The sequence below is a fragment of the Collinsella aerofaciens genome, assembly GCF_040926265.1.
Classification (GTDB): Bacteria; Actinomycetota; Coriobacteriia; order Coriobacteriales; family Coriobacteriaceae; genus Collinsella; species Collinsella aerofaciens_BB.
In genome coordinates this window covers 1-56723 of record NZ_JBCOIL010000002.1, presented here as the reverse complement: position 1 = coordinate 56723, position 56723 = coordinate 1, and the positions used below count along the sequence as shown (strand labels likewise).

Annotated in this window: 56 protein-coding genes, 1 tRNA gene and 1 pseudogene (1 of these 58 running past the window's edge); 27 read left to right on the top strand and 31 right to left on the bottom strand. The window is 58.5% G+C overall.

Annotated features, from left to right (window positions below; all coding sequences use genetic code 11):
* The 11 genes from ispH to AB5767_RS00800 form a co-directional block, all read left to right on the top strand.
* Positions 1-863, top strand: partial view of a 4-hydroxy-3-methylbut-2-enyl diphosphate reductase gene (gene ispH / locus AB5767_RS00850; protein WP_368131810.1) — the 3' portion only. It extends 37 nt beyond the left edge of the window; 863 of the gene's 900 nt are visible here — the last part of the coding sequence; the start codon falls outside the window, past its left edge; its stop codon occupies positions 861-863.
* A 2-nt stretch (positions 864-865) separates the two neighbouring features.
* A complete protein-coding gene (locus tag AB5767_RS00845; RefSeq protein ID WP_368131811.1) occupies positions 866-2308 on the top strand; it encodes a DUF512 domain-containing protein in 1443 nt (480 codons plus the stop codon).
* 10 nt (positions 2309-2318) lie between these two features.
* Positions 2319-3653: a ribosome biogenesis GTPase Der gene (gene der, locus AB5767_RS00840; RefSeq protein WP_368131812.1), complete on the top strand. Its 1335-nt coding sequence runs from the start codon at positions 2319-2321 to the stop codon at positions 3651-3653.
* Positions 3646-4329: a glycerol-3-phosphate 1-O-acyltransferase PlsY gene (gene plsY, locus AB5767_RS00835; RefSeq protein ID WP_368131813.1), complete on the top strand. Its 684-nt coding sequence runs from the start codon at positions 3646-3648 to the stop codon at positions 4327-4329. The genes der and plsY overlap by 8 nt, the downstream gene beginning before the upstream one ends.
* 9 nt (positions 4330-4338) lie before the next feature.
* Positions 4339-5346 carry an NAD(P)H-dependent glycerol-3-phosphate dehydrogenase gene (locus AB5767_RS00830; RefSeq protein ID WP_368131814.1) on the top strand — a complete coding sequence of 336 codons (1008 nt, stop codon included), beginning with the start codon at positions 4339-4341 and terminating at the stop codon, positions 5344-5346.
* Between the two features lie 18 nt (positions 5347-5364).
* Positions 5365-6036 carry a ribulose-phosphate 3-epimerase gene (gene rpe / locus AB5767_RS00825; protein WP_368131815.1) on the top strand — a complete coding sequence of 224 codons (672 nt, stop codon included), beginning with the start codon at positions 5365-5367 and terminating at the stop codon, positions 6034-6036.
* Positions 6037-6042: 6 nt separating this feature from the next.
* Positions 6043-7221 (top strand): cysteine desulfurase family protein, encoded by a 1179-nt coding sequence (locus AB5767_RS00820; RefSeq protein WP_368131816.1) that lies wholly within the window; start codon positions 6043-6045, stop codon positions 7219-7221.
* On the top strand, positions 7218-8027 hold the full coding sequence (locus tag AB5767_RS00815) for a Nif3-like dinuclear metal center hexameric protein (protein WP_368131817.1): 810 nt from the start codon (positions 7218-7220) through the stop codon (positions 8025-8027). The genes AB5767_RS00820 and AB5767_RS00815 overlap by 4 nt, the downstream gene beginning before the upstream one ends.
* A complete protein-coding gene (locus AB5767_RS00810) occupies positions 8024-8743 on the top strand; it encodes a zinc ribbon domain-containing protein (protein WP_368131818.1) in 720 nt (239 codons plus the stop codon). The genes AB5767_RS00815 and AB5767_RS00810 overlap by 4 nt, the downstream gene beginning before the upstream one ends.
* Before the next feature lie 3 nt (positions 8744-8746).
* Positions 8747-9961: a bifunctional phosphopantothenoylcysteine decarboxylase/phosphopantothenate--cysteine ligase CoaBC gene (gene coaBC, locus AB5767_RS00805; protein WP_368131825.1), complete on the top strand. Its 1215-nt coding sequence runs from the start codon at positions 8747-8749 to the stop codon at positions 9959-9961.
* Positions 9962-10040: 79 nt separating this feature from the next.
* Positions 10041-10117: transfer RNA gene (locus tag AB5767_RS00800), tRNA-Pro, on the top strand.
* 511 nt (positions 10118-10628) lie between these two features.
* Here the strand turns inward: AB5767_RS00800 and AB5767_RS00795 are convergent.
* The 4 genes from AB5767_RS00795 to AB5767_RS00780 all read right to left on the bottom strand — a co-directional run bounded on the left by AB5767_RS00795 (position 10629) and on the right by AB5767_RS00780 (position 14362).
* Positions 10629-11579 carry a DUF6273 domain-containing protein gene (locus AB5767_RS00795; protein ID WP_368131819.1) on the bottom strand — a complete coding sequence of 317 codons (951 nt, stop codon included), beginning with the start codon at positions 11577-11579 and terminating at the stop codon, positions 10629-10631.
* Positions 11580-11866: 287 nt separating this feature from the next.
* Entirely contained in the window at positions 11867-12139 is a 273-nt protein-coding gene (gene relB, locus AB5767_RS00790) for a type II toxin-antitoxin system RelB family antitoxin (RefSeq protein ID WP_271741369.1), read from the bottom strand.
* A gap of 584 nt (positions 12140-12723) precedes the next feature.
* Positions 12724-12975 carry a hypothetical protein gene (locus AB5767_RS00785; RefSeq protein ID WP_368131820.1) on the bottom strand — a complete coding sequence of 84 codons (252 nt, stop codon included), beginning with the start codon at positions 12973-12975 and terminating at the stop codon, positions 12724-12726.
* 532 nt (positions 12976-13507) lie between these two features.
* Entirely contained in the window at positions 13508-14362 is an 855-nt protein-coding gene (locus tag AB5767_RS00780) for a BspA family leucine-rich repeat surface protein (protein WP_368131821.1), read from the bottom strand.
* Between the two features lie 298 nt (positions 14363-14660).
* Here AB5767_RS00780 and AB5767_RS00775 point away from each other — a divergent pair, with 298 nt between their 5' ends.
* Positions 14661-15287 carry a DUF1648 domain-containing protein gene (locus AB5767_RS00775; protein ID WP_368131822.1) on the top strand — a complete coding sequence of 209 codons (627 nt, stop codon included), beginning with the start codon at positions 14661-14663 and terminating at the stop codon, positions 15285-15287.
* 1028 nt (positions 15288-16315) lie between these two features.
* Here the strand turns inward: AB5767_RS00775 and AB5767_RS00770 are convergent.
* A complete protein-coding gene (locus AB5767_RS00770) occupies positions 16316-16717 on the bottom strand; it encodes a hypothetical protein (RefSeq protein ID WP_195364264.1) in 402 nt (133 codons plus the stop codon).
* A 386-nt stretch (positions 16718-17103) separates the two neighbouring features.
* Here AB5767_RS00770 and AB5767_RS00765 point away from each other — a divergent pair, with 386 nt between their 5' ends.
* Entirely contained in the window at positions 17104-17760 is a 657-nt protein-coding gene (locus AB5767_RS00765; protein WP_347478717.1) for an ATP-binding protein, read from the top strand.
* Positions 17727-17846 (top strand): ATP-binding protein, encoded by a 120-nt coding sequence (locus AB5767_RS00760; RefSeq protein ID WP_271737480.1) that lies wholly within the window; start codon positions 17727-17729, stop codon positions 17844-17846. The genes AB5767_RS00765 and AB5767_RS00760 overlap by 34 nt, the downstream gene beginning before the upstream one ends.
* 4 nt (positions 17847-17850) lie before the next feature.
* Here the strand turns inward: AB5767_RS00760 and AB5767_RS00755 are convergent, their stop codons facing one another.
* Positions 17851-18174: a helix-turn-helix domain-containing protein gene (locus AB5767_RS00755; RefSeq protein WP_368153297.1), complete on the bottom strand. Its 324-nt coding sequence runs from the start codon at positions 18172-18174 to the stop codon at positions 17851-17853.
* Between the two features lie 341 nt (positions 18175-18515).
* Entirely contained in the window at positions 18516-18641 is a 126-nt protein-coding gene (locus tag AB5767_RS00750; protein ID WP_255413117.1) for a hypothetical protein, read from the bottom strand.
* Between the two features lie 242 nt (positions 18642-18883).
* On the opposite strand from AB5767_RS00750, the gene AB5767_RS00745 reads away from it, so the two are divergent.
* Positions 18884-19321 carry a hypothetical protein gene (locus AB5767_RS00745; RefSeq protein ID WP_368153294.1) on the top strand — a complete coding sequence of 146 codons (438 nt, stop codon included), beginning with the start codon at positions 18884-18886 and terminating at the stop codon, positions 19319-19321.
* 484 nt (positions 19322-19805) lie between these two features.
* On the opposite strand, the gene AB5767_RS00740 is transcribed toward AB5767_RS00745, so the two are convergent.
* The gene (locus tag AB5767_RS00740; RefSeq protein ID WP_138374237.1) at positions 19806-20189 is read right to left on the bottom strand and encodes a hypothetical protein; all 384 of its coding nucleotides are present in this window, start codon (positions 20187-20189) and stop codon (positions 19806-19808) included.
* A gap of 626 nt (positions 20190-20815) precedes the next feature.
* On the opposite strand from AB5767_RS00740, the gene AB5767_RS00735 reads away from it, so the two are divergent.
* The gene (locus AB5767_RS00735) at positions 20816-21055 is read left to right on the top strand and encodes a hypothetical protein (protein ID WP_195445469.1); all 240 of its coding nucleotides are present in this window, start codon (positions 20816-20818) and stop codon (positions 21053-21055) included.
* 12 nt (positions 21056-21067) lie between these two features.
* On the opposite strand, the gene AB5767_RS00730 is transcribed toward AB5767_RS00735, so the two are convergent.
* Positions 21068-21286 carry a hypothetical protein gene (locus tag AB5767_RS00730; protein WP_347478462.1) on the bottom strand — a complete coding sequence of 73 codons (219 nt, stop codon included), beginning with the start codon at positions 21284-21286 and terminating at the stop codon, positions 21068-21070.
* A 219-nt stretch (positions 21287-21505) separates the two neighbouring features.
* A complete protein-coding gene (locus AB5767_RS00725; RefSeq protein WP_138374235.1) occupies positions 21506-21934 on the bottom strand; it encodes a hypothetical protein in 429 nt (142 codons plus the stop codon).
* Between the two features lie 979 nt (positions 21935-22913).
* On the opposite strand from AB5767_RS00725, the gene AB5767_RS00720 reads away from it, so the two are divergent.
* Both AB5767_RS00720 and AB5767_RS00715 read left to right on the top strand, forming a co-directional pair.
* Complete coding sequence (locus tag AB5767_RS00720; protein WP_138374234.1) at positions 22914-23279, top strand: hypothetical protein; 366 nt, start codon at positions 22914-22916, stop codon at positions 23277-23279.
* Between the two features lie 916 nt (positions 23280-24195).
* Complete coding sequence (locus AB5767_RS00715) at positions 24196-24651, top strand: PH domain-containing protein (protein ID WP_347478463.1); 456 nt, start codon at positions 24196-24198, stop codon at positions 24649-24651.
* Positions 24652-24927: 276 nt separating this feature from the next.
* Here the strand turns inward: AB5767_RS00715 and AB5767_RS00710 are convergent, their stop codons facing one another.
* Entirely contained in the window at positions 24928-26418 is a 1491-nt protein-coding gene (locus tag AB5767_RS00710) for a tyrosine-type recombinase/integrase (protein WP_368132940.1), read from the bottom strand.
* Positions 26419-27006: 588 nt separating this feature from the next.
* Between AB5767_RS00710 and AB5767_RS00705 the strand changes: the two genes are divergently transcribed.
* From AB5767_RS00705 to AB5767_RS00680, 6 genes are all read left to right on the top strand, one after another.
* Positions 27007-27711, top strand: coding sequence for a CDP-alcohol phosphatidyltransferase family protein (locus AB5767_RS00705; RefSeq protein ID WP_347478465.1), 705 nt, complete (start codon positions 27007-27009; stop codon positions 27709-27711).
* A 66-nt stretch (positions 27712-27777) separates the two neighbouring features.
* Positions 27778-28212, top strand: a complete 435-nt coding sequence (locus AB5767_RS00700) for an FHA domain-containing protein (protein ID WP_006236002.1) — start codon at positions 27778-27780, stop codon at positions 28210-28212.
* Between the two features lie 3 nt (positions 28213-28215).
* Complete coding sequence (gene ftsR, locus AB5767_RS00695; protein WP_195233683.1) at positions 28216-29094, top strand: transcriptional regulator FtsR; 879 nt, start codon at positions 28216-28218, stop codon at positions 29092-29094.
* Between the two features lie 40 nt (positions 29095-29134).
* Positions 29135-29665: an adenine phosphoribosyltransferase gene (locus AB5767_RS00690; RefSeq protein ID WP_347478467.1), complete on the top strand. Its 531-nt coding sequence runs from the start codon at positions 29135-29137 to the stop codon at positions 29663-29665.
* A gap of 32 nt (positions 29666-29697) precedes the next feature.
* Positions 29698-30825: a coiled-coil domain-containing protein gene (locus AB5767_RS00685; RefSeq protein WP_347478468.1), complete on the top strand. Its 1128-nt coding sequence runs from the start codon at positions 29698-29700 to the stop codon at positions 30823-30825.
* A 164-nt stretch (positions 30826-30989) separates the two neighbouring features.
* The gene (locus tag AB5767_RS00680; protein WP_368132939.1) at positions 30990-31856 is read left to right on the top strand and encodes a DegV family protein; all 867 of its coding nucleotides are present in this window, start codon (positions 30990-30992) and stop codon (positions 31854-31856) included.
* Between the two features lie 73 nt (positions 31857-31929).
* Here AB5767_RS00680 and AB5767_RS00675 read toward each other — a convergent pair whose 3' ends face one another.
* Positions 31930-32541 carry a DUF1836 domain-containing protein gene (locus tag AB5767_RS00675; protein ID WP_199408639.1) on the bottom strand — a complete coding sequence of 204 codons (612 nt, stop codon included), beginning with the start codon at positions 32539-32541 and terminating at the stop codon, positions 31930-31932.
* Between the two features lie 153 nt (positions 32542-32694).
* Positions 32695-33633 (bottom strand): NAD(P)/FAD-dependent oxidoreductase, encoded by a 939-nt coding sequence (locus tag AB5767_RS00670; protein WP_195622240.1) that lies wholly within the window; start codon positions 33631-33633, stop codon positions 32695-32697.
* A 69-nt stretch (positions 33634-33702) separates the two neighbouring features.
* Here AB5767_RS00670 and AB5767_RS00665 point away from each other — a divergent pair, with 69 nt between their 5' ends.
* Positions 33703-35052: an MGDG synthase family glycosyltransferase gene (locus tag AB5767_RS00665; RefSeq protein ID WP_368132938.1), complete on the top strand. Its 1350-nt coding sequence runs from the start codon at positions 33703-33705 to the stop codon at positions 35050-35052.
* Positions 35053-35445: 393 nt separating this feature from the next.
* Here AB5767_RS00665 and dut read toward each other — a convergent pair whose 3' ends face one another.
* From dut to AB5767_RS00650, 3 genes are read right to left on the bottom strand one after another with little or no spacing between them, the layout of a single operon-like run.
* Entirely contained in the window at positions 35446-35889 is a 444-nt protein-coding gene (gene dut / locus AB5767_RS00660) for a dUTP diphosphatase (protein ID WP_368132212.1), read from the bottom strand.
* Between the two features lie 4 nt (positions 35890-35893).
* On the bottom strand, positions 35894-36337 hold the full coding sequence (gene nrdR, locus AB5767_RS00655) for a transcriptional regulator NrdR (RefSeq protein ID WP_368132211.1): 444 nt from the start codon (positions 36335-36337) through the stop codon (positions 35894-35896).
* 51 nt (positions 36338-36388) lie between these two features.
* Entirely contained in the window at positions 36389-36838 is a 450-nt protein-coding gene (locus tag AB5767_RS00650) for a LysM peptidoglycan-binding domain-containing protein (protein WP_368132210.1), read from the bottom strand.
* A 163-nt stretch (positions 36839-37001) separates the two neighbouring features.
* Between AB5767_RS00650 and lexA the strand changes: the two genes are divergently transcribed.
* Together lexA and AB5767_RS00640 are read left to right on the top strand one after the other, a co-directional pair.
* The gene (gene lexA, locus AB5767_RS00645; RefSeq protein ID WP_040359862.1) at positions 37002-37646 is read left to right on the top strand and encodes a transcriptional repressor LexA; all 645 of its coding nucleotides are present in this window, start codon (positions 37002-37004) and stop codon (positions 37644-37646) included.
* Positions 37646-38349 (top strand): annotated as a pseudogene (locus AB5767_RS00640) (heparan-alpha-glucosaminide N-acetyltransferase). The gene lexA and the pseudogene AB5767_RS00640 overlap by 1 nt, the downstream one beginning before the upstream one ends.
* On the opposite strand, the gene hflX reads toward AB5767_RS00640, so the two are convergent.
* From hflX to AB5767_RS00565, 15 genes are all read right to left on the bottom strand, one after another.
* The gene (hflX, locus tag AB5767_RS00635) at positions 38334-39623 is read right to left on the bottom strand and encodes a GTPase HflX (protein WP_368132209.1); all 1290 of its coding nucleotides are present in this window, start codon (positions 39621-39623) and stop codon (positions 38334-38336) included. The pseudogene AB5767_RS00640 and the gene hflX overlap by 16 nt on opposite strands.
* Positions 39623-40561 (bottom strand): tRNA (adenosine(37)-N6)-dimethylallyltransferase MiaA, encoded by a 939-nt coding sequence (gene miaA, locus AB5767_RS00630; protein ID WP_368132208.1) that lies wholly within the window; start codon positions 40559-40561, stop codon positions 39623-39625. Before miaA ends, hflX begins: the two co-directional genes overlap by 1 nt.
* The gene (gene miaB / locus AB5767_RS00625; RefSeq protein ID WP_368132207.1) at positions 40561-41931 is read right to left on the bottom strand and encodes a tRNA (N6-isopentenyl adenosine(37)-C2)-methylthiotransferase MiaB; all 1371 of its coding nucleotides are present in this window, start codon (positions 41929-41931) and stop codon (positions 40561-40563) included. Before miaB ends, miaA begins: the two co-directional genes overlap by 1 nt.
* 45 nt (positions 41932-41976) lie before the next feature.
* The gene (locus tag AB5767_RS00620; protein ID WP_006235982.1) at positions 41977-42294 is read right to left on the bottom strand and encodes a stage V sporulation protein S; all 318 of its coding nucleotides are present in this window, start codon (positions 42292-42294) and stop codon (positions 41977-41979) included.
* A 74-nt stretch (positions 42295-42368) separates the two neighbouring features.
* On the bottom strand, positions 42369-43454 hold the full coding sequence (locus tag AB5767_RS00615; protein WP_368132206.1) for an ATP-binding protein: 1086 nt from the start codon (positions 43452-43454) through the stop codon (positions 42369-42371).
* Position 43455: 1 nt separating this feature from the next.
* Positions 43456-45006 carry a ribonuclease Y gene (gene rny / locus AB5767_RS00610; RefSeq protein ID WP_115596193.1) on the bottom strand — a complete coding sequence of 517 codons (1551 nt, stop codon included), beginning with the start codon at positions 45004-45006 and terminating at the stop codon, positions 43456-43458.
* Positions 45007-45263: 257 nt separating this feature from the next.
* The gene (locus AB5767_RS00605) at positions 45264-45956 is read right to left on the bottom strand and encodes a regulatory protein RecX (RefSeq protein WP_368132205.1); all 693 of its coding nucleotides are present in this window, start codon (positions 45954-45956) and stop codon (positions 45264-45266) included.
* An 11-nt stretch (positions 45957-45967) separates the two neighbouring features.
* Positions 45968-47116 (bottom strand): recombinase RecA, encoded by a 1149-nt coding sequence (recA, locus tag AB5767_RS00600; RefSeq protein WP_321573274.1) that lies wholly within the window; start codon positions 47114-47116, stop codon positions 45968-45970.
* A gap of 257 nt (positions 47117-47373) precedes the next feature.
* Positions 47374-47904: a CinA family protein gene (locus tag AB5767_RS00595; protein ID WP_368132204.1), complete on the bottom strand. Its 531-nt coding sequence runs from the start codon at positions 47902-47904 to the stop codon at positions 47374-47376.
* A 12-nt stretch (positions 47905-47916) separates the two neighbouring features.
* On the bottom strand, positions 47917-48465 hold the full coding sequence (pgsA, locus tag AB5767_RS00590; protein WP_229025873.1) for a CDP-diacylglycerol--glycerol-3-phosphate 3-phosphatidyltransferase: 549 nt from the start codon (positions 48463-48465) through the stop codon (positions 47917-47919).
* Between the two features lie 99 nt (positions 48466-48564).
* The gene (gene rimO, locus AB5767_RS00585) at positions 48565-49914 is read right to left on the bottom strand and encodes a 30S ribosomal protein S12 methylthiotransferase RimO (RefSeq protein ID WP_055285161.1); all 1350 of its coding nucleotides are present in this window, start codon (positions 49912-49914) and stop codon (positions 48565-48567) included.
* A gap of 27 nt (positions 49915-49941) precedes the next feature.
* Positions 49942-50439, bottom strand: coding sequence for a YajQ family cyclic di-GMP-binding protein (locus AB5767_RS00580; RefSeq protein WP_195568840.1), 498 nt, complete (start codon positions 50437-50439; stop codon positions 49942-49944).
* Between the two features lie 26 nt (positions 50440-50465).
* Positions 50466-51977: a RodZ domain-containing protein gene (locus tag AB5767_RS00575; RefSeq protein WP_368132922.1), complete on the bottom strand. Its 1512-nt coding sequence runs from the start codon at positions 51975-51977 to the stop codon at positions 50466-50468.
* The gene (locus AB5767_RS00570) at positions 51977-54757 is read right to left on the bottom strand and encodes an FtsK/SpoIIIE family DNA translocase (RefSeq protein ID WP_368132576.1); all 2781 of its coding nucleotides are present in this window, start codon (positions 54755-54757) and stop codon (positions 51977-51979) included. The genes AB5767_RS00575 and AB5767_RS00570 overlap by 1 nt, the downstream gene beginning before the upstream one ends.
* A 1-nt stretch (position 54758) precedes the next feature.
* The gene (locus tag AB5767_RS00565; protein ID WP_006235967.1) at positions 54759-56429 is read right to left on the bottom strand and encodes a ribonuclease J; all 1671 of its coding nucleotides are present in this window, start codon (positions 56427-56429) and stop codon (positions 54759-54761) included.
* Between the last annotated feature and the right edge of the window lie 294 nt (positions 56430-56723).

Below are 56723 nucleotides of genomic sequence, written 5' to 3'. Positions count from 1 at the left end.
CCGATCAGGACGGCGCACCCACCATCGAGATCGCAGCCCACGCCGGCACCTGCTACGGCGTGCAGCGCGCGCTCGACATGGCGCTGGCTGCCGCGCCACAGACGGGGGATGGCTCTCGGGTCCACACCCTGGGGCCGCTCATCCATAACCCCATCGTGGTGCGCGAGCTCGCCGAGGCCGGCATTGGCTTGGCCGAGACCCTGGACGACGCATTGTCCGGTACCGTAATCATCCGCGCCCACGGCGTGGTGCCGCAGGTGATCGATGCGGCTCACGATCGCGGTCTTACCGTGGTCGACGCCACCTGCCCCTACGTGAAAAAGGTCCACGTGGCTGCCGAGCGCCTGGTACACGAGGGCTACCACGTGGTAGTCGTGGGCGAGCCGGGCCACCCCGAGGTCGAGGGCATCCTGGGCCACGCCGGCGATGATGCGCAGGTCGTAAGCTGTGCCGCCGACGCCGATGAGCTGTCGCTCAAGGGCAAGGTGGGCCTCGTCGTGCAGACCACCCAAACCGCACAGAACCTCGCCGAGGTTGTGGCTGCCATCACGCCGCGTGTGCAGGAACTGCGCGTGATCAACACCATCTGCGCCGCTACGAGCGAGCGCCAGCAGGCCGCCGCCGCACTTGCCGCCCGCTGCGACTGCATGGTCGTAGTGGGCGGCAAAAACTCCGGCAACACCCGCCGCCTGGCGCAGATCTGCGCAGACGCCTGCGAGTACACGCATCATATCGAGGAGGCAAGCGAGCTCGAGGCCGCATGGTTTGCCAGGGCGCGCCACATCGGTATCACCGCCGGCGCCTCCACCCCGCAAGAACACATCGAACGCGCCGTCACGCGCATCAAGGAGCTTTGCCGCTAATCATGGACCAGACCGTACCCGCATACGCCGCCGAGGTGGCCGATTACGGGCGCAGCCGCGACCCCGAGCCGGGTGAGGGCGCGCTCGTAAAGAGCGTGCGTCCCGAATCGCCCGCGTGGGATGTGGGTATCGAGCCGGGTATGCGCGTGCTCACGGTCAACGGTGAGGCGCTCACCGACATGATCGTGTGGCTCTGGGAGGCCGACGACGACACCGTCGAACTGGAGGTTTTCGACCCGCGCGACAACAGCGTTACCCCCGTCGAGCTCGACCGCTTCCCGGGAGAGGACTGGGGCCTTGAGTTCGATGGCCCCATCTTCGATGGCATGCGAACCTGCGTGAACGCCTGCGTGTTCTGCTTTATGACCATGCTGCCCAAGGGCGGCCGCTCAACGCTCTATATTCGCGATGACGACTACCGCCTGAGCTTTTTGCAGGGCAACTTTGTCACGCTCACGAATCTCACCGACGAAGATGTTCAAAACGTCATCCAACGCAACATGAGCCCCATGAACGTGTCGGTCCATGCCGTAAGCCCCGACGTCCGCCGCCGTATGATGGGCCGCAACGCCCAGCGCGGCATGGATGTACTCGAGGCCATCATGGCCGCCGGCATCGAGATTCACGCGCAGATTGTGCTGTGTCCCGGCATGAACGACGGCGAGGAACTGCAAAAGACCCTGCGCTTTTGCGAGGAGCACGAGCAGATTACGAGCCTGGGCATCGTCCCGCTGGGCTTTACCAAGCACCAGAATCGCTTTACCTGGTCATACAGCGACAAACCTGAGCTTGCGCGCGAGACCATTGCCATGATTCGTCCTTTCCAGGATCGAGCCTACGAGCGCTTTGGCCGCCACACCTTCCAGATGAGCGACGAGTTCTATCTGGACGCCGGCATCGATCCTCCCGAGGCAGACTTCTACGACGGCTACCCGCAGTATTACGACGGCATCGGCATGATCCGCTCGTATCTGGACGAGACCGACGACGTGCTTGCCGCCGACGCCGAGCGTCTGGCCTGCGTCCGCGAGGCAATCGCCGGGCGCAGCCAGCGCCTCTTATGCCTTTCCGGTGCCAGCGCGCGCGACACCGTAGCGCGCTTTGTGGAGTCTCCACAGGGCCTTGCCGGTACCGTCACGGCCATCAAAAACCGTTACTTTGGCGGCAACGTGGACGTGACCGGCCTCATCGTCGCCTGCGACATCTTGGAGCAGCTGCCGCAAGACCTGTCGGGGGTTATGCTCTTTGTGCCTAAGCTCATGTTCAACGCCGATGGTATGACCCTTGACGAGTATCATCGTGACGAATTACTCGCAAGCCTTACCGGTCGCGGCGCCGAAGTTCATGTGGTATCGACCATGCCGCATGAGCTGCTCGATACCCTGGAGCACATCCTTGGCACAACGCCCGCCAATTCAACTATTCCCGCTGACCCTACCCATTAAAGGAGAGCAGATGAAACCTATCGTCGCCGTCGTCGGACGCCCCAACGTGGGCAAGTCCACGCTCGTTAACCGCCTGGCCCAGACCTCGGACGCCATCGTCCACGAGTCCCGCGGCGTCACGCGCGACCGCTCGTATCACACGGCCGATTGGAACGGCCGCGAGTTCACCATCGTCGACACGGGCGGTATCGAGCCGCTCAAGAGCGATGACGTCTTTGCCACGTCCATCCGCGACCAGGCCCTTGCCGCCGCCGAGGAGGCCGCCGTCATCCTGTTTGTGGTCGACGGCCGCACCGGCGTCACCGAGGAGGACGAGTCGGTCGCCCGCATGCTCAAGCGCTGCAACAAGCCGGTCTTTCTGCTGGTGAACAAGCTCGACAACCCCGATCGCGAGAATGACAACATCTGGGAGTTCTATTCCCTCGGCATCGGCGAGCCCACGCCGCTCTCGGCCCTGCACGGCCACGGCACGGGCGACCTGCTCGACGACATCGTAGCCCTGTTGCCCGAGGAAGAGGACGAGGTCGCCGACGCGTTCCCCGATGCGCTGAATGTGGCCATCATCGGCCGCCCCAACGCCGGTAAGTCCTCGCTGTTCAACCGCATCCTGGGCGCCGACCGCTCCATCGTGTCCAACATCGCCGGCACCACGCGCGATGCCATCGACACCGTCGTCGAGCGCGACGGCAAGCACTACCGCATGGTCGACACCGCGGGCATTCGCAAGAAGAGCACCGTGTACGAGAACATCGAGTACTACTCCATGGTCCGCGGTCTGCGCGCCATCGACCGCGCCGACGTGGCGCTGCTCGTCGTCGACGCCTCCGTGGGCGTCACCGAGCAGGACCAGAAGGTCATGGGCTTGGCCATCGAGCGCGGCTGCGCCATCGTGGTGTTGCTCAACAAATGGGACCTGCTCGACGACGACCGCAAGCGCGAGGCCTGCATGGAGACCGTAGACCGCCGTCTGGGCGTCATGGCTCCCTGGGCCCAGTACCTGCGCATCTCTGCCCTGACCGGCCGCAGCGTCGAGAAGATCTGGGCAATGGTAGACGCCGCCGAAAAGACGCGCTCGCAGAAGATCAGCACCTCGCGCCTCAACACGTTCCTTACCGACCTGCGCGAGTTCGGTCATACCGTGGTGGACGGCAAGCGCCGCCTGCGAATGCACTACGTGACCCAGACGGGCGTCAACCCGCCGACGTTCACGTTCTTCGTCAACCACAGCGACCTGGTCAACGACACCTACCAGCGCTACGTCGAGAACCGCATGCGCTCGACCTTCGATTTTTCCGGCACGCCCATTCGACTCTTCTTTAGGAAGAAGGAGCAAAAGGATGCATAATCCGATTCTTCTGACCGCCATCTGCGCCGTGGTCTCGTTCTTTATCGGGGCGATTCCGTTTGGCCTGATCCTGGGCCGCGTGTTCAACCACACCGACATTCGCAAGGCGGGCTCCGGCAACATCGGCACCACCAACGCCCTGCGTGTGGCCGGCCCCAAGGTGGCCGCACTCACGCTGCTGCTCGACTGCCTTAAAGGCGCCATCTGCGTCCTTATCGCGCGTCCGCTCATTGCGAGCGTGGGCTATGGCTTCCCCGTGAGCATTATGGCTCCCGGTGCCGCCGGCGACTGGATGCTCGGCGTCATTTGCCTGGCTGCCGTGTGGGGACACATCTTCTCGCCCTACCTCAACTTCCATGGAGGCAAGGGTATCGCCGTGGGTCTGGGCGTTATCCTCGCATGGTACTGGCCCATTGGTCTGTCGCTGCTGGGCATGTTTATCGTGGCCGTCGCCATCACCAAGTTCGTGTCGGTGGGCTCGCTTGCCGCGGCCATCGGTCTTCCCATTGCCGCTTGTGCGGTCTTTCCGTACAGCAGCCTAGGACTTAAGTTTTGCATGGCGATGATCGGCATCACCGTGGTGTGGGCCCATCGTGCGAACATCAAAAAGCTCATGACCGGTAAGGAGTCCAAGCTCTCGTTTACCAAGCGCGTCACCGAGCCCGACGATAAGTAGGAGAGAGTCATGAATGTTGCGCTGATTGGCTCTGGCTCTTGGGGAACCGCCGTCGCCGGCCTTGCCGCCGCTCGAGCCGAGCGCGTGACCATGTGGGCCCATAGTGAGCAGACGGCCGCCGGCATTAACGGCGAGCACCGTAATCCCCGCTATCTGGTGGACTACGAGCTGCCCGGCAACGTTGTCGCCACCATGGACCTGTCGCAGGCACTCGACGGCGCCGAGGCCATCATCTTTGCCGTGCCCTCCACGCACCTGCGCAGCGTATGTCATCAGGCAGCACCTTTCATCGCCACCGACACCCCGGTGCTCTGCCTCACCAAGGGCATTGAGCCCGAGTCCGGCCTACTCATGAGCGAGGTCATCGCCAGCGAGATCGGCAGCGAGGCGCGCGTGGCGGCGCTCTCGGGCCCCAACCATGCCGAGGAGATCTGCCGCGGCGGGCTTTCTGCCGCCGTCATCGCCAGTAAAGACCAGCAGGTGGGGGAGACCTTTAAGGAGCTGCTGCTTTCCACGGCCTTCCGCATCTATCTGTCGCAGGACATGACGGGCGTCGAGGTCTGCGGCGCCATGAAAAACGTCATCGCTATCGTATGCGGCATCTCCGCCGGTACCGGCGCGGGCGACAACACGCTTGCCCTTATCATGACGCGCGGCCTGGCCGAGATCAGCCGACTGGTGCACGCCCGCGGCGGGCAGGCCATAACGTGCATGGGACTCGCCGGCATGGGTGACCTCATCGCCACCTGCACCTCGGAGCATTCGCGCAACCGCACCTTTGGCTACGAGTTTGCCCACGGCGTGTCGCTCGACGAGTACCAGGCGCGCACGCATATGGTGGTCGAGGGCGCCGTCGCGGCCCGGAGCGTCAGCGAGCTCGCCCGTTCACTGGGCGTAGACATTCCGCTCACCTTTGCCGTGGAGCAAACGCTCTACAACGGTGTTACTTTGGATAGGGCGCTCGAGATTCTTACCGACCGCGTCCCTTCTCAAGAGTTCTACGGACTCACCGACTAGCGCAGAAAGGCTTCTACCATGGGTTCCATCAAAATCGCTCCGTCTGTCCTTTCGGCCGACATGGCCAACCTCAAGGGCGAACTCGACAAGATCGCCGGTGCCGACTACGTGCACTTCGACGTCATGGACGGTCACTTTACCGGCAACCTCACCTTTGGCGTCGACATCCTCAAGGCCGTCAAGCGCTCCACCGCTGTACCGGTCGACGCGCACCTGATGGTGTCGAACCCCGACGAGACCGTCGATTGGTATGCCGATGCTGGCGCCGATATGATCACCGTGCACTATGAGGCCTCCACGCACCTGCACCGCACGCTCACCCATCTGCAGCAGCGCGGCGTCAAGGCCGGTGTGGTGCTCAACCCCGCCACCCCCGTCTGCGTGCTCGAGAGCATCTTCGACGTTGTCGATATGGTGCTGCTCATGAGCGTGAACCCCGGCTTTGGCGGCCAGAGCTTTATCCCCGGTACTATCGCCAAACTTCACGAGCTCAAGGCCATGTGTGAGCGTCACGGCGTGTCGCCACTGATCGAAGTCGACGGCGGCATTTCTTCCAAAAACATCGCCGAGGTCGTCAAGGCCGGCGCCAACGTGCTCGTAGCCGGCTCCGCCGTATTTAAGTCCGAAGATCCCGCCGCCGAGGTTGCACTGCTGCAGAAGCTGGGCAACGAGGCTGCACAGGAGGCATAAACCCTTATGACCGCAGGTCAAAACCGCATACCCGTGAATCTTGACTATGCCGCCTCGACGCCCATGCGCGCCGAGGCGCTCCTTGCGCAGCGCGAATATGACGACAGCGAGCTTGCCGGCGTCAACCCCAACTCGCTGCATTCGCTCGGCCGTAAGGCCGCCGCGCGCCTGGAGGTGGCACGTCGCGAGATTGCCCGTAGCTTTGGCGCGCGCGTTCGCCCGTCCGAGATCATCCTTACCAACGGCGGCACCGAGGCCAACCAGCTGGCGCTCCTCGGTCTTGCCGAGGGCGCTCGTCAGCGCGACCGCAAGCGTAACCGCGTGATCGTATCTGCCATCGAGCACGATTCGATCCTGTACAACCTGCCGCTGCTGCGCGCTGCCGGCTTTACCGTCGACCTAGTGCAGCCCTGCCGTGCGGGCTACATCGAGCTTGCCGCGCTGAGCGACTTGCTCGGCGACGACGTCGCGCTCGTGAGTATCATGGTCGCCAACAACGAGACCGGCGTGGTGCAGCCTATCCGCGAGCTTGCCGCGGCTGCGCACACCGCAGGCGCCCTGTTCCACACCGATGCCATCCAGGGCTATCTGCATATTCCGCTCGATGCCGCCGAGCTGGGTGTCGACGCCATGTCCGTCGCCGCCCACAAGATTGGCGGTCCCGTTGCCTCCGGCGCGCTCTACGTTAAGACTCGCACGCCGCTGCGCCCCCGCATCTTTGGCGGCGGACAGGAAGCCGGACGTCGCGCCGGTACGCAGGACCTGCGCACGCAGCTGGCCTTTGCTGCTGCCGCCCGTACGCTGGTGCCCCATGTGGCCCAGGAGCGCGAGAAGCTGCAAGCCGCATCCGACAAGCTCTACGCCACGCTTACGGCCCATCCGCACATTCACGCCACCATGGGCGACTACGCGCAGGCAGATCGTCTGCCGGGTATGGTTTCGATCTACGTCGACGGCATGGACTCCGAGGAGCTCATCATCAAGCTCGACGCCGCCGGTTTTGAGGTGTCGGCCGGATCGGCTTGCTCGAGCGGCAGCATGGACCCGAGTCACGTGCTCAGCGCCATGGGCATTGGTCGCGAGCAGGCGCTGGGCGCACTGCGTATTTCCTTCGATGACCGCGTGAATCCGAGCGATCTGGACGACTTTGCCCAGACGCTGCTCTCGATCGTAGGTGCCGCATGATCGTCGCCGAACTTGAACGCGCGCTGCTGGCGCGCTACCCCAAGGCGGATGCCGAGGGCTGGGATCATGTTGGGCTATCTGTGGGAGATCCCGCTGTAGAGATCACCGGTGTTGCCTGCGCACTCGACGCGACCGAGGCCAACGTGCGCCGCGCTCTCAAGGCCGGCGCCAACGTGCTGCTGACGCATCATCCCATCTATATCAAGGCGCCCGAGGCCTTTTGTCCGGCCGCATCCGCGCGTCCCCAGTGCAGCGCTGCGCTGTACGAGGCAGCTCGTTGCGGCGTGAGCATCATCTCGCTTCACACCAACCTGGACCGCTCGTATGAGGCTCGCGTTTGCCTAAGTACGCTGTTGGACGCCGCACCCGCAAGCTCACTGGAGCACGTGGACGACCCCGAAGCGACCGGCCTGGGCGCGCTTGCAACGCTGAACGACCCCTGCAGCCTGCGTAACCTTGCCGCGCGCGCCGCAGCGGCGTTTGGCAGCGACCCCCGCGTATGGGGCGAGGCCGATTACCCGTGCCGGACCGTTGCCATTCTGGGCGGCTCCCTGGGTGACTTTGGAGAGCTTGCCATCGCCGCGGGCGCGGACGTTGTCGTGACGGGCGAGGCGGGCTACCACGTAGCGCAAGACCTTGCCTTGCGCGGGCTGCCAGTGGTTTTGCTCGGCCATGACCGCTCCGAGGAGCCGTTCGTGGATATCTTGATGAACTCTGCGGTTGACGCCGGGGTCGACCCCCGTCATACGATTAAAATACTGAACCCTTGCCAATGGTGGACTGTGACAAAAGGAGAGAACTTATGAGCGCCGGCGCTACGCTACTCAAGCTGCAACAGATCGATTTGGAGCTCGCCCGCAACAAGAGCGAACTTGCCAATATGCCGGAGCTCAAGGAGCTCGCTTCCAAGCGCAAGACCTATGTGAAGCTCAAGTCCGAGATGACCAAGCTCTACGCCCAGCGCAAGGACCTGGACATTGAGCTCGACGATCTCAACACCACCGAGATTCAGACCAACAACGCCATCGAGGCTGCCAAAAAGCGTCACGTCGACGGCTCCGACTACCGCGAGGTTCAGGATCTAGAAAACGAGCTCGCCACCCTGGCCAAACGCCTAGACAAGATTGAGCACACCCGCAAGGACGTTGTTGTCGCTCATAAGGAGGCGCTCGACCGCGAGGCTCGCGCGCAGGCCATCATCGCCAAGTTCGAGGAGGGCGTAAAGGCCGATACCAAGGCTGCTCGCGCCAAGGCTACCGATCTGCAGGCTCAGATCGATGCCGCCACTAAGGAGCGCACCGCGCTTGCCGCCACGCTGCCGACCGGCGTGCTCACCGACTACGAGCGTCTGCTCAAGCAGTTCCGCGGCCTGGCCGTCGAGACCATCAAGGGCAACATCCCCACGGTCTGCCACACCGCGCTGCAGGCGTCGTCCATGAGCGACCTCAACCACGACGGCAGCGAGATTACGCACTGCCCGTACTGCCACCGCCTGCTGGTGCTTCCCAGCAAGGAAGCTTAAATGATGACGGCGGCACCCAACAATTCAATGCAACTTGAGGGAAAAACGATCCTGCTGGGTATTACCGGCGGGATCGCCGCCTATAAGTCGTGCAATATCGTGCGCCTGCTGCAAAAGCGCGGCGCCCACGTCAAGGTCGTTATGAGCGAGCATGCCACGGAGTTCGTGGGCCCGCTTACCTTCCGTGCGCTCACCAACGAGCCCGTTGCCGTGGGCCTATTCGACGATCCCTCCGACCCCATCCACCACATTTCGCTGGCACAGGAGCCCGATCTGGTGGTCGTGGCACCCGCGACGGCCAATATCATCGCCAAGATGGCCAACGGCATCGCCGATGACCTTATTTCCACCACGCTACTAGCCACACCGCGACCCATCGTGATCGCACCCGCTATGAATAACGGCATGTGGAAGGCGCCGGCGACGCAGGCCAACATGGCCACGTTGCGCGAGCGCGGTGTCCATGTGGTGGGTCCGGGCAGCGGCTACCTTGCCTGCGGCGACGTGGACACGGGACGCATGAGTGAGCCCGAGGATATCCTCGAGGCTGTCTGCGAGGTGCTCAACCCCGCGCCTCAGGACCTGGAAGGTAAGCGCATCGTGATTACCGCCGGCCCCACGCACGAGTCGATCGATCCGGTGCGATTCATTGGTAACCGCTCTTCGGGTAAGATGGGCATCGCCCTGGCGGGGAAGGCTGCTCGCCGCGGCGCCGCGGTCACGCTTGTGCTGGGACCGACATCACTCGATGTTCCTCACGGCGTGAAGTGCGTGCGCGTGCAGACCGCCGCAGAAATGCTCCAGGCGGCGCTGAGCGCCTTCCAGACGGCCGATGCGGCAATTTGTGCGGCCGCCGTCGCCGACTATACCCCCGCCACCCCTGCGGACCATAAGCTCAAAAAGTCCAACGAACGCTTGGATCGCATCGAGCTTGTCGAAACGGTCGATATCTTGGCCGAGCTCTCACACCAGAAGGGCGAGCGATGCGTGATCGGCTTTGCGGCCGAGACCGATAACGTTGTCGAGTACGCCGAGCGCAAATTGGCACGCAAAGGTTGCGATGCCATTATCGCCAACGATGTCTCGCGCGCCGATTCAGGCTTTGGTACCGACACTAACAAGGCCTGGATTGTGAGCACAGCGGGTACACAGGAACTTCCCGTGCTAACAAAACCCCAGCTCGCAGATACAATTTTGGACTTGCTTCAAAAATTGTAAAAAAGTTCTTGCACAAGTCTAAAGTTTCGGGTTAATATACTTCCTGTTGCGAGCGAGAGCAGAGCAACAAAAAAAGCTTCGGGACGTGGCGCAGCTTGGTAGCGCACTTGACTGGGGGTCAAGGGGTCGCTGGTTCGAATCCAGTCGTCCCGACCAGAAGTTTCGCAGGTCAGGCACCTAGTGCCTGACCTTTTTTGTTTTAAGCAATTGCTTAATTTTGATTAAGCAACAGGGTGCCAAAAATCTACCTGCGCGATAATCGCTTTTTGCGGTTACTTGCGCGTTTTGCACGCGCTTGAGCCGATTTATTAACGCGACATGAATCTACATACGCGTAGCTGGTATACAGACGAGTACAGGCTGTATTTATCGCGGCGATTTACGCAGATATGGCGACTGTAACGAACTAGTGTGTCGCTGTATTTAATCCAGCAGTTCACTTGATCTGTGGACAAGTGAGCGGTTACAACAAAACGCCAACCAGGATGGACTCCATACGAGGATGCCGCAAAGGTAATGGCGGGGAAGTGCGGCAGGCGCTCTGAGAGCCGCTGTATGACCCCATTTCTCCTCAACCCGATTACCTGTACAATGAACCTCGAATTGTTTGAGTAATCGCCACAAGAAAAGCCCTCGCAGGATTGCGGGGGCTTTGCGATGAAAGAGATCAGAAGCAGAAAGCGGGGAGGACATAAAACGAGTCCGCCGCGCTGTAGCTGTAGCAAATACCGCCGCTTTGAACATAGCGAAAGGATGTGGAGCTGCGCGGTCTCACGGAACGAGTCCAGTGGCTATAGCCTGATGCACCGGAATAGTTCGACCTCGTCACGCCCTTGGATTTGTAGCACTCGTACTGGATGCCGTCAGATTGCATATCCCCGTATACTTCGGTTGCCGAGAGCAGAAAAACCTTGTCGGTCGTCGCCGAGGGGGCACCGCCCCCGTTACCGCCAACGTTATCGGTTGTCTTTGTGACGGGTTTCACCTTTGACTGGAGCTCGCTGGGCAGGAGCAACCAGAGGTCACCGCTGTTGAGGCGGGTACGGAGCTCGGACTTATCCCAACCACCGGCATTGGTGTCCGTAGCGTTCATTCTCTGGCTACCCAAGGCAGAGTTGGTCGCCTCGAACGTCAAGCCTGCCATGCCGCTACCATCGGCCAAGTCGTCGTGGTTGATGCCGATGATACGGTACTCGAGCGTCTTGCCATTGGTCAGCTTCATCGAGAACTTGGTGCCGGCATCCATGGCGGCCTTGGCCTTGGCGTAGGCGATAGACGATGTACCGTTCTTGGCAATGTCTTTGGCAACCGCCTCCTGCTCGTCGAGGGTCCAGTCCTTCGCGTCCTTGGCGATGGCCACCTGGACGGCCGCGGAATCGGCGCCTGCGGAGCCGCCACCGGACGCGCCTCCCTCGACGCCGCCGACCGTCCCATTGTTCACCGTGTTGCCGACCAGGTTGGACTGGTTTCGGATGGCTCCGGCCACGCCGGGTCCCGCGAACACGATGACCAGGCCGATGACGGCAATGATCAGGACGTACTCGATAATTGATTGCCCTCGGAAGCGGGTCGTTTCAGGAGCGACCCCCCCCCGAAGGTTAATTGCCGCTGCATGCATATACGGCTCCCTTCACTCGGGGTTTGCAATACGAGCCGAGCGTAGGGCTATTCCAAGTATTTGCAACGGTCTTGCCGCTGCGGCAACGATGACGGCAGGGGAGAAAGTCATGCGCTATTAGCGCGGCTATAACGTCCGCTTCGAATGCCGACCGTATTCATATCGAGGCAGCCATTTCATACCTTCAGAAAGACAACTGAAAGCCGCAAAAAAGCGGGACCCGGCTATAAGCCGAACCCCGCCCAAGAGAAGCCTTTAGAGCCGAGACAGACAACGCGTGTGGACAATCACTCAGCCTCCACCGCCATGCGCACGACCTCTTCCATCGGGTAGCGAGTGCCGCCGTCCCCGTCCAAAGCCTCGTTGTAGGCCTCGATGTCCGCCATGTCCTCAGCCTTCTCGAACGCGGCCCTTCTCACGAACTCGGAAAAGGTCATGCCCGTGGCGTCCGCATGACCCTGAATCAAGGCCATTTCGCCCTCATCGAACTTGACCGCGATCTCGCGCATCGCCATGGTCGCTCCCGTAAACGCCGTCATCGAAGTGAATCCATTATCCATCCACCGTATACGCCCCGAACTCGAAACACCAAGCAGGATGGACTCTATACGAGGACGCAGCAGAGGTAATGGCGGGGGAGTGCGGCAGGCGCTCTGAGAGCCGCTGTATGACCCCATTTCTCTTCAATCCGACTACCCGTGCCATGAACCTGAAGCCGTTCGTTCGGTCGCCAAAAGAAAGCACGCGCGGGGTAACGCGGGCTTTGCGCTAGACAAGCTAGAAGCACCAGGCGGGGGAGACGCAAAACCAGCCCGGCGCGGAGTTGCTGTCCGACGGATTGCCGCTGCTGTCGACATGGAGGAAGCCCTTCGAGGCGTTCGGAAACACCGAACGCTCCCACCAACCGCTGCCAATGGCAATGGCAGAGTTGGGATTATAGTTCTCCGTCACCTTGCCTTTGAAGGCCTCGTACTGGGTGCCCTCGGAGGAAGTCCAGGGATAGGATGCCCAATAGGAGGTGGGGGGCGATCTCAGAGTAGCTGAGCAGGAACAGCTTGTCCTAGGTAGCCGTCACGGCGGCGTTCTTGTTCTCATCACCGCCCCCGACATTGTTCGATAGCTTTTTGACGGCCTTCACCCTGGACTAGAAATCGGAGGGCATCAGATTCCAGATCTTGCCGGAGTTCATTTTCTGACGGAGTTCAGACTTCTCCCAACCGCCGGCGTTGGTGTCAATCGCGTTCATGGGGGACCAAATGCCCGTCGTGGTGGTGAGGAACGTGAGGCCCGCCTTGCCGGATCCGCCTGCAGGGTCATCATGATTGATGCCGATAATGCGGTAAGTCAGCGTCTTGCCATCGGTGAGCTTCATCGAGAACTCGGTGCCGGCATCCATCGCGGCCTTCGCCTTGGCGTAGGCGGGCGACGCCTCGCCCTTGGCGGCGATGTCCTCGGCAACTGCCTTCTGCTCACCGAGGGTCCAGTCCTTCGCGTGTCCTTCGCGTCCTTGGCGAGCGCCGCCTGGACGGTCGCGGAACCCGCGCCGTTACCGCTGCCGGAACCGCTCGGTTCCCAAGTCCCACCTGCTGTCCCGTTTACCAATACTCCCGCCACCGTGTTGAACTGGTTCCTGATTGCCGACGAGACCCAAGGGCCGGCTATCATCACAACCAGGACGATAATCGCGATGACCAGAACGTACTCGATGGCTCCTTGGCCTCGGAGGCGGGTATTCCTAGGAGATACCCACCCCCCCCCGAAGGTTAATTGCCGCTGCATGCATATGCGACACTCCCTTCGCATGGGGATTGATATTGCATGCAGAGCGTACGTTAAAGCGAACCGACTAGCCCGTAACGTGCCGCTGAGGCAACGGCGGCACGGGTGCCCGCGCCACATAAACTGCTTGCCGTTTTGTTTCTTCAGACCTACTGCCACGCCTTCGGGAGGATAACGCCGGGGGCGCAGTGATTGAAGTCACTATGATTGGCATAGGTTGGGACATTCCAATCGGAACAGTCGAGGTTTAGATTTTTGCAATAGCTAAACATGCCGAGCATATCCATAACATCTGAGGTCTTCCACCCTGGTCCAAATTTCATGCTTTTCAGCGAACTGTCGGTGGAAAAAAGGAGACGTAAATCGCCGGCTTTCCGCGTCGACCATCCGGAGATGTCAATCTCCTCGACCTTGTAAAGGTTTTTGAGCGCCGAGTCGAATTCGACGACCGAGGACGTATCCCAGCTTGAAATACTGAAGGAAGTCGCATTGCCGCAATACGCGAATGCGTGCTGCAGATTTGTGCAGTTCGACATGTCGAACTTTGCCAGATCAAAGCTCTTGCAGTTCTCCATGTACTGAAAGCAAAATGCCAACGAGTGGATTTCTATGCCATCGTCAATGGCCTTTACGGCCACGATATTATTTCTGTTAGGCCACCAGGGGGCAGTCGTCTTGCCGTCGTTTCCTACGGTCGCGGTGGCGTATCCATTTTCGAACCCCGTATACACCGCCGTCACGCGGCGGCTGTTGAACATGTCACCGACTCTGGGGACCCCGCGGCGCTTGTAGAACATGAGGCTGTGGTCGTCCTCCGAGTACACGGCGAACGCTATCCCGTGAACGGGGTCCACGATGTCGGCGTCGGTCAACGACCCGTTGCCGCCGCCCGTGCCGCCCGACTCCCAGCTACCCTTTGAGATTCCGTTGCCGAGCGTCCCCGCCACCGTGTTGAACTGGTTTGTGATCGCCGACGAGACCCACGGTCCCGCGATCAGCACCACCAGGACGATGATCGCGATGATCAGTACGTACTCGACTGTCGACCGCCCCTTCGGGCGGCGGGTAAATCTGGGAGATACCCCCCCCCGAAAGGAATTTCCGCTGCATGCATGTGCGGCTCCTCTCGGATTGCTTTGGCTGATGCTGCAGAGGATAGACGCGATTACTAAGGATGAGTCAACAATGCCGCAGCGGCATTCACACTAAGAGGGTAAGGCGTTCGGAGTGACATCCCGTTCCAAAACGTATACTTGATTTAAGGCGGAGTGGAATGTGGGCGCGCAAGGAGATGCGGAATCGATGAGAACCTCAAAAAAAACTACTGCAGTGTTATCATCTTTCATCCTCTCTATTCTTCCATTTCTGATTCTATGGGCGGCTTGGTCAGTCCTCCCTGATACAATTCCCGCTCATTGGAGTGGGGGTGTGGTTGATCGATGGGGTAATAAGCTTGAATTGCTGGTTGTTCCGCTGTTTTCTCTGATTGGTTCTATTGCAATTTCTGTGTACCTTATTGTTTCCACGCGGCGAAGAGAGTTCGCGGATTTCTCTGCTCGAATGCGACGGGACTTTGTTGCGTGCTATATTTCTAGTCTTCTTTTATCGACAACCTGCTCAGTGATAATTGCCGTTTGGGTTCAGTTGATTCTTACGCAAAGCACTGCGGTTGATGGGGGACTTGGACTATCGATCCTGTATTCCCTTCCCGGGCTATATGTGATCTTGTGCACTTTGCCGCCTTTTTTTGCGAGCGGCGAGAGCAAAAAGGCAGAGCGCCTGATAACAGTTCTTATTGGCTGCGCGGAGATTGTTCTTTGTGGAATAGTGCTTGAAGGTTCGTCTGCCTCTTATACGATGATTGGACTGATGATTCTGTTCTGTGCGTTTGAGATTGTGTCACAGGTAAGGGATAGCCGGTCCTTATGAGTTGAATTACGCGCGTGCGGATATAAAGGTTGGCATGTTAAGCTGGTCGTTTTCTCGTTCTGGGACATTTGCAGTAGGATGAGTGGGACTAGGCGCGCTGCGGTGTGATGGTGACGGTTGAGACTTGTATCGCTGCAAATCCGCTGATGCACATTTTGCTATTGGGCTTGAAGGTGGGACCTACAGGCCTTTGTTTGGGATGTTCCGGTCGTCCAACACGTGTTGCACGGCTTTATATTGTTACGCTCGTTCGGCGCTCCGTTGGAGCATTTCCGGGTTTGTCGGCATCATGACTTGGCCAAGTGACACGCTTGCCGGGACGGTTGTAACGCCGCGCCGGTTCCGTGTGCTCCTTCGTTGTTGGCCTGTCCAGCCGGGGGCGGATTCGGCCTCATGTTGTGGCGCACGGCCTTCAGGGGCTTCCCCCTGGCGAGTTATGTTCGTCCGTATGGTAAGGGTCGGGTTGAGCTGACAATCCCGTGTCGGAAGGGGCTTGCACCATGCGCGCGATGACAGAGATTGAGTGGCTGGACGGCCGTGTGACGAAGGTGCCGGAGCTCGCCCTGGGCGATGCGCTCGGCGAGAGCGTCCAGGCGGAGCTCGATTTCGGGTTCGACGACGTGTTGGAGGGCCTTTGGGTTGAGGTGCGCCATCATGAGCCGGATGAGGACTCGGACGGCGACCCGCGTGGGAGGGGCTGCGCACTGTACGCGGACTGCCGGTACAGCCTGGTCGAACCGTCGGACCTCGACCGTGTCTTCTGCATCCTTTACGAGGGGCAGCCGAGGGTCCAGCCGCGTCGCGGGGGAGCTCGTGAACCTTTCGCGGGCCTGCGCGTTGTCCTGCCTCATGCTCGGATCTCCCTACCCGCCAGGCGCCCTCGAGGCCCTGGCCGCGTGCGCTCGATACCTCTGCGGTCCGGCTTTCACGTCCGACCTCGCCGCCCGCGTCCGCGCGCGGATCCCATCCGGCCTCACGCGCTTGAATATCGAGCTGAGCCCAAACGATGACCCACACCCCATCGGTCTTCATGATGATGCCTCGATGAGCCAGCTCGCCCAGAGCTTTCGATACAGTCGGTTGAGTCGAACAGACTTTTTTTCGAGCTTGTCCTGACGCATGAAAAGACCTTTTGTAAGTTCTTTTCCGTTGGCATCCTTCCTATTAGGCCCTTTGGACGTCTGGAAGGAGCAAATCATGATCAGAATCGCAAGCTGGACGCGATTCTTCGCGACCGCAAATAATGAGTCGTAGGATGGCCTGTTGATTCCACTCAGGATCTCGCTCTTTGCAATCTCATCCTGTCGAACGTCAAGCGCCGCCTCCATCTCGCTAGGCGTCTCGGCCTGATCGGCAACCGATGGAGCGTCCGTGTCTAAAGGCCACGGGAGGCCACGGCCTTTTTGCGGTTTGTAGCTACTTGTACTCATGTTGATTCCTCCGGTGCGAGGCTATCCAACCCAATTGCCGACTGTGCCCATAATATGGTTGATTTCCGATCTCAGCCGAACACATTGAGCGGATAGGCCGTTCCCGCAGTTAGCCGAACGCCCCCGAGGCCCCATTCAGGCCACGGGGGCGTCGTTTTCCCAGTTGAAGGAACGGTGGAGATGTGTTTCGATGGGTCCGGTGGCCATGCTCCGCCTGCCGCCCGGCACCTCTTCCCAGACTCAGCCGGACGGTCGGTCCGTCTATTCCGTTTTCGCCCTTAGGCTAGGCCAGCGGGGCATCGCCCCTCTCTGCGCGCGCCCTCTCGGCGGGGCCGGCGGGGCCGACCTGTCGGTCTACGACGGGTTCCTGAAGGGGGCGGTCGCCGATGGCAGCTAGCGAGGAGCTGGCCCGCAGGGTCGTGGAGGCCGGGCGGTCGTGCTCGCTCACCACCGCCGTCCTGGAGGAGTGGTCGAGGCTCGGCACCCCGAAGCAGGTGGAGTACCTGGCGGGCTACCTCGAGGCGGAGAGGTCCAGCCGCGAGGCCTCGAAGCGCGCGACGCTGCTCAGGCGCTGCGCGCTGCCGGCGCCCAAGACCTTCGACGGCTACGACTGGTCGGCCGTGTCGTGGCCGGAGGGCATGGGGCGCGAGTCGCTGCTCGCGCTCGACTTCGTCGAGCGCAGGGAGGACCTCGTGCTCATGGGCGACGTCGGCACCGGCAAGACGCACATGGCGTCGGCCCTCTGCGCGCTGGCGTGCGAGAGGAGGCTCGAGGCGCGCTTCTTCACGGCGTCCTCGCTCGTGATGCGCCTGAGGCGCGCCCGCGACGACGGGAGGCTCGACCGGGAGGCCGCGCTCATCGGCAAGGCCCGCCTGCTCGTCATCGACGAGCTCGGGTTTCTCCCGCTCGACGCGGACGGGGCGAGGCTGCTCTTCCAGGTCCTCGCCGACGCATACGAGAGGCAGTCGGTGGTATTCACCACGAACCTGGAGTTCAGCAGGTGTGGGCGGTGTTCGGGGACGACCAGATGGCCGCCGCCCTGATCGACCGCATCGTCCACCACGGGAGGCTCGTCCAGTTCCGCGGCGAGTCCTACCGCGTCCGCCATGCCCTCATGCAGGAGGGCTAGCCGCTCAAAAAGCGTGCGCGCTTCCGATGCTGCGACTGCTCAATTTCCGATGCTCTTTTTGCTCAAATCCTCTTGACGAAACACAGAATACGTGCGGGCGGCGCTTGCAGCCGATCGCACGGTACCGGCCGCACCCGTTGCAGCAGCGCGGCCACGCCGCCAGGCGCGGGCAGGCCGCCGACAGGTCGGCCGAGCCGTCGACGCGCTCGCCGCGCCTGGACTTCGGCGCCGTCACGAACCTGTGCGACGCCACCTCGGCGCTCACCGTCGAGGGCGACCTGCCCAGCTCCCTCGCGATCTCCCTGCACGACGCCCTGCGCTCCAGCATCCTCTGGACCGTGTCCCGCTCGTGCCTCGTGAGCCTTCCGTAGGACCTCGGGACCGCCCTCGCGGAGCCCCTTTTCTTCTTTCCGGACATACCGTCCTCCGATCTCCCGGGGCCGGCCGGCCCGGCCCTCAGGGTATCGGGTTCCCACATTCATCCGCACATGTGCGGATGAATGTGGGAGGTGTTCGGATAAAGTCGATAATCAAGGCTTCGATAGCAAACGCAATTTGGTTTTTGAAATATGGACGAATTCCTCGTCAGGAGGGTAAAATGGTGCCGACGGCAGCCCAAGTTGTAGAGAGCTGGGCAGAGCCGTTGCTTAATGAAGTTGGGTCATCGTCTTAGCGACGGTGACCTTTCTTTTTGGGCTTCGAGCCCTGCTTGAGTGCCTTGGAAAGGCCGACAAGGGCCGTGAGGAGCGAGACCATAGCGGTCAGGAGCTTCACGAGCTCGGTGAAATCGGTCATGGGCATCACCTCCCATCGGATGGAGGGCTCTGCCCGGCACGAGGGCTGCCGACAGCAAGGACGATTCTATCAGAGCGGCTGACTCCCGCCCGATATTACCATCCCACCGCGCCTGTGCAAAAAAGAGGGCCGCCAAACAGCGACCCTCCAGCGAAAGTGCACGTTATTTAGGACAGTCATATTCTTTGAAAATAATGGCTGTTGTAGAATTACATATAAGAGTCACCCGGAAGGAGCGATCGATGAAAAGCAAACGATTTGTCCTGAATGCACTTCTGGTAGTAGCAATATTGACGCTCTTCGTCTTTTCGTACTCATACATGAATCAGCCAAGATTTGGATATGCTTTATACGCTGTTTTTTCCGGCGAAACAACTTACAACACTATAGGCTTCATTGACGCAATCTTTTTCTATGTAGTCGGCCCCGTATCAAGCGAACTGATCGCTTTTGTTGTCAGCTACAACCTGAATCAACAAAGCCAAACTCACTCAGCGACTTCGGCCAAACAAGGAATCAATCTCTTCGTAATAATGATAATTCTGCAAATTGCGACCGTGTTGATTATCGCCCTGACCGCAACAAACGTTTTGAAGTATGAGTTCGGATTCATCGCGAGCTGTCTCATGGCAATTGCCGCGGGTATAGCGGTTTCGTATACGACACCGGCAAAGAAGTAGATAAACTAACAGGGCCTATTTGGAATCCGAATCGTCCATGGAACCGTCGATGCCGGTTTTGGTGTCGTCATCCGTATTGGAATCGTCATCCTTGGGGCTTATAGGACACACATTTTGTCCTATAAGCCCCGATCAATTCATACTCCTCATCCTCGCCGAATTGCGAGTATGGCAGAATCGGCACTGGATGGCAGCGCGCTAGGCCGTGTCCGCGGAGTTACCCCCCCCCGTTTTTATCGTAACAGCTGATTCTAGGGACGCTTCAAAAAGTCAACCGAGGGTTTTGTCCCGTCAAGACGCCGAACGAGAATTACGTACCGCCAAGAGCCTCAAAACACGCCCCTCGTGGAACAGAATCCTCACTCGATTTCCATGCGGAGTAAAAACGTCAATCAATCATCCTCCGCAACGTCTATCCACCAAAAAGGCCGCCCCACGTGGAGCGGCCTTTGCTCGCAGCTTTTTACTGATAGTTACTCAAAAATTATTCCAACACATCCACAGAAGAGCAGCGAATCGTATTTTTCTTTCGGGAATCGAGAAAATAGCCTACCTTGACTTTAGACCCAACGCTCACGGGGCTATCGCTTACATAGCGCGTATGTTCTGAATCAACCAGAATGGTCAGACGATCAGACCCGTCGTTATATGGATCTTCGCTTTCGACCGACATGGTAAAATCGCCAGAGCTGTCAACGTTCAACACCAATCCGCTCACGAACCACAAATGTGAATAGTCACCTCCGCTATCTTTTTGGCAACGCTCCACTTTTAGAAATAGCGCAGAGAATGCGAACACGGCAACTGATATAGCGATGAAAACCTTAACGCCACTCCCCTTGCCATAAAATACAAATTTATTCGCCAAAGAAAAATACCCCTGCTTTATCCGTGTAATTAGCATAGTACTACGTTAACGTGCTCATGGCTGTGGGTTGGTTTAACCTACAGCCATGCTAAAGTTGCCAAAAGGGGCACAAAGGCCAATACGTTTGCGCCATGCCGGCACAGCGACCTGGCATCGTATGCACCGGCGGGATCATCGCTGGCCTGCAAGGAGGGCATATCCACGCGCTCATGGTCGCCGGAGGCCTCGTGATGCAGCACGCGCCGGGCGGCGACTGGAAGCGCGTCGATTGGGACGTGCTTGCCGCCTGGCTCGACAGATACGGTTACAAGGTCGCTGATTGCGAGACGGAGACCCTTCCGACCGCCGACGCGGCGAGTGGGAACGCGAGGGTAAAAACGCATCGTCGCTGAACCAGTGAGTCAGTATTCTTTAGTTGGATGATGGATATTGAAATTGATTAGCGAGATAATGTGCATATCTCATAATGTATGCGTTGCACCATGAGAGAGGGGTCTGTCATGAGCTGGAAACCGAGAAAATGCGTTATCGCCGGTCTCGTGACAACCGGTCCTGACGGCGGCTTGTTTGCAACCGCAATGACATCGTACCGACTTTTCACTTGCATGTTCTGAAAGGCAGTTGCCATGCTGTCGCAAAATCAATCGAGATACTTGGTCACAATCGGCTTTGCCCTGCTTGCATTACTCTTTGCTAGCGACCTTTTGCTGAAACCGCCCAAGGAACTCGTTTTGCTTGCCATAGACTGCATTTCCGCCCTTTACTTTACGGCAACCCTATTCGTCGGACTAAAGGAGAGGAAAAAAGGCGCAGTCGTTGCGTCCGCCGTAGGCGTGATCACAGCCATTGCCTCATTCTTTATCTGACACATTGGTGATCTAGGGGCGATATCGTAGGAATACGACCGGGAGAGCCAGGACCAGATTGCCCGGGTTGCCCGGTCGGCTCGCGCGACGGCGCGGCGGTTCGACAGAAAGCTCTCCGGACTTCACGCCGTTTCTGATCGCATTGTAGACAGCCAACTCGTCTTCGCAGTCGGCGAGCACGCGGTGTGCGTCGTCGTTTTGGATGTACAGTAAATCTCGAAGGTCCTCCATGCACCAACGTCCGAGATCTGGCCATGCGCGTCGCACGAGCTGATAAGTGTCGATCGCGATGTTGTAGTTAAAGTCCAGGCCAAAGCCGTCCCAGGCAGAACGGCATTGTTTCCTTGATTATCAACTTCATCCGGACACTTCCCGCATTCATCCGTGTGTGTACGGATGAATGCGGGGTTCGATACCCCGGCGGCCTGATCGGCAGACCGCCGGGAGTTCTCACTCCTCGATAAAAGCCGGCACTCGGTTAGTCCTGCGCATCTTGAAATCGCCAGTCTCGTGGGAGACGTAGAGAATGCCGTCCATCCCGTCTCGTGATGCATACGACAGGTGAACTGAACCGCAATCCGATCCATCATTGTCGAGAAGATCGAACGAATTCGGGTCGCTCGTTGCGGCCAAACGACCACTCAGACAAGAGCCATCGTCATTACAGATTTGCCATTCCATGTCTTCGCCTGCAAGAATCGCCATAGACGGCCTGGTCGCGCCATCGTTGACATACATCCCGTCTATGCCAAAACCGTTTTCAGCGCCATCGATGAACGACTGCTCGGACCTATACCTCGCAAATGATGCACATAGCACCATTGCAAGACAAAGTGCAGAGCCAACAATAACGATCTTTACGTAGCTCTTGGCCGTCATGCCATCCCTCTTTTCGCTTGCCTAAAGAAATGCGGAAGAAGCTGTTCGTCGCGGCTTGTTTGTAGGCCCTTCTGCCCCGGTTCGGTTACTAAGGTTACTTGAGGGATCCTATAAATGATTGTTACCCATATACGTAATATGAATTTCGGACATGTCGAAATCAATCAATGGTTGCGGGAGTTTCCGACCTTAGTGAAATGCCACCCTATACCCACAGAATCAGTCTGGCTGACATGTGCCAATGGCCGCTAACGGCACTTGGTCGGCAACGGTCTTAGCCCATCGGCCACAACAGTGTCTCCTTCTGTCGCGCCGAGGGCCAGACACACAGCGGTGGCACCGTGCCGCGGCAGCTGGACGACCGCGTCGTCGACCGTGGCGGTTGCACTCGCGACGACACACCTCGCCAGTTTGCCTCGCCCTATTGGCCCCAGCGCGTTGCAGTTCAATCAGCTGTTACAATTACCCACCCACAAGAAGCCCATCTAGCAGGTGCTTTGCTGTTATAGAGTCCTGGAAAGAAAGGGCCAAACCGAAGTGTCTGGCCGGACGCCAATTGTCTGGGAACTGCTTCGGATTCGACCCTCTTTTACTTTCGCCCACTCGGTGGACTTCGGGTTTAATGCTTAGGGGCAGGGATTTAACAAAGTGAAATTTTAATGAAAAGAAACCCAGCTGCCACAATTGCCATGGTGAGGGCTCGAATTGGCCATATAGATCTAAAATAGTCACGATACCTTCTCTTTTGCTGGAACGATATATCTATACAAGGTTGTGAGCGGAAAACAAAAAAACGTCGATTGCTATCCGACAAACGGGTCTGGAATTGCATTCTCCGGCATTTCGGGGAGATTGATACACATGTACGAAAGGGAACCTATGTGGTGCGTTGGGTTGGAGCTGCTGCAGGCCCGATATGGATTGCGGTCTTGCGCCCCGATGTCCAAATAGGTTTCTCTCTCTAGACGGGAAGTTGCTCATGGACGCCATATATGACGGAGATGACTGGGTCGATCATTATACTTGGCGCCTGGTCGGCTCGGATGACAATGGGGATGTGGTGTTTGATGGACTATGTCCAAAGCATCTCCATCCTTTTGTCTCGTCGTTAATTGAGAGTTCCGCTCGTGTTGCCCCCTACAGCTCGGCATCGCTTCATGATACGGACGTTTTGAAGACCATAAGGGAGTCAATTGACGAGGGCACGATGAGCGGCCCGCTGTTTTCTCGGCTTGTGGGGCTAGATGAGATTGGCTCGAAACGACTGCTTGCGGGCGAAAAGGTGGAACTCACTTATCGGTCGATGATTTCAATCCTGCGGCTAGCCGATGTTCTTCGCAAATAAATGAGGCTTCCATGGCCATGTGGCAGCTTGTCTCACCGATGGGTGGGAGCCGAGTACTTTTCGGACGATTTGCTTGGCCTCGGCGTAGTCTTGGACGGGATCTGCCGGATCATCGAAATCCTCGACGAGATATTTCAAAGCGGCACCTTCTTAAACGGCGAACGTGACAGCGGTCCTCCCTGAATTCTATAAAATCACGGCCTGACTTGGGCGGCGAATTGGCGGAGCTCGTCATCGTCCATATCGTCGAAGTGCGGCAACTACGCCAGCGCGGCCCTCTGCTCCATCAGGTACCTACCGCTCGGAGACCTGCGAATCGTCTGCAAGATGTCCTCGGGGGCGAGGGCTGGGAAATCCATGCCCTCGGGAGCGGCCAAAGAGATGGATTCACCTGCCCCTCCCATGTGTTGGGACCTCATTCAGGGCATCGGCTGCATCCGGCCTTTCGCATTCGCCGCCCGGCCCTCCGGTCCCGCCCGGCTCTCCGGTCCCGCCCGGCCGACGGGTTTCCCATCTACGGCAAAACGATCGCACTTATATATATGCATTCCCGGATTGGGAATATGTTTCAGCCCACGCGAGCAAAGCCTCGGCGTACTCCGTGGTATCTCCGCTGCGCGGCTTTGCACCCCGCAATGCCGCGCAGCGGAGATACCACCTGAGACGGATGTCGATGCATCGAACCCGAGACCGGGCGCTGCGGCGGGAAGCCTCTCGCACGGACAATCTGCTCGATCTTGCTGCACCCGTCTTAAAAGGTTAGACAAACTTTTAATCGTACGACATCCGTCGAACAGTCGGGGGTACACACCACTACAGAAGGCCCACGGAACGGGGGGCGAGATGGTCGGCGACGGGTTCAAGGCACTCTCCGGCCCCACGCTCCGCCAGGGAGGGCGTCGGGAGGGAGGCCGTAATGGGTGAGAAGGACGAGCGGCCGGAGCGGGTGTTCCCCGGCAGGACAGACCCGTGGTTCATAGCGGCCATGGTGATTGTGGCGGGCGGTTTATCCGCGGCGTGTATCGCGTGTTTCCTGAGCTCGAGTCCCGCGCTCCTATGGGGCTGGCTCGCGCTGCTGCCCGTCCCGGCCCTCGTGGCCCTGGCCGCCCTTCCCGTCCGCAGCAACCGCCTCGAGCTCTACGGCGACCGCCTCGTCGTCGTGTACGCTGGGACGCGTTCGGTGATACCCTACGCCCACGTGCGGGGCGTCCGGCGCACCAGGACGCTCTGGGCGGGGACGGCCAACTCGCTCGACCGCGTCTACATCGAGGCGCCCTACGACGGCGACGCCATCGTCTCGGTGACCGACAACGATGCCCTCGTGGCGGAGCTGGGGCACAGGTGCGGCCTCGGGCCATACTCCCATTTTTGAGAGAGGTGCCGTCGGGCCCCCCGAAAGCCGTCTGCATTTGCAGGCCTTTATTCGAAATCAGGCGGCGCGGCTGAAAATCCCCGGCCTGAACCGCGGGGCTTCATCTACATTCGCACAGGCGTATTCACAATCATAAAAAGATAGGCACGGGCATCCGCGTTCGCGGAAACCCGTGCCGCATTTGCGTCACCGAGATGACCGGGTAGAATATATCTGAACGCTATTCCACATTCCCGTACTTGCGCTGCGGATTTGGGAAAGCGCATGTCTCAGCCTCTACTCGACCACGGTCGCCTCGGTCGGGATGGCCCCCAGCACTGCCGCGTACTCGGTGGGGTAGAGGCGGCTTATCGTCTGAACGTCGCGGATGAGGACGTTGCGGTCGTCAGGCTCGGAGATGCCGTAGCCGAACGCCTCGAGCGTCTCGATCGCCTCGCGGATCTTCTGCTGGAACATGGGGCCGGGGTCCACCCTCAGGCCGAGATAGCCTCGCCACAGGCTCGGCAACACGCGCAGCATGTTCTGGATCTTGGACATCGGCTCGATGTCGGCGTAGACGTTGAGCGTGACCATGGCGTCCTTGTGCCCGAAGATCGACTGCAGCGCCTTGATGTCGCCGCCGTGGCGGATCCACTGCGTCGCGAAGGTGTGGCGCAGGCCGTGGAACGTGATCAGCTCGTCGTTGGTGCCCATGAGGCCGTTGGTCTCCGAGAACGTCTTGAACGCCCTGCGGATGTAACTGGTGGTGGCGAAGGAGCCGTCCGGCCGCGACACGACGTAGCTGTCCGCGAGGTCGCGCAGGCCGAGGGCCGATGCCTCCCGGAGCCTCTGCGAATCGATCTCGTGGATCTCTTTCAGGAAGGGGAGCAGGCCCACCGGGTCGACGGGGATCGTCCTCAGGTCGTGGTTCTTGGTGTCCTTGATGAAGGAGCCCCTGTCCTTGACGTAGGCCACCGAGTGCCTGACCGTGATGAGCCCCGACTCGAAGTCGACGTCACACCAGCGCAGGCCGCAGACCTCGCCGATGCGCATCCCGGTGTGCAGGGCGAGCACGACCGTCCGCCTGAAGGTCGAGTCCGGCATCATCGAGGTCACCGAGTTGAGCTTCGGCACGAGGTCGGAGCGCAGCGCGTTCCTGGGCTTGGCGATGACCCTGGGCGCGAGGGCGCCGTCGAACGGGTTCCTCCCGATCGTGTCGTTGCTGCGCTTCAGCAGGACGGCGTAGAGCCGCTTGCCGAGCTTGAATGACTTGTTGAGCGTGTCCGGCGCCGTGCCCAGGGCGATCCTGCGCCTCGACCACGCGTTGACGTCGTCGGTCGTCACCTCGTTCACGGGGACCAGACCCAGCTCGTCTCGCTCGATGTGCAGGGCGCTGTAGTGGTAGTCGTCGCGGGTCGTCGGGGTGATCCTGTTCATCTCCAGGCAGAAGTCGATGAACTTCTCGAGCGCCTCGGAAAGCGGCAGCGCGGCGTAGTCATCCCGCTGTTCGGCGGGAAGCCCGGCGCCGATAGCGGCCCTCGCCTCCTCGGCCTCGGCGAGTTCCAGCTCGACCTCCGACCTGAATTCCGCGAGGACGCGCATCGCCGCCGCCTTTCCCCGCGCGCTCTGCTTCAGGCAGGGCACGCGGGTGTTCCTGGTCCTCTGGACCTTCTTCCCGGTCATCTCGTCGGCCACCGTCACGACAGCCTGCCATTTGCCCTTGTTCTTCCTCACGCCGCCGGCTCCGCATACGCGTAAGGTTTTATTGCTGCATTTCTCGTTCTGCATGTCTGCTCCTAAATCCGCAGTTGATTAGAAACAGGCGGGCCCACCTGCGGGAACCCGGAGAGGCGACGATTCGGGGCTCCTACCCCCGTTGATTAAATCATCGGCTGCACCGCGCTCCTCGAAGCCGAAAATATGCTATCTGGACAGACCGCGCTGAGCTGGTAAAATTTGCAAATGCGGAAATGCGCTACTTGCGCTATCTGCGCGTGTTTTAACAAAATAAGCACAGGTCAGGGTCATTCTGACCTCGCTGGGGGTCAAGGGGTCGCTGGTTCGAATCCAGTCGTCCCGACCAGAAGTTTGCAGGTCAGGCACCTAGTGCCTGACCTTTTTTGTTTTAATCACCATGATTATTTTGCTTAAAGCAACAACGTTCCCGCTCGATGTAATCACCGAATCAAAACGTGTACATCAGCCACCAAAATCGACATTTTTCGACATGTTTGGAGGCTGATGTACACGAATGCGAAATCCCCGCCGCCTAAAAGCGTCCTCCACATGTCTGGACTCTCTATGCTTGCGCTGGATAGACATCGCAGGAACGGGTATAGTATCGAAAGTTTTGTCGTTAACCAGCGGGGGAGTCCTGTGGGCATCAAAAAGAAGATCAAAAAGGAGCTTATCGGCACCTCCGATTACCCGTCGAATAAGATCTTTACGATCTCCAATTTCATCACCTTTACGCGCCTGATCCTCACCCTGGTATTTCTGTACCTGTTTGTGACGGATAACAACCGCGTCATCGCCATTGTTATCTACGCCGTTGCCGCCTCCACCGACTGGATGGACGGCCAGATCGCCCGCATGACTAAGACGGTCTCATGGCTCGGCAAGGTCATGGATCCCATCTGCGACCGTGCGCTGCTGTTCACCGGCGTCTTGGGACTGGTGGTCCGCGGAGAGCTACCCATCTGGGTCTGCGTGCTCATTATTGGCCGCGACATCTATCTGGGCATCGGCACGCTCATCGTTCGTCATTATCACCGTCGCCCCATCGATGTCGTCTTTCCCGGAAAGATTGCCACAGCGCTGCTCATGACTGGTTTCTCGCTCATGCTGCTCGGGTTCCCCGTTGTTGACGGCCTGCATCTTTTGCCTTCTACCCTCACGGCCTTCCCGGGCCTCAACGGAAGCTCGGTGCCCCTCGGCATCTTCTTTGTGTACGGCGGCGTGATCTTCTCCATGCTCACGGCTGTCATCTACTCCATTAAGGGCGGAGCGGCCATTAAACAGGCTCTCACGCATCCCGAGGACGAGGACATCGACTTTCTGAACCCTGAAATCGAAGACTGATTCGTTGGGGTATGATTACGTACGGTTCATTATTTGCGGCACGTCCGCGATAAGTTAGGGGTTGTCATGGACAACATGGTTAACAATATGCCTCAGAATGATAAGACTGCTGACGCTACCTGCGTATTCCGCGTGCCTTCAAGCGACGTCACCGTTCCCGACCTCATGGCCAACGTGCGCATCACCGCCCCCGTTCTGTCCATCGTCAAGGGTCCGCAGACTGGTGCCGCCTTTGAGCTCGAGGACGACGTGACCACCATCGGTCGCGATCCCGCGAACGGCATCTTCCTCAACGACATGACCGTTTCGCGCAGCCATGCGCGCATTATTCGCGAGGGCCTCGGCGCTCGCATCGAGGACCTGGGCTCGCTCAATGGCACCTGGGTCGACGGCGCCATTGTCAACGCAGCCCCGCTGCACGACGGTTCTTCCGTCCAAATCGGTACGTTTACGCTCATCTACCACGAGAGCACGCCGGAGCGCATCGAAACCGGTGAGTAGGGCATGGCCGAACGCAACTATCTGAGTATCGGCCAAGTCGTCAACCTACTTCGAGGCGCATACCCCGATCTTTCGAACTCAAAAATTAGATTTCTAGAGGATGAGGGGCTCATTACCCCTCATCGTACGCCTAAGGGATACCGTCAGTACTCCAAGGAGGACGTTGATCGCCTGGAGGTCATTCTGCACTTGCAGAAGACTCGCTACATGCCGCTCAACGTAATTAAGCAGCGCTTGGAAAACGCCACGGACCTGTCAACGCTCGCTTACGAGGTGGGCTTGCTGTCCGATGTTCCGCTCAAGACGGAGCCCAAGGAGACTAAGCAAAAGCTGCATCCCATCGAGACCATTCCCGATATGCTGGGCGTCGAAATCTCGTTTATCAGGTCGCTTGCCGAAAACGACCTCATTCGCATCATCAAGAGCCCGCAGAATCGAGAGCTCGTCGATGGCCGCGATTTCCCAATCATCCGCTACTGCTCCGAGCTGTCACGCTTCCATATCGAGCCGCGCAACCTGCGTCAGTACGTGTCTTCCGCCAACCGCGAGTCCTCGATGTTTGAGCAGGTGCTCGTGAGCATGCTCGGAATGGATACCTCCGATGACGAGCGCGACGCCAAGCTCGAGCGTGCGTTTAAGAAGCTTCACGACCTAACGGAAGGTGTGCACACTGCGCTGCTCAAGAACCGCGTTTTTGAGTCGCTCAACGCCGTGGTCGAGGACGCCGACATCGATGCACTCGATGAAGAAATCACTCGCTCCGAGTCCACCAAGGCCAAAAACGAAGAGATAGCCGCGCCGGCTTCGCACGAGGATTCTCTCGTAAAGCCGCTCAAGGTCGTCGCCCCTTCGCAATCCGGCTCCTCCACCGCAGGCAAATAACCTCAGCGGAAATTTCGGCAACCCATTGAAAGGTCACACAATGTACGACTTCGAATCTCAAATCGTCGACATCCCCGACTATCCCGAGCCCGGAGTCATCTTTAAAGACATCACGCCGCTCTTTGGCAATCCCGAGGCGCTCAAAGCCATGACCGATGCCCTCGCCGAGCACTTTACCGGCATGGGAATCACCAAGGTCGTGGGTCCCGAGGCTCGCGGCTTTATGGTTGGCGTACCGGTGGCTGTAGCCCTTGGCGCTGGCTTTGTTCCCGCACGTAAACCGGGCAAGCTGCCGCGCGAGACCGTAAGCCAGAGCTACGAGCTCGAGTACGGCACCGATTCAATTGAGATCCATGCCGACGCTATCAGCTCTAAAGATACCGTGTTGATTCTGGACGACTTGGTCGCGACGGGCGGAACCGTCGAGGCAACAGGTAAACTGGTGCGAGATATGGGCGCAAAGCTTGTCGGTTACGGTTGTATCCTTGAGCTTGCGTTTCTCAACCCGCGCGAGAAGCTCACGCCGTCTAATGACGATGTGGAGCTCTTTAGCCTGGTGACGGTGGACTAGCCGTTACCCTTAGTTACTGGAAAGGAAGCTACATGCGCACAGCAAACACGCACAAAAACATGGCACGCTGCGCTGCTACGGCAACCCTCGCTTGTGTTTTGGGCTTGGGCCTCGCGGCTCCTGCCTACGCCGATACCGCATCCGACCTTGCCGCTGCTCGTACGAAGCTCGAGCAGATCGGCACCCAAACTCAGCAGATTTACGATGAGCTCGCCACGCAGACGCAGGCACTCGATCAGACTGCCGGCGAGATCACGCAAAAGCAGCAGGAGATCGCCGATGGTCAGGCCAAGCTCTCGACCTATGTCGCCGGCGAGTACAAAACCGGCGGTCTGAGCCTGCTTCAGGTTCTGACGGGTGTCGATGACCTGAGCGATATGCTCAACCGTCTGTTCTACTACGGCAAAGTTTCCGATAAGCAAGCTCAGACCATTCAAGAGGTCAAGGAGCTTAAGCAGCAGCTCACCGATAAGCAGGCCGAGCAGGAGAAGAACGTCGCCGCCACGCAAAAGAAGGTCGACGAGCTTAATGCCCAGCAGGCTGAAGCCCAGAACGTCGTAAACTCTCTGGATTCACAGCTGCAGGCCGAGCTTGCCGCCGAGGCCGAGGCCAACGCCGCGCTGCAGGCCGGCATCAACGCCAGCACCGCCGAGAAGGCCACGGTGAGCAACGAGACTGCCGGTACGACCGAGAACACCAACAACGGTGGCCAGACCAGCAATAACAACAACCAGGGCGGCAACACTCCGGCTCCTGCGCCGGCACCTGCTCCGACGCCGCAGCCCTCCACGCCCGCTCCGGCTCCGACGCCTTCTGCTCCGAGCCAGTCCGTCGACGGCGGTTCTGTTGTCTCGCGTGCATACAGTAAGCTTGGTTGCGCTTATTCCTGGGGCGGAATTGGCCCGAACAGCTTCGACTGCTCTGGTTTTGTTAGCTATTGCCTCACTGGTCGCTATTGCCGACTAGGCACCACGGGTACCTTTATGGGCTGGACGCGTGTGTCCGATCCGCAGCCCGGTGACGTTGTGGTCAACTCGTACCATACCGGCATTTACATCGGTGGTGGTCAGATGATTCATGCTTCCGACTACAACACGGGTGTTATCATCAGCTCCGTTGCCGCCGGCATGAACAATAACTACATCTTCGTGCGTTACTAAGTCATCTTACACAGCGTGTGAATGTGGACCTCGTGGCTTTGAGCCATGGGGTCCATTCTTTTGCCTTTCGTGCAGTCCGCTATCTAGTTTTGAATACTAGATAGCGGCCCAATCGGTCTGCAAGATGGCTATAATTGTATGGGAACAATTAGAAAGGACCCTCTATGCGCTGGGCACTTATCTCCGATTCAAGCTGCAACCTCCGCGATTGGCAACCGACCGCGCCCCATACCACCTTTGCATTTGCGCCCCTCAAAATTCGAGTGGGGGAGCGTGAATTCATCGATGACCTTTCGCTCGATGTTCATGAGCTCAACTGCGCTGTTCAGGCGGAGACGAACGCTTCTTCGAGCGCTTGTCCCAGCGTAGGGGAGTGGGCCGAGCTCTTCAAATTGGCAGACAAGACCATCTGCATGCCGATCTCTGAGGGCGTGTCGGGCAGCTACAACGCGGCAGCCACGGCTCGCGATATGGTTCTTGCCGAGGAGCCCGACCGACAGATTCATCTAGTCAATTCACGCGCAGCTGGCGGCAAAATGGACCTCATTTTTTTACTGTTCGACCGCTATCTTGCAAGCAATCCGGATGTCTCATTCGAGGACGCTTGCGCATACTTCGATAGCCTTGAACAGAACAGCAAAATCCTCTTCAGCTTGTGCAATTACGAAAATCTCGCCAAAGCCGGACGTATCCCTAAGGCAGCCGGCGTCATTGCCAACAAGCTCAATATCCGCATTTTGGGCACGGCGAGTGAGGCCGGTAAAATCGAACTCGTCGGGCACACGCGTGGCGAAAAGAAGATGCTCAACAAGATCATCGACACCATGGAAGCCGAGGGTTTTACGGGAGGCGAGGTCGTCATCGACCATGTGGAGAACGCATCGAGCGCCCAGGCGTTGGCCGATCGCATTATTGAGCATTGGCCCGGCTCCAAGACCATCATCATGCCCTGCAACGGCCTGGATTCCTATTACGCCGAGATGCACGGCCTCATCATCGGCTACGGCATGGGCGTAGCTTCGGGCAAATAAAGTCCAACCAAGCAAAAATACTGGCGGGACAAAGCGGCAGATGGCTCTTTGTCCCGCCAGTTTTATACGTCGGCTAGCTATTAAACCCGTTGAACTTGAGATAGCTCATCAGGTAAGCCTTCGAAACGAAGGACGATACCGCACTGCGTACAAGCAGCGACTCACGCGTTACCTGATGCGCGGTATCGGGAACCGGCGTCTGCTCGACGGAAAACGCCGAACGAATCGATGCCTCGAGCTGATCGACCACATAATCGAAGGCCGTCGGGGCATCGTAGCTCAAACGCTGAATGTTAAAGAGTGCCTGCACCGCAGCAATAGGTAGCACCTGCTTAAAGATGCAGATAGCGATCAGGCGGGCAATCTGCTCGCGGCCATATTGCTTTTTGACCGGAGCAGGCACCAGGCCGACCTTCACGTAGTTATTGATCATCGATGGCGTAATGACAGGCTGCTCAACGCAAATGGACAGCGGCTCCATCCACAGCGCAACATACTCAATAACCTGGTCGCGGTAGAGCGTCACATTGGGCAACTGGTTATAGCGCGGCAGACTCAACGTATTAAGTTTGCGCACGATATCGGACTGAATAAATGCATCGGGCAGCACAGTGGGCTGAATATCCTCAGGCTTAATGCTGACCGACGAATCAGACATCGGAATAACGTGTTTAACGTGATTCATAAAGGTCCTCCGTTCATTTTCTATATTGTATTCTACGTTATCTAGTTTTGCATACCACATAGCCGGCAAGAAAATTGGCGGGACAGTGCACTGATGCATCATCCCGCCATTTAGTTAATTGATAGCAACCTTACATAAGATATATTATCGTACTTATCCGCGGAGAAACGCGTATGCGCTCGTTGCTGCTATGGCTCCGTCAGAAACGGCGGTCACAACCTGACGTAAGCGTTTGGAACGGATGTCGCCAGCAGCAAATAGACCTGGCGTGCGGGTCGCCATGGATTCATCAGTCAGAATGCCGCCATCAGGCGCCAGATCGACTAGATGCTCAACAAGCTCGGTATGGGGTTGCGTGCCGGTAAAGACAAAAATGCCAAACGAGCCAGGATCAAAGGTCTCGGCATGCGTCTTACTGCTTGCATTGTCCTTGAACGAAATTGTCGTGGGCATCGCTTCACCAGAAAGCTCAACAATACTAGTTTGGTACCTAACTGTAATATTGTCCTTTTCGAGTACTTTCTGAACAACACCATCAGGTGCACGGAACTGATCGCGACGCAAGACGATGGTCACGCTGCTGGCGATTTCTGACAAGAACAGGGCTTCCTCACAGGCAGCATTGCCGCCGCCAATGACAAAAACCTGCTTGCCACGGAAGAACATGCCGTCACACGTCGCGCAATACGAAACGCCACGACCGCGATACGTATCCTCGCCAGCGAAACCAGCAGATCGCGGCGTGGCACCCATGCAAGCGATAACGCTCGAGGCAAGCGTATCGCCCATATCGTGATGCACCGTAAACAGCGCTGCATCGGCATCGTAATCGATACCCGTAACCATGCTCCATGTAACCTGCGCTCCCAGCCCCTCTGCATGTTGCTGAAAACGCTCGCCGAGTTCGGCGCCACTCAAGAGCGGAATGCCCGGATAGTTCTCGACTTCATTGGTCGTGGCGATCTGTCCACCCGACATGCCCTGCTCAATCACAGTCGTCGTCAGGTTGGCACGCGCAGCGTAAATGGCGGCAGCATAGCCCGCGGGGCCTCCACCGATAATCGCAACATCAATCGGCTGATCGGTAGTCATGGAATATCCTCTCGTCGATACATTGACGTTCTTTGCGCTCATACCCAAATTTACGTGAACATGACACTCATGCACTACAATGATAAATCGCGTAACAAAGCTGAAGGGGAGTTATCGATGGATCAAACGCAGACGGGCAATAGCGCTCCCCTGCCCATGCAAGCCACTCCCCAACCGGAGCAAATGACCGTTTCACCTGCACAAAAATCCCTGGTAACCATTGTGCACGCATCGGTTGGATCGGGCCACAAAGCCGCCGCCAACGCGATTGCGCAAGCATTTGACCTTATCCGCGGCACCAAGGGAATCCCTGAGGATATTGAAATTGAAGTGCTCGATATCCTTGATTTTGGACGTATTAAATTCGACGGCAATAAGACCGCGGCTTCTTTTACGGGAGCCACACGCCCCATTTACGACCTGACCTGGCGATATACGCTTACAGGACATCTGCTCTGGGGCGGCGGCACAGCATGGTCACGAATTATGTTCCCCGCCTTCAACGAATACGTCCGGACCCGCAGGCCCATAGCCGTGGTCGCAACACACATTACGGCGGCCAACGTCGCTGTGGGCGCCCGCGTCATCACGGGTATCGATTACCCGGTCATCTGCGTGCCGACCGATTACGAAGTCGAAGGCTTTTGGCCCCACAAGGACACCGATCTATTCTGTGTAGCCAACGAGTTTATGGCCGAAACGCTGCGCCCGCGCAAGGTTCCCGAGTCAAAGATCCGCATAACGGGCATCCCCATCCGAGCCGGTTTCGATTCAGATTACAAACGCGAAGATGAGCTCAGCAAGTTCAATCTCCCCATAGACAAAACCGTCGTATTGGTGATGGCCGGTGCCAGTTTACCCCAACCATACGTGCGTTTCCGCGCCGCGATGGACCACACGCTCCCCTTCTTACGCAGCTTTGAGGACATGCACTTTGTCTTTTTACCGGGCAAGGATAAAGAATACGCCACCCGACTCAAGACGCTCTTCGACGCCATGAAGCTCGAAAACGTCACGGTTCTAGACTACGTGGACGACATGGCGGCCCTCATGCACGGCTGCGACCTGGCAATTCTCAAATCGGGCGGACTCACCGTCACCGAGTGCCTGTGCGCGCATCTGCCGATGATCCTGCTGGGCAAGTCCTATGGCCAGGAAAAGGCAAACACCACGATGCTCACCGGCATGGGCGCCAGCATGCATGTCACCACCGCACGAGAACTCATCGTGACGTTGCGCCATCTCCACGATCATCCGGAGTCGCTCAAGGCACTGCTCATCAATGGCGAAGTCCTGCGCCGTCCACACGCTGCCGAGGACATCGCCATCGCCACCATGGAGCTTGCAGGTAAGCCCCAAAAACGTAAACGAGCCTTCTGCCGCTTCTACTGGGGAGGAAAGCCCGCGCATATCCGCTAACATTGGACTGTCCGCTTACCTGTGGGAGGCCCCTATATATCATCCCATGCTCAAACATTCTCGCTGCGCTGCGAAACTGCGCGTGGGACGATATATAGGGGCCTCCCACAGGTAAGCTGCGTTAACGTACTAGCGGCTATACCAGATTCCCCACCAGTAAAATCTGCAAAGGGGAACCAGATAATATAAATACAGTAAGTCGATGCGACAAAGGAGGCGTCCCTTTATCGCATCGACTTACTAGAAAAGTAAATATTGTTTCAAGCGAGTAACCGCCCGCCCGGGGCTTACCTATATCGTTCCACGCGCAGTTTCGCAGCGAGCAAAGCGACGCGAGAATGTTTGAGCATGGAATGATATAGGTAAGCCCCGGGCGGGAGGGATACGAGCGCCCTAGGCGACGCCGCTGGAGCCGAAGCCTCCTTTGCCTCGGTCGGTTTCGTCTAGTTCTTCCACTTCTACGAGTTTGACCGTGGGGACTTCTTGGATGACGAGTTGGGCTATGCGGTCGCCTTTGTTGATTTTGATGTTGTTGGAGGGATCCAGGTTGATGAGGATAACCTTGAGTTCTCCTCGGTAGTGGGCGTCGATGAGGCCCGGCGTGTTGACTATAGACAGGCCCTGCTTGATGGCCAAGCCGCTGCGGGGCTGGACAAAGCCGGCGTAGCCGTCGGGCAGGGCGATGGCCAACCCAGTAGAGACCAGACGGCGTTCGAAGGGCTTCAGGACGCAGTCCTCGTTGGAGCGCAGATCCAAGCCGGCATCGGTGGGATGGGCGTATTTGGGAAGCTCGACGGTGGGATCGAGACGCTTTATGTTGAGGGTAATGTTGGACATGGAATCACCTTAGCTTGTCGAGCTCTTGCAGAAACTCATCGACGTCTTTGAAATCGCGGTAGACCGAGGCAAAACGGATGTAAGCCACCTTGTCGATCTTGGCCAAGCGCTTGAGCACCATGTCACCCAACTCATGGGACGTGACGGCCGTCAGCGTGCGAGAGCGCAGCTCGACCTCGATGTCGTCGATAATCTCATTGAGCTTCTTAGTGTCGATATCGCGCTTGATGGTGGCGCGCATCAAGCCGACGAGCAGCTTATTGCGATCGAACCGCTGCTTGGTTCCGTCTGACTTAATGACCTCGATTGGGTCTTCGCATCGCTCAAACGTTGTAAAGCGATAGTTACACGAGCAACATTCGCGACGGCGCTTAATGGTGTTATTTGACTCCTGTATACGAGAATCAACGACGCGGGTATGTGCCTTGCCGCATTTGGGACAGCGCATGGTACCTCCTCTTAAACGATAACAAGGGTACCATGCGCAGCGCGATAATGATTACGAACGAGCAGGAACCTTAAGATGCGCACCGGCGGCGAGCGAACCATGCTCCAGATGATTGACGTTACGGATCATGTCGGAAGTCTCTTGCGTGGAAAGGCCTTCGATTGGATATTCCTCGGCAAGCGACCAAAGAGAATCACCAGGCTGAACGCGAATGGTCTCGTAGGTAACGTTGGAAACGGACTCGGCATACGCGGCGTGACGAGCGCTAAAGACCGACATAGCGAGGACAAAGAAGAGCGTAAGCGCAACGGCAACGGCGACAATCGTCGGAACCTTCAGGGCAACGCGAGCCGGCGCGATTACAGCCTGCTGATTGCGAGCAGGCTTTACGGTCAAAGGCTGAAAGCCGGAGCGGCCACCCTGAACAACCGTAAAAGTGGGTTCTGCAGGCGTCTCGAGCTTAAGGGCGAGGTTTCCCTGGACCATATTCGTTGCGTTCATCATGTTCTCCTCTCGCGTGTTTTGCTGAGAACAGTTTTATCAAGCCGCGCGGACAAAAATGTCTAGCGCGAGAACGAATGTTCGGTTATTATTATCTTCGAACAGTTGTTCCTGTCAAGCAAAATTCGAACATTTGTTTGACATAGGTAGAGAGGATGCCCTGATGGCTCGCAAAATTACCAAGCGTCAGCAGCAAATTTACGACTTCATCAAGGAATATCAGCAGGAGAAGGGTTATCCGCCCAGCGTGCGCGAGATGGCTTCTGCCGTGGGCCTTTCCTCCCCCAGCACCGTGCACGCCCATCTATCTGCCCTGGAGGCGCGCGGGCTACTCAAGCGCGATGCCACCAAACCGCGCGCCCTGGAACTCTTTAACGAGGACGGTTCCTCTGTCTCAATTTCTAAATCTGACGAGCCAACCGCACCTCGCGGAACGGTCTCGCTACCGCTCGTTGGTCGCGTCGCGGCTGGGATTCCCATTCTGGCCGAGCAGAATATCGAAGACACTTTTACGATCCCGACCGAAATCGCCACTGATCAGGGTTCCTTTATCCTTGAAGTGCATGGGAGCTCAATGATCAATGTCGGCATCTTCAATGGCGATTACATCATCGTCCGTGAACAAAAGAGTGCCATGAACGGCGAAATTGTCGTGGCCATGATTGATGGTTCAGCGACCGTCAAGACGTTCTACAAGGAGCAGGGACGCGTACGCCTGCAGCCCGAGAATGACACCATGGAGCCTATCTATGCAACGAATCCCGTTATCTTGGGCAAAGTCGTCGGCTTAATGCGCCGGTTCTCGTAATGCAAAAACGCATCACCATCTTTGATACCGTTCGCGGGTTTACGATGATTTCAATGGCAGGTTTTCACGCTTGCTACGATCTTGCCTACCTGTACGACTGGGATATGCCCTGGTTTACCCAGACTGTCTTTCAAGACATCTGGCGCGCCAGCATCAGCTGGGTATTCTTGTTTATCGCGGGTTGGATGTGCACTCTTTCGTGCAACAATATCAAACGTGCCGCCAAATACGCCTTAGCAGCACTCGTCGTCTGGTTGGCAACAACACTTGTCTCAGTCGACGATTCGGTTAATTTTGGCATCATCTACTGTATGGCCGCATGTACCGGCATCGTAGCGTTGACCAATCCCGTCCTTAAGAAGATTTCCGCGAGATGGGGCATGTCCCTATGCCTTGTGTTGTTCGCCCTCACCTGGAGCATCCCCAAAACGACCTACCCTGTCCCATACCTGGCGTGGCTAGGATTTCCGACCCTGGATTTATCTCAGGTGATTACTACCCCATCATCCCGTTTATCTTTATGTATCTTGCAGGATACTTCGCCGCACACATAGCGCAGGGAATCGGTAAGACCGCCCCAAGTTGGGCCTACGCCAACCCCCTGCCGACGCTCGCCAGCCTTGGACGTCATGCACTCCCCTTTTATCTGCTGCATCAGCCCATCATTCTGGGCATTTTGGAGCTCGTCTACTCGGTGCGATAACGCTCGAGCCGCGGCGCGATACGGGCCGGCAGCTTCGCCACAATACGAACGCCGTCCTCAAGATATTCCTCGTGCAAAAGGGTTCCCTGCTCATGCACCAGCGTAATGAGGGCGCCCTCGCGATACGGGATATCAGCAGAGAGCAACACATCGGTAGCAGCCGCCTCACGAGCAATACGGTCGACGAGATCGTCAAGTCCCTCGCCCGTCTGGGCCGAGAACAGAACGGCTTCCGGATAACGACGACGGAAACTCAATCGATCAACGCTATCGAGAAGATCGATTTTATTGAACACCGTAAGCGTCAAACGCTCGCCGGCACCGATCTCGTCAAGAACGCGATCGACCGCCTCGAGCTGGCGCTCGTAGTCTTCGTCAGACGCATCTACGACTTTGAGAATTAGATCGGCACCCAACACCTCGGACAGCGTCGATTTAAAGGCGTCGACCAAACCATGCGGTAGCTTTTGAATAAAGCCGACGGTATCGGTGATCGTCATGCCGCGACCGCCGGGCAGGCGATACGAACGCGTCGTCGGGTCGAGCGTAGCAAACAGCTTGTCCTGCGAAAGTACCGTAGAGCCGGTCAGACGATTGAGTAACGTCGATTTACCGGCATTGGTATAACCGGCTAACGCGACGCGAAACGCCGGTGACTCAATGCGGCTCTTAGACTGGACATCGCGGCGATGTTCAACCTGCTTAAGCTCACGACGAAGCGCGGCAATCTTATTGCGAATCAAGCGACGGTCAACCTCGAGCTGGCTTTCACCCTGGCCAAAGCGCGAACCGATGCCGCCGCGCGTCTGCTCCTTGGCAAGATGGCTCCACATACCGCGCAGACGAGGCAACAGATATTGAAGCTGCGCCAGCTGTACCTGTAGGCGTCCCTCACGCGTCTGAGCATGCAGGCCAAAGATATCCAGGATCAGTGCTGTACGATCGATAATCTTTACCGGCTCGCCCACGGCTTTCTCCAAATAGGATTGCTGCGAGGGCGTCAGGTCGTCGTCAAAAATAACGACATCGGCATCCATACGATGTACCAGGCCGCACAGCTCTTCAACCTTACCGGAACCGATAAACGATTTTGGATACGGCTTAACCAGACGCTGTGACAAACGCGCCACACACTGGGCGCCAGCCGTATGGGCCAGGCGCTCAAGCTCGTCAAGCGAACGATCGAGCGGCCACGCATTGTCGCGCCACTCAACACCAACTAATATGGCACGCTCGGGCTCGGGTGCCGTGGGAACAAGGGGAAAACGGGCCATTAGACAGCCTCAATACGATGCAGGATATCCTCAACGACCTCATCGATCGTACATTCATCCATATCAAACCACACGATGCGGTCATCGCGTTTAAACCACGAAAGCTGACGTTTGGCATAGCGACGCGAACGCATCTTAATGAGTTCGCGAGCCTCATCCATGCTCGTCACGCCATTGAAAGCATCGATAATCTCTTTATAGCCAATTGCCTGCATCGAAGTCAGGGCATCTCCCAGCCCTTGGTCCATAAGACCGCGGACCTCATCGACAAGGCCCTGCTCAAACATCAGATCGACGCGCAGGTTAATGCGCTCGTAGAGCACCTCGCGATTACGCGTCAGACCAAACCACAGAGCGTGATAATGCTCGCGCGGAACACTAAACTGCGACTTTTGCTGCGCATAGGAGACGCCATCATCGTACATTTCGAGCGCGCGAATCACGCGGCGAACATTATGGGGGTGGATGACCGCAGCGGACTCGGGGTCACGCTCGGCAAGCAGGGCATGCAGTTCTTCCTCGCCAATACGCTCGGCAAGCTCCTGATAGCCCACACGGCGATCGTCCTCAAGTTCGCCCGAGGGAAAGTCCATCTCATCGAGGGCGGCCTTGAGATACAAGCCTGTGCCCCCGCAAAACACCGGTAGGCGGCCCTCGCCAAGCAAACGCTCAACATGCGCGCGAGCGTCAGCCTGATAAAGCGCCGCAGAGTACGCCACACCCGGCTCTACAATGTCGACGAGACGCAGCGGCGCCGTACACTCATCGGGCGCCATCTTTGCGGTACCGATGTCCATGCCGCGATAGATTTGCATCGCATCGCACGACAGCACTTCGGACGAAAGACGAGCCGCCAAACGGTCGGCAACATCACTCTTACCAGCCGCCGTCGGACCGACGATCGCAACGGCGGAAAGACCTGCCCCGGGAGAAACCATTAGCGCGGCTCGCCCACAACGGAGCCGGACAAATACCAGGTCTTGGCAACGTCAACGTCAACATCAACGATCTTGCCAACAAGCTGATCGATGCTGTAACCCTCGGGGATAGGCGCATGCACGGTCTGATTCTTGGGACTCTTGCCCAGCAGGACCGCGTCGTTCTTTTTACTCGTTCCCTCAATGAGCGCCGGCACCACAGTATGAAGCTCACCCTGGTTGTACTCGTGCGCCGTGGTCTCGATAACCTTAACCAGGCGGTTGAAACGCTCGAGAATAACCTCATGCGGCGTAGGATCGTCAATCTCGGCGGCCGGGGTACCGGCGCGCTTGGAATAGATGAAGGTATAGGCCTGAGCATAGCGGACCGTCTCGGCAAGTGAGAGCGTCTGCTCAAAGTCTTCTTCAGTCTCGCCCGGGAAGCCAACGATAATGTCGGTCGAGAGCGCGATATCGGGCATGCGGTTGCGAATGCGATCGACCAGGCCCAGATAGTCCTCGCGTGTATAACGGCGATTCATCTCTTTGAGGATCCGTGTCGAACCTGACTGGACGGCCAGGTGCAACTGCGGCATAACGACAGGCGTCTCGGCCATGGCGTCGATGGTCTCGGGCAGCAGGTCCTTGGGATGCGAAGACGTAAAGAAGATGCGCTCCACACCCGTATCGCCCACGGCACGCAGCAGATCGGCAAAACGCGGCTTGCCAAACAGATCGCGACCATATGAGTTAACGTTTTGGCCCAGCAGCGTAATCTCACGCACGCCCTGGCGCACCAAACCGGTCACCTCGTCGACAATCTCCTCGAAGGGGCGACTTTTTTCGCGACCGCGCACGTACGGCACGATGCAATAGGTGCAGAAATTATTGCAGCCTGTCATGATGGGCACCCAGGCGTGATACTGGGTCTCGCGATGCCACGGCATGCTCATGGCATCCGTATCCTCATGCTCATTGGTGCGGATATGACGCTTACCATCAAGGAACGCCTCGGCAATGAGCTCGGCCACATGTGCGATGGAATGCGTGCCAAAGATGACATTGACGTTATCGACGTTGGTGAGCAGGCCCTCTCCATCACGCTGCGCGATGCAGCCGCCCACGGCAACCACACGCTTGCCCGAAGGCGAAGGCGGCAGGCTTTTGCAGGAATTGCACTGACCGTACAGGCGAGTATCGGCGGCCTCACGCACACAGCATGTCATGAAGACAACGATATCGGCATGCTCGGGATCGAGCGCCATGAGGCAGCCATACGAATCAAGCAGACCGCTCACACGCTCGGAGTCGTGCTGATTCATCTGACAGCCAAAGGTGCGGATAAAGTAGGTTTTACCGGCAAGAATATCGCGTACGGAACGCTGGTCCATGTGCATAAGTCCTAACGATGGGGAGCGAAACGAGGCAAGCAGAAGCTATGCCACAGGCTTAACATCATCCATGACGACGTTATCCATAGCAGCTCGATTGATCTGGTGAACGTAGATAGAAAGGCGGATGGCCGTGCGCGACTCCCCGTTAATGAGGATGTCGGAGAACACAGGCGCGCAGGAAATATCAAAACCGGTTGGAATCAAAAAACCGCGCGCGATAGCAACGGCCTTAATGGCCTGGTTGACAGCACCGGCACCGACACACTGGATGTTGACGGGTACACCATCCTTGACCATGCCGGCGATGGCGCCGGCAACGGACGCGGGCGATGATTTGCTTGATACCTTCAGGCAATCCATGAAGAAACTCCTGCGTTTAAAAGTACGTTTTAACTGCAATAACTTTATCGTACCGAGTGGACTCGGTAAAGGCACTATTCCTCTTTGGCAAGATCGAAGGTCACGGTGATTCGATCACGCGAAACACGGATCTTTGGGTCGCCGCAAAGATTGAGATAGTACCGGGCGGCAAGGTCATTAAAGTCGCGCTCCACAGCACGCGAAAACTGTGCCATGTCATCCTTGGCAATACGCAGCCCGCGACGATCCTTCGCGAGATCGACAGGAGCCGGCGCATGCGAGGATGAGTCACGCTCGCGCAGCAGACGCGCAGTCACACCGCGAACGGGCTTAATCTGCCCCGCCAAAATGCGATGGGCCGTGCGCTCGGACATTTCAAGACCCAAACCCGAACAAATACGAATAAAGTCCTCGGCATCAGAGGCAAGGCCTAAACGATCGACAACCGGAAGCTCGCTCTCATCATCAATAAACAGGAGACGAGACGTATCGAGCCGACTTGACGCCTGAGCATAAAGGGTCGCGGCAATCTCAGACGGAGAACCAAGATAGACATCGCAACCACGCAACTCCTCGAGCGCAAACTCACAGGCAGCGCGAATAATATTATGCGGACCGCGAGCACAGACATAACGTCCGTCCTCATCCTTGACGGCCTGGGGCCAGCTGGACTGATCGGCACGCTCGCTGAGGCGGTCGGCCGCAACGCTCACCTTAAAGGCTGAGCCAAGATCGACACCAGACGTGACCACGCGGGCCTCGTCGGTGTTCTGCTTGATCGAAAACAATGCCATGCCACGACCGTGAACGCCCCAACGGTCCATCTTCATGCTCTCGAGCTTTGAGGTAACGCGAGCATCGAAGATTCGCTCTTGCATATCCTGCGGAACACCCGAGCCGTTATCCAGAAAGACAAGCGTGCGGACGCCATCTTCCTTGGTCGTGGCGAGATAGACCTTGTCGGCGCCGGCATCGCGAGCATTACGGAGCATTTCGATGACGATATCCTCGACATGCTGAATGTCGTGCTTTGCCTGGCGCCGCTCGGCCTCCGAAACGCGGATGCGGACATACCCCTCGCCAAGGTTCTCCTCGACGCGAAGGTTGCCCTCCCCCGACATCGACGCGATAAATGAGATGAGCTCGTTCGCGTCGCTCATATTATTTAGCGATATCGACAGCGCGGCTCTCGCGAATCACGACGACGCGCACCTGACCGGGATACTCCATCTCTTCCTCGATCTGATGGGCGATATCGTGAGCCAGAACCGTGGACTGGGCATCGGAGATCTTGTCCGGCTGAACCATGACGTGGACCTCGCGACCGGCCTGCATGGCATAGGTACGCTCGACGCCGTCATGAGAGTTGGCGATCTCCTCGAGCTTCTCAAGACGCTTGATGTAGTTCTCGGCAGACTCGCGACGGGCACCGGGGCGAGAGGCAGAGACAGCATCGGCGGCCTGCACCAGGACATCGAGCACCGTGTTGGGGTCGACATCGGCATGGTGAGCCTCGATAGCGTGGACGATAACGGGCTTCTCGCCATAACGGCGGGCAAGCTCAGCGCCGATGACGGCATGCGGCCCCTCGACGTCATGGTCGATTGCCTTGCCCAGGTCGTGCAGCAGGCCGGCGCGCTTGGCGGTCACAACGTCCAGGCCAAGCTCGGAAGCCATCACGCCGCACAGGTCAGAGACTTCGAGGGAGTGCTGAAGCACGTTCTGACCAAACGAGGTACGGTAGCGCAGGGCACCAAGGGTCTTGACGATCTCGGGGTGCAGGTCGTGAATGCCGGTATCGAATGCAGCTTGCTCGCCAGCCTCGCGCACGCGCTGCTGAACCAGGTCGGCAGCCTTGTGATACATCTCCTCGATGCGGGCGGGGTGAATGCGGCCGTCGGCGATGAGGTTCTCGAGGGCGACACGGGCGGTCTCACGACGGACCGGATCGAAGCTCGAAAGAACGACGGTCTCGGGCGTGTCGTCGATCACGAGGTTGACGCCGGAAACCTGCTCGAAGGTCCGGATGTTGCGACCCTCGCGACCGATGATACGGCCCTTGAGGTCATCAGAGGGAATGTGCACGGAGGTAACGGTGACCTCGGCAGTGTGGTCGGCAGCGCAGCGCTGAATCGCCAGGGAAAGAATCTCCTGGGCGGTCTTGTGGCACTCGGCGCGAACTTGCTGCTCGGACTCGCGAATAATCGTGGCGGCCTCGTGGGTGACCTCGCCGCGAACCTTATCGAGGAGCTCCTTGTGGGCATCCTCGCGGGTAAGGTCGGCGATACGCTCGAGCTCGGAGGTCTGCTTTGCGCAGAGTTCCTCGAGCTCACGGGAGCGCTTCTCGACCTGACCGGCCTGACTGGACAGCTGATGCTCGCGCTTGTCGAGAGCGTCGTTGCGGCGATCGAGGGATTCCTCGCGCTGCATCACGCGGTTCTCGAGCGTACGAATCTCGCTCTTACGCTGCTTGTCCTCGGCCTCGGCGGCCTGCTTGTTCTTGATGATCTCCTCTTTAGCCTCGAGCAGAGCCTCTTTTTTGAGGGTCTCGGCCTGACGCTTTGCATCACCGATCAGGGACTCAGCCTGTGCGTGTGCCGACTGGATCTTTTCGTCGGCCTCGTGAAGACTACCCTGCTTGGCGGTGCGCATGTAGGCAATGGCGGCGATGGCACCCAAAACGATGCCAACGAGCGCTGCAATGATAGGCATGCTCACTCCTTTTTATGGATTCGTTACACAACAAAGCGAACCGTCCTTATGAACGGCTCGCGACATTTGAGTAATATGGGCGCAGCTTATGCGGGTCGGATACAGATAAACATATAAACAAACTCATCACAGATGAGCACATATCACAAAGCAAATGACAGTGTTTATCGTACGTTGAACCACAACAACTGTCAAATAAATGGCCCCAGTACGGCGGCTAAAACGCGGTGAACGGCGGGGCCACAAAACGCATACGCCTAAAGCGCACATCCCTCGCATTCGGCATCGAGACGTGCCTTAACGGCATCGGCGGCGATGTGATACGAGAAGCCCTTGCCCATCAAAAACCGAACCAGTTTTTCGAATCCGCACGTCTCTGGAACACGCCGCTTGGCGAGCAGGGCTGACGCACGCGCCAAATCGTCTTCGACGGCAAAATAATCCTCGGGATAACCGGGAATGTCATCGAGCACGACATGACGGCGCTTAAGTTCGGTCTCGATTTTGCGCTGACCCCAACCGCGCCGCTTGCGTTCCTCGATAAAGTACGAGCAAAAGCGGTTCTCGTCTAAAAAGTGATACTCGGTGGCGCGCTCGACGGCGAAATCGATCGCGGGCTGGCGGAAGCCGTAGCAAGCCAGCTTGTCACGGACCTCACCCGTCGCATGGTCACGGCGTGATAACATCTCGGTCACCATGGTAAGTGCACATTTACGCTCGATGAGCTGCACAGCCTCACGAAAGTTATCCCAATCACAGGGAAAATCGGGGCGGTTTTTGAGATACAGCCGCGCAACCCGCACGGGAATCCAAATGGACCGTTCAAAACCGCCCTCAAGCTCACAATCGATATGCGCGCAGGGCTTTTTAGACGCATACCCGCTCGAGAACGAGGAGGCCGCCTTCTTATCGGGAAAGACGACCGTAGCCTCGGTCACCGTATACGACATGAGCGTAACCGCTACTCGTCGTCATCATCGAGCATAGCGGAACCATCGATGGCGTAAAGCTCGTCAAACTCCTCAGGCGCAGGCTGATCGGTCAGCTCGACCTCGGACGGAGCATCGTCATCAAACTCAAGCCCGCAGGCAAGGCGGACCTTATGCTCAATCTCGTCAGCGCAATCGGGGTGTTCGCGCAGGAACGCCTTGGCGGCCTCGCGACCGTTGCCGAGCTTGTCCTCGCCATAGGCAAACCAGGAGCCCATCTTCTTGCAGATGCCGCACTCGACAGCCATGTCCAGAATCGAGCCCTCCTTGGAGATGCCCGTACCGTACATGATGTCGAACTCAGCAGAACGGAACGGAGCTGCCACCTTGTTCTTAACGACCTTGGCGCGCACGCGGTTACCGATAACCTCGTCCTTAAGCTTAATGCTGTCGATGCGGCGAATGTCGATACGCACCGAAGAGAAGAACTTAAGGGCGCGGCCGCCCGTCGTGGTCTCGGGATTGCCGAACATGACGCCGATCTTCTCACGCAGCTGGTTAATGAAGATGCACGTCGTGTTGGACTTGGACAGCGAGCCGGCGAGCTTGCGGAGCGCCTGGCTCATCAGGCGAGCCTGAAGACCGACCGTAGTGTCGCCGATTTCTCCCTCGATCTCGGCACGCGGGGTCAGCGCGGCGACGGAGTCGACAACGATGGCATCGATGGCTCCGGAACGCACAAGCATGTCAACGATCTCAAGCGCCTGCTCACCCGTATCGGGCTGGGAAATGAGCACCTCGTCGATATCCACGCCGATGCGCGCGGCATACGTGGGATCGAGCGCATGCTCGGCATCGATAAATGCCACAACGCCACCCATTGCCTGGGCCTCGGCCAGGATCTCGAGCGAAAGCGTCGTCTTACCGGAGGACTCGGGACCGTAGATCTCGACGATTCGGCCGCGCGGCACACCGCCGATACCCAGAGCGACATCGAGTGCCAGAGCGCCCGTAGGGATGGCCTCGACCTCGAGCTCGGGGCCACCGTCGCCGTACCTCATGATGGAACCCTGGCCGAATTTCTTCTCGATCTCGGCCTTGGTGGTGGCGATCATCTCATCGCGCTCTTTACCCGTCGTGCGAGCATGAACGGTACGTACGGGACCTGAATTCTTGGCCATGAATAGCCCTCCTCTTAACAACCTGCATCGATAATAAACGAACGGCTGTTCGTGGTCAACCGTTCAGATAAATCATATGCAGCCGACCTTTCCAAAACCCAACCAAAAGCCGACCAAACACTGACCAAATGCTTGACCATAAAGGGCCAAATAAGAACAAGGCAGGCAAAAATACACCTATGAACAGCACAAACGCTAAATTCTTCTGAGGTCCCTATCTCCACAATTAAGGAGCCCTAAGGCCCCTTAAAACACGTCTATTCCATAGAGATGAGCACAAGGGCAATCCGACCCAATGCCTCCGCGACCGCATGGGCACGAACACACGAACGATCGCCCTCATAGTGGCAGCGCACAGAGTCCACGACTGGCACTTTCCCATCAGCCGCGCGATACGCCCAGCCAATATAGAAAGTGCCCGCCGGATCGTCCTCGGTCCCTCCGCCGGGACCGGCATAGCCAGTCGCGCTCACGGCAATATCGCTCTGGCACAGCTCCAGCGAACCCACCGCCATCTCGCGCGCGGTCTGATGCGACACCGCGGTATAGCGGTCGAGCGTCTCCTGCTCAACACCAAGAACACGATGCTTAATCTCATCACAATAGGTCACCGCACCGCCACGCAGCACCGCCGAGGCGCCCGGGATATCGGCAATCGTCGAGGCGATCATACCCGCCGTCAGCGACTCAGCCGTCGAAACCGTCACGCCCCGAGCGCTCGCGCGCTCGACAATATCGCGCGCCAGCTCCTCGTTATGTGCGGAAATCTGCTCAAAAGAGTCCGTCATACCCACCAGGACCTAGACCGAAAAGACGATCTTGCGGCAGTTCCAGAAGTACTGGGCGCCCGAGATAACGGTCAGGACAACGGCAACGGCGTACAGGAAGCGCGACACCGAGTAGATGCCGAGCGTCAGCGCCACCGGGCCAAGGTGCAAGCCGGCCATAGCAAAAACGCACAGGTAACCGCAGATGGAGACCATCGTGGTTGCCGTCTTGTACTTGCCGAGCTTATCGGCCGCAACGACCACACCGGCCGCACTCGCGACCATGCGAAGGGCGCTCACCAGAAGCTCACGGAACAGGATAATGAACACGGACCACACGGTCACCGCGCCAAAATCCAAGAACAGCAGCAGGGCCGAGAACACGAGCAGCTTATCGGCGATGGGGTCCAAGAATTTACCGAAGTCGGTGATCTCGTTGCGCGAACGCGCCAGATAACCGTCGACCTTATCGGTGCACGACAGGATCACATACAGAATGAAGGCAGCGGCGGCGAGCGGGCCGTCGAAGATGCTCCAATCCGTACCGGCAACACTCGTGTGAGAAAGCGCCGACACGATCATGAACACCGGGATAAAGACGATGCGAACGCACGTCACGATGTTGGCGGGCGTCCAGACACTCGTCAGTTCCTTATTGCTCTCGTTAGCCACGACGCTCTCCTACTCCACAACATGACCGATAAGCTCATAGCAGAAGCTATCGGTAAACTCGACGGTCAGAATATCGCCCACGGACGCCTCGCTGGCGTCCAGATGCACCGCGCCATCGGAATCGGGCGCCTGGAACCAGGCATGGCCGATCAGCTCGGCGCCATCCTCGGTCTCTTCGATACCGTCGACGATCACCTGGGCTCGCTCGCCCACATGTGCGGCAGTGGCGGCAAAACCGAGCGACTCGGCCAGGTCCATGGCCTCCTGGGCGCGCTCGAGCTTGACCTCTTCGTCGACCTGACCCTCCATCTTAGCGGCCAGGCTGCCCTCCTCCTGCGAGTAGGCAAAGACGCTCGTGTAGTCAAAGCCGACGGTGTCCATAAAGTCGATAAGGTCGCGGAACTCGTCGTCGGTCTCGGTCGGGAAGCCGACCATGGCCGTGGAACGGATCACGATGCCGGGGATACGCTCACGCAGATCGCGGAACAGGTCCTCGAGCTCCTGGCGCGAACCAGAACGGCGCATAGCCTTGAGGATGCGCGCGTCGCAGTGCTGCACGGGGATATCGATATAGGGCAGCACCTCGGGCGTATCGCGAATCGTCTCGATGAGTTCGTCAGTCATGCCCTCGGGCTGCAGATAGAGCACGCGGACCCAGACGTTGTGCGGGCGCACGGCCTCGGCGACGGCACGCAGCAGCTGCGCCAGATTGCGCGGCAAGCCCTCGGCGACGTCCTCGTCAGCAAAGTCGGTGCCCCAAATACCCGTGTCCTGGCCGATCAGCACGATCTCACGCACACCGCCGGCAACCAGGTCACGCACCTCGGAGATAATGCTCTCGGCATTGCGCGAGTGATAGCGGCCGCGGATGTAGGGAATCATGCAGAAGCTGCAGAAGCGGTTGCAGCCATCGGAAATCTTGACGTAGGCGACAGCGCCCTCGACGGTACGTTTGACCTGCGGGATATAGGCTGCAATCTCACGCTCGACACCCAACACGCCATCGATGACCGCCACGATGCCGTCCTCCTCGTCAGCCTTCACAAAGGCAGCGACCTCGGGCAGCTCATCAGGCAGGTCGTCGCCATAGCGCGACGGCACGCAGCCGCACATGACGATGGGGCAAGAACGAACGCCGTCCTGAACCTCGTTGGCGAGCTCGAGCGTGGTCTCGATGCTCTCGGACGTTGCGGAGGCGAGGAACGAGCATGTATTGACGATGGCGATATCGGCGTCCTGCGGGTCGAATGCCTCCTCGTAGCCTGCGGCGGTCAAAAGAGAACGCATGCGGTCGGTGTCAACCTCGTTCTTAGCGCACCCGAGGGTGATGTAGAGCACGGAGCCCAACGGTGTATCCATGTTGGAGAGCGGTCCTTTCGATTGATATTAGCGGTAGTTGGTGAACTGCAGCGGCTGGCCGTAGTCCTGGTCGCGCAGGAACTGGATCACGGTCTGCAACGCGTCCTTCGAAGCAGAGGAAACACGCAGCTTGTCGGCCTCGATGGTCACCTTAACCTTGAGCTTTTGGTCCTTGATGTCCTTGTTGATCTTCTTGGCGGTCGCCTGGTCGATACCCTCGACGATATGGCCGAGCACGCGCACGGTGCCGCCCGATGCCGCCTGCGGCGCATCCCACGAGACAGCCTTGAGGTCGATGCCGCGCTTGATGAGCTTGGAGCTCAGCACGTCGACAATTTGTTTGGAGACAAAGTCGGCCGGGGCGTTGATCGTAAAGAGCATGTCGCCCTTCGAAAGCTCGATCGTGGCACCGGAATCCTTAAGGTCATAGCGCTGGGAAATCTCGCGCGTGGTCTGCTGGAAGGCGTTGTCGACCTCTTGCATGTTGACCTCGGACACGACGTCGAAGCTGGAATCTTTAGCCATGATGTTTCCTTTCGCGTACGAGAGGCTTAGTAGCTATCGTACGAATAGTCGGTAGAATCGCTGGGCGTCTGACCGTCAGTTGCGGTATCGGCGCCATCCGTGGACTGGGTATCGGTACCGTCGGTGGTATCGGTACCATCGGTGGTGTCGGTACCATCAGAACTTTCACCATTCTCGGAATCAGACGTCTCCTTCTTGGGAACGGTGATCGTCACGCGCGCCACGCCCGAGGTCTTGGTATCGTAACGGACCTTTTCACCGTTCTTGGTAACGGTGACATCGGAAGGCTTGGACGTGGTGATCTCGATTGAGGACTCGGGCGTGTACTCCTGCTCAAAGGGGCCAGTCGCCTGGGCGCCATAGACCGACTTGCCGTCGACCTTGACCTCAATCCACGCGGTCTTTCCCTTGGCAACCGAGACCTTGACCTTCGTGACCTCGTTCTCTTCCTTCTTTGCCGTCGTCTTGGTAGCGTCCGAATCAGCCGACTCATCCGTTGCCTCATCGGTGTCTTCGTCCTCGTCGACCGTTTCGGACTTCTTAGAAGATTTCTTGGACGTCGTCTTGGTAACAGCGGGCGTCTCAGGCGTGGTCTCGGGCGTCGAAGATGCGCAGCCGCGCAGAAGCACCACGATGAGCACAATCAACAACAGCGCAACGGCACCGATGCCGGCGTAGACGATACGCGGATCGAGCCCGTTGTTTTGAGGAGTACGTGATCCGCCGCGTCCACGATTGGAACTGCTGCGGCCGCCTCCCTGAGGCATACGACCACGATTGCTATCGGAACGGCCGCGATAGCCACCCTGGCCCTGAAGGCTGCGCTGACCCGAGCGGGGCGCAAGTTCACCGCGGCCTTGATAGCCACGCTGGCCCGAACGCGGAGCCGAAGAGCGCTGGCCATACGGCTGTGATTGAGAGCGAAGACGCGGCGTCACCTGCGTGGTATCGGCATCCGCATAGCCACCGCGAGAGCGACCAGAAGAGACCCCACGGTAACCGCGATCGGAATAGCCGCCGTCGCCGTAGCCGGCACGAGGGTCACGAGCCACGCCGCGGGCAGCGGGAAGTGCACGGTCCTCGGGCATCGGCGTACTGCGGAACCGGTCACGCTGCGAACGAATCTCCTCGCCCGAACCCGTCTCGGTAATATAACCGGCCTGCTGAGGACGCTGTCCATAACGCGTCGAACGACCGCCCTGAACCATCAGGAAGCGCCCGTTATCGACCGAGGAACGCGAATTGACGTAGCCAGCGGCTTCCTGAAAACGACCGCCCTGCTGCGACGTCTCGCGCTCATATGCCATCAGATCGTCAAAGTAGGCATTGACGACCTCGCGCGGATTGAGGCCCAAAAAGCGAGCATAGCTCGAAATCATGCCCTGCGCATAGCCGCGCGGCGGCATCGAAGCAAAGTTACCGGTCTCGAAAAACTCGATGATCTGCGGCCTGATTTTGATGGTGTTGGCGACTTGCTGAATGGAAAGGCCCATTCGGCGACGCTGCTCGAGCAGCATGTCACCAAAGCGTGCAGCCATCAGAATCCTCCAAACTCACGATCTTCACGTGCCATCTCGGCGTCGACAGATTCCAGCGCGGCAAGCCCCTCCTCGTCCAGCAGGACCTCGCGCGGCTTGGAACCGTCGGGCGGACCGACGACACCCTTTTCTTCCAGCATGTCCATAATACGCCCGGCGCGCGCATAGCCAACCTTCAGACGACGTTGCAGGCCAGATGTGGAGCCAAGCTGCGATTCCACCACAATATGGGCGGCTTCCCAAATGAGAGGATCATCGTCTTGCGGCTCGGCGACTCCGGTGCGGACAATGCCGCCGCCACCCGCCATGGACATGGAAGCGGGCGCCACGGCAGACAGGATCTCCTCGTGGTAGTCGGGCTCGCTCTGCGACTTGACGAACTCGACAATCTCGTTGATTTCGTCATCCGAGACAAAGCAGCCCTGGATACGGCGAGGCTTGCCCCAGTCGACCTTTGAGAACAGCATGTCGCCCAAACCAGTGAGCTTTTCGGCGCCCATCTGATCAATGATGACGCGCGAGTCGATACCCGTGGCGACGTTAAAGGCGATGCGGTTGGTGATGTTAGCCTTGATAAGGCCCGTCACCACGTTGGAGCTCGGGCGCTGCGTGGCCACGATAAGGTGGATACCGGCGGCACGGCCCAGCTGAGCAATACGCACGATCGAGGCCTCGACATCCTTACCGGCGACCATCATCAGGTCCGAGAGCTCGTCGATGATGATGACCAGGTAGGGCATCTTTTGCGGCGGGTTATCGTAATGCTCAAACTCGCCGGCGGCCTGCTTTTCGTTGTAGGTCGAGATCTTACGCACGTTGAGACGCTCGAAGACCTTCAGGCGACGCTCCATCTCGGACACGGCCCATTGCAGAGCGCTCGCGGCCTGCTTGGGCTCGGTCACTACAGGCACGTAAAGATGCGGCAGACCGTTATAGCCCGCAAGCTCGACGCGCTTGGGGTCGACCATGATCAGGCGAACGTCCTCGGGAAGGGCGCGCATGAGCAAGGTCGTGATGATGGAGTTGATCATGACCGACTTACCGGAACCCGTGGTACCGGCGATCAGCAGGTGGGGCATCTTGGCGAGGTCGGCGACGACCGGCGTACCCTCGGCATCGCGACCGATGGCCAGCTCGAGCGGACCGCCCTTCACATAGGGCAGCACGTCGCCCAGGTTGACGTTCTGGCGCTTGCGATTGGGGATCTCGATACCCACGAGCGACGTGCCGGGGATCGGGGCAAAGATACGAACCGACTGAGCTGCGAGCGAAAGCGCGATATCGTCCTCGAGGCTCGAAATCTTGCTCACGCGCTCGCCCTCGCCAGGTTGCAGCTTAAAGGTCGTCACCGTGGGGCCGGCGATCCAGCCGACCACGCGGGCGCTGCGGCCAAACTCAAGCAGGGTCGACTGCAGCGACTCGGCAGTTTGCTCCAGCTCCTTGTCCGAAGACGCAGCGGAAGCCGACTGCGGGTTGGCATGCAGAATCTCAAGTGGCGGAAGTTTGAGGCCGTCCTCTTCTTCGCCCTCGTTATCTGCGGCGCCGCCGTCCGTTCCCCCATCGCTGGCCGCAGCCGATTCGACAGCACTCAAGGCAGGCGCATCGGCAACCTTGGGATGCTTCAAGAAGTCGGGGATCTGAGGTGCTGCCGAGACAGGATTCACGGCAAACGGCGGCTCGGACTCGTCGATCTTATCGGGGTCGTCTTCCATCGAAAGCTGACCGGTTACCTGGTCGCGCTTTGCATGGCGACGCGGCAGCAAAGTTGTCTTTGCGGTCTCAATCGGAGCCTCGTCGTCCTCGTCATCACCCTCGGTGAGCTCAATCTCGCTCTCGGACCAAGACGGGTCGGGCTCACTCGTATTGAGTTTGGGCGCAGCCTTGCCCTTCTTGGCATGGCGGCGCGGCAACAGCGTTGTCTTGGCCCGCTCGGCCTCCACGGCCTCAGACACGTCGACAAACGGATCTTCGTCCACGTCCTCATCGTCCAGAATCGGATCGACTTCGCTACCCATAACCGTAGTCACGGCCGCATCGGAGCCCTTTTGACGAAGAATGCTCAGATGCGGACGGGCGACACCAGGCACCGACAGGGCCTCATCGTCACCCCACGGACTCGCGTTGACGTCGGCACGACGGCGCTCGGCAAAATCTGCCGCACGGTCGCGGGCAGAGCGCAAAACGCCGCCCACCGAAAAGCCAATGATGACCAAGCCCACGACGACAAGGCCCAGCAGGACTACCATCGCGATAGGCTTACCCAGGGCATTTTGCAGCGCACTCGCAATAAACGCACCGATGTAGCCACCCGAGGCGGACAGATTTTGCGGCGTGAACATAAGGTCGCACGAGTCGCTCGTACCTGGCACCATCAACGAAAGAATGGAGACGACGGCGATAAAGACCACGGCGCCGCCCGCAACAGAGCGCGCGTTGAGCGGCGAGTCCTCGCCTAAAAAGAGCGTGGCGGCAAACAGCAAAATGACGATCGGCAGCACGTAGGCGCCCAGACCAAAGCCCAAGTGGTAGAAACCGGCAACCGCAGCCGTAACGGGCGCAGTCGCCGGCGAAATCACGGCAATAAAGGACGCAATCGCCAAAACGGCAATGACCACGCCGGCGATATCGCGGTTGGCCGAGGGCTCGACCAAGGGCTCGAAATCATCGAACTCGGACTCGTGGCCCTTATTGGCACGCAGATGGGAACCGGCACCCTTAGCAGATGCCGGTTGGTTGTTGGCCTTATTGCCTTTGGCGTTTTGTGCAGATCCGCGCGCCAAACTAAACCTCCATGACGACCGGGATGATCATCGGTCGGGTGCGCGTACGGCTCCAGATAAAGTTAGAGAGCGAATCGCGCACGGCCTTGCGAATGGCATCGGAACCGCTGCTCGTAAAGCTGAACTTGCCCTTCTCGATCGTCTTCATAATGGATGCGGAGGCATCCTCGGAGAACTGGTCGTCGATGGCAAACGAGACGCCGCGGCCCGAGAACTCGATGGCCTCGATCTTCTTGTGCTTGAGCGAGACGATGGCAACAGCGGTAACCATACCGTCGTTGGCGAGCTTCTGACGATCGCGCAGGACGATGGGGTCGGTATCGCCGATACGCAGGCCGTCGACGTAGACGACGCCGGACTCGACGGGCGTACCGCGTTTGACGATACCGCCGCGCATCTCGAGCGTATCGCCGTTATCGAGGATAAAGATATGATCGTCCTTGATGCCCATCTTGCGAGCCAGCTGGGCATGGGCGCGCAGATGCACGGCTTCACCGTGAACCGGCATAAAGTACGTGGGCTTGGCCATGGCCATCAGGAGCTTGAGCTCCTCCTGGCTACCGTGGCCCGAGACGTGGACAAGAGCGCGGTTCTTATCCCACACGTCGCAACCGAGCTTGGCCAGGCTGTTGACGACCTGCTGGACGGCTTTCTCATTGCCGGGAACAGGAGTTGCCGAGAGGATGACGGTATCGCCCTCGTGGATAGAGAGCGTCTTGTGCTCGCCATTGGCCATGCGGGACAGGGCCGACAGCGGCTCGCCCTGCGAACCGGTGCACATGACGACGATCTTGTCGTCGGGCAGGTTATCGATATCGAAGGCATCGATGATATCGGCATCGTCGATGTTGAGGTAGCCCAGCTCACGCGCCACGCGGGTGTTAGTGAGCATGGAGCGACCGGTCACAACGACCTTACGGCCGCACTTGCGGGCGGCATCGCAGATCTGCTGCAGGCGATGGATGTGGCTCGAGAACGACGCGACGAACACGCGACCCGGGGCGTTCTTGATGGCGTGCAGCAAGTTGGGACCAACCTCGGCCTCGGACTTGGTAAAGCCGGGAACCGTTGCATTGGTGGAGTCGGAAAGCAGCAGATCGATGCCCTGCTTGGCAAAGCGGCTGATAGCGGCATAGTCGGGCGTGACGCCATCGATGGGCGTCTGGTCGAGCTTAAAGTCGCCGGTGTGCATAACGGTGCCCTGATTGGTGCGAATGAACACACCCAGAGCGCCGGGGATGGAGTGCGTCATCGAGAAGAAGTCGAGCGAGATGCCGCCGAGGTTGACATGGCTGCCGCCCTTGACCTCGCGGAACTTGGGTGCGCGGATGCGGAACTCGGAGAGTTTGCCCTCGATGAAGCCAAGCGTCAGCTTGCTCGAGAAGATGGGCACCTTATTATTGAGGTCCTGCAGCAGATACGGAAGCGAACCGGTGTGGTCCTCGTGGCCGTGGGTGACGACGATACCGCGGAGCTTCTCCTCGTTCTCCAGGACATAGGTGTAGTCAGGAAGCACCAGGTCAATACCGGGCTGGGAGTCATCCGGGAACATGAGACCGGCGTCGACGAGCACCATGTCGTCGCCGCACTCGAAGACCGTCATGTTCTTGCCGATGCCGTCAAGGCCGCCGAGCGGGATGATCTTCAAGGGAGATGATTTTTTAGCTGCCATAGGTGAGTGTTGTTTCCTTTCTTCGAAACGGGTCTGGAACAACCGACGGGGCGCTTCTGGCAAACCGACCGCCGGGAACGTACAAACATGCATCACAGAGTCGATGCAATAACCTCAGTATGATACCCATTTGCACAACAACAGACCACCCATGCATCAAAGCCCCATCTGAACTGGTCTATCCCGCCGGTCTGGTCTCAGCGGGCCCGGCACGGGCTAAGTTTCCTGCTCTACAGTCCTGCGCAAGACGGAAAGCACATTAAGTGCTTTCCTTTGCGTGCGGAACTCGCGATA

Bases quoted from the DNA above. Each gene is read 5' to 3' on its own strand.
- dut (WP_368132212.1), bottom strand. From the start codon at position 35,889: ATGTCCAACATTACCCTCAACATAAAGCGTCTCGATCCCACCGTCGAG.
- AB5767_RS00750 (WP_255413117.1), bottom strand. From the start codon at position 18,641: ATGACCGATTTCACCGAGCTCGTGAAGCTCCTGACCGCTATGGTCTCG.
- AB5767_RS00690 (WP_347478467.1), top strand. From the start codon at position 29,135: ATGTACGACTTCGAATCTCAAATCGTCGACATCCCCGACTATCCCGAG.
- AB5767_RS00770 (WP_195364264.1), bottom strand. From the start codon at position 16,717: ATGAGTACAAGTAGCTACAAACCGCAAAAAGGCCGTGGCCTCCCGTGG.
- AB5767_RS00845 (WP_368131811.1), top strand. From the start codon at position 866: ATGGACCAGACCGTACCCGCATACGCCGCCGAGGTGGCCGATTACGGG.
- coaBC (WP_368131825.1), top strand. From the start codon at position 8,747: ATGACGGCGGCACCCAACAATTCAATGCAACTTGAGGGAAAAACGATC.
- AB5767_RS00700 (WP_006236002.1), top strand. From the start codon at position 27,778: ATGGACAACATGGTTAACAATATGCCTCAGAATGATAAGACTGCTGAC.
- ftsR (WP_195233683.1), top strand. From the start codon at position 28,216: ATGGCCGAACGCAACTATCTGAGTATCGGCCAAGTCGTCAACCTACTT.
- AB5767_RS00755 (WP_368153297.1), bottom strand. From the start codon at position 18,174: ATGCTGGAGCGCAGGGCGTCGTGCAGGGAGATCGCGAGGGAGCTGGGC.
- AB5767_RS00720 (WP_138374234.1), top strand. From the start codon at position 22,914: ATGGACGCCATATATGACGGAGATGACTGGGTCGATCATTATACTTGG.
- AB5767_RS00815 (WP_368131817.1), top strand. From the start codon at position 7,218: ATGATCGTCGCCGAACTTGAACGCGCGCTGCTGGCGCGCTACCCCAAG.
- AB5767_RS00595 (WP_368132204.1), bottom strand. From the start codon at position 47,904: ATGACGGACTCTTTTGAGCAGATTTCCGCACATAACGAGGAGCTGGCG.
- AB5767_RS00580 (WP_195568840.1), bottom strand. From the start codon at position 50,439: ATGGCTAAAGATTCCAGCTTCGACGTCGTGTCCGAGGTCAACATGCAA.
- rny (WP_115596193.1), bottom strand. From the start codon at position 45,006: ATGCCTATCATTGCAGCGCTCGTTGGCATCGTTTTGGGTGCCATCGCC.
- AB5767_RS00810 (WP_368131818.1), top strand. From the start codon at position 8,024: ATGAGCGCCGGCGCTACGCTACTCAAGCTGCAACAGATCGATTTGGAG.
- AB5767_RS00795 (WP_368131819.1), bottom strand. From the start codon at position 11,579: ATGCATGCAGCGGCAATTAACCTTCGGGGGGGGGTCGCTCCTGAAACG.
- recA (WP_321573274.1), bottom strand. From the start codon at position 47,116: ATGGCCAAGAATTCAGGTCCCGTACGTACCGTTCATGCTCGCACGACG.
- AB5767_RS00785 (WP_368131820.1), bottom strand. From the start codon at position 12,975: ATGGATGCCGGCACCGAGTTCTCGATGAAGCTCACCGATGGCAAGACG.
- AB5767_RS00675 (WP_199408639.1), bottom strand. From the start codon at position 32,541: ATGAATCACGTTAAACACGTTATTCCGATGTCTGATTCGTCGGTCAGC.
- AB5767_RS00620 (WP_006235982.1), bottom strand. From the start codon at position 42,294: ATGGATTGCCTGAAGGTATCAAGCAAATCATCGCCCGCGTCCGTTGCC.
- AB5767_RS00680 (WP_368132939.1), top strand. From the start codon at position 30,990: ATGCGCTGGGCACTTATCTCCGATTCAAGCTGCAACCTCCGCGATTGG.
- AB5767_RS00775 (WP_368131822.1), top strand. From the start codon at position 14,661: ATGAGAACCTCAAAAAAAACTACTGCAGTGTTATCATCTTTCATCCTC.
- AB5767_RS00820 (WP_368131816.1), top strand. From the start codon at position 6,043: ATGACCGCAGGTCAAAACCGCATACCCGTGAATCTTGACTATGCCGCC.
- AB5767_RS00710 (WP_368132940.1), bottom strand. From the start codon at position 26,418: ATGCAGAACGAGAAATGCAGCAATAAAACCTTACGCGTATGCGGAGCC.
- lexA (WP_040359862.1), top strand. From the start codon at position 37,002: ATGGCTCGCAAAATTACCAAGCGTCAGCAGCAAATTTACGACTTCATC.
- relB (WP_271741369.1), bottom strand. From the start codon at position 12,139: ATGGATAATGGATTCACTTCGATGACGGCGTTTACGGGAGCGACCATG.
- AB5767_RS00565 (WP_006235967.1), bottom strand. From the start codon at position 56,429: ATGGCAGCTAAAAAATCATCTCCCTTGAAGATCATCCCGCTCGGCGGC.
- miaB (WP_368132207.1), bottom strand. From the start codon at position 41,931: ATGGACCAGCGTTCCGTACGCGATATTCTTGCCGGTAAAACCTACTTT.
- AB5767_RS00725 (WP_138374235.1), bottom strand. From the start codon at position 21,934: ATGACGGCCAAGAGCTACGTAAAGATCGTTATTGTTGGCTCTGCACTT.
- AB5767_RS00830 (WP_368131814.1), top strand. From the start codon at position 4,339: ATGAATGTTGCGCTGATTGGCTCTGGCTCTTGGGGAACCGCCGTCGCC.
- AB5767_RS00735 (WP_195445469.1), top strand. From the start codon at position 20,816: ATGCTGTCGCAAAATCAATCGAGATACTTGGTCACAATCGGCTTTGCC.
- AB5767_RS00715 (WP_347478463.1), top strand. From the start codon at position 24,196: ATGGGTGAGAAGGACGAGCGGCCGGAGCGGGTGTTCCCCGGCAGGACA.
- der (WP_368131812.1), top strand. From the start codon at position 2,319: ATGAAACCTATCGTCGCCGTCGTCGGACGCCCCAACGTGGGCAAGTCC.
- AB5767_RS00605 (WP_368132205.1), bottom strand. From the start codon at position 45,956: ATGTCGTATACGGTGACCGAGGCTACGGTCGTCTTTCCCGATAAGAAG.
- rimO (WP_055285161.1), bottom strand. From the start codon at position 49,914: ATGGATACACCGTTGGGCTCCGTGCTCTACATCACCCTCGGGTGCGCT.
- hflX (WP_368132209.1), bottom strand. From the start codon at position 39,623: ATGGCCCGTTTTCCCCTTGTTCCCACGGCACCCGAGCCCGAGCGTGCC.
- AB5767_RS00670 (WP_195622240.1), bottom strand. From the start codon at position 33,633: ATGACTACCGATCAGCCGATTGATGTTGCGATTATCGGTGGAGGCCCC.
- AB5767_RS00650 (WP_368132210.1), bottom strand. From the start codon at position 36,838: ATGAACGCAACGAATATGGTCCAGGGAAACCTCGCCCTTAAGCTCGAG.
- AB5767_RS00685 (WP_347478468.1), top strand. From the start codon at position 29,698: ATGCGCACAGCAAACACGCACAAAAACATGGCACGCTGCGCTGCTACG.
- pgsA (WP_229025873.1), bottom strand. From the start codon at position 48,465: ATGATCGTGTCGGCGCTTTCTCACACGAGTGTTGCCGGTACGGATTGG.
- AB5767_RS00615 (WP_368132206.1), bottom strand. From the start codon at position 43,454: ATGAGCGACGCGAACGAGCTCATCTCATTTATCGCGTCGATGTCGGGG.
- AB5767_RS00665 (WP_368132938.1), top strand. From the start codon at position 33,703: ATGCACTACAATGATAAATCGCGTAACAAAGCTGAAGGGGAGTTATCG.
- miaA (WP_368132208.1), bottom strand. From the start codon at position 40,561: ATGGTTTCTCCCGGGGCAGGTCTTTCCGCCGTTGCGATCGTCGGTCCG.
- nrdR (WP_368132211.1), bottom strand. From the start codon at position 36,337: ATGCGCTGTCCCAAATGCGGCAAGGCACATACCCGCGTCGTTGATTCT.
- rpe (WP_368131815.1), top strand. From the start codon at position 5,365: ATGGGTTCCATCAAAATCGCTCCGTCTGTCCTTTCGGCCGACATGGCC.
- plsY (WP_368131813.1), top strand. From the start codon at position 3,646: ATGCATAATCCGATTCTTCTGACCGCCATCTGCGCCGTGGTCTCGTTC.
- AB5767_RS00765 (WP_347478717.1), top strand. From the start codon at position 17,104: ATGGCAGCTAGCGAGGAGCTGGCCCGCAGGGTCGTGGAGGCCGGGCGG.
- AB5767_RS00730 (WP_347478462.1), bottom strand. From the start codon at position 21,286: ATGGAGGACCTTCGAGATTTACTGTACATCCAAAACGACGACGCACAC.
- AB5767_RS00745 (WP_368153294.1), top strand. From the start codon at position 18,884: ATGAAAAGCAAACGATTTGTCCTGAATGCACTTCTGGTAGTAGCAATA.
- AB5767_RS00575 (WP_368132922.1), bottom strand. From the start codon at position 51,977: ATGGCTGCACGCTTTGGTGACATGCTGCTCGAGCAGCGTCGCCGAATG.